The 57,016-nt window shown below is 72.4% G+C and carries 53 protein-coding genes (1 of these 53 cut by a window edge); 23 read left to right on the plus strand and 30 right to left on the minus strand.

Features of this window, described 5'->3' with window-relative positions:
- Window positions 1–24: 24 nt before the first annotated feature.
- Window positions 25–1,233 carry a glycogen synthase gene (gene glgA, locus ASG70_RS17990; protein ID WP_056885190.1) on the minus strand — a complete coding sequence of 403 codons (1,209 nt, stop codon included), beginning with the start codon at window positions 1,231–1,233 and terminating at the stop codon, window positions 25–27.
- A gap of 76 nt (window positions 1,234–1,309) precedes the next feature.
- Between glgA and glgC the strand changes: the two genes are divergently transcribed.
- From glgC to cphA, 6 genes are all read left to right on the plus strand, one after another.
- Window positions 1,310–2,563, plus strand: coding sequence for a glucose-1-phosphate adenylyltransferase (gene glgC / locus ASG70_RS17995; protein WP_056885191.1), 1,254 nt, complete (start codon window positions 1,310–1,312; stop codon window positions 2,561–2,563).
- Window positions 2,560–3,378, plus strand: a complete 819-nt coding sequence (locus tag ASG70_RS18000) for an LLM class F420-dependent oxidoreductase (RefSeq protein ID WP_056885192.1) — start codon at window positions 2,560–2,562, stop codon at window positions 3,376–3,378. Before glgC ends, ASG70_RS18000 begins: the two co-directional genes overlap by 4 nt.
- Window positions 3,379–3,465: 87 nt before the next feature.
- The gene (locus tag ASG70_RS18005; protein ID WP_156400080.1) at window positions 3,466–4,350 is read left to right on the plus strand and encodes a hypothetical protein; all 885 of its coding nucleotides are present in this window, start codon (window positions 3,466–3,468) and stop codon (window positions 4,348–4,350) included.
- A gap of 87 nt (window positions 4,351–4,437) precedes the next feature.
- Window positions 4,438–5,652 carry a phosphoserine phosphatase SerB gene (serB, locus tag ASG70_RS18010; protein WP_200949340.1) on the plus strand — a complete coding sequence of 405 codons (1,215 nt, stop codon included), beginning with the start codon at window positions 4,438–4,440 and terminating at the stop codon, window positions 5,650–5,652.
- 16 nt (window positions 5,653–5,668) lie between these two features.
- Window positions 5,669–6,529 carry a cyanophycinase gene (locus ASG70_RS18015; protein ID WP_056885195.1) on the plus strand — a complete coding sequence of 287 codons (861 nt, stop codon included), beginning with the start codon at window positions 5,669–5,671 and terminating at the stop codon, window positions 6,527–6,529.
- Window positions 6,530–6,566: 37 nt separating this feature from the next.
- Window positions 6,567–9,422, plus strand: coding sequence for a cyanophycin synthetase (cphA, locus tag ASG70_RS18020; protein WP_056885196.1), 2,856 nt, complete (start codon window positions 6,567–6,569; stop codon window positions 9,420–9,422).
- A 66-nt stretch (window positions 9,423–9,488) separates the two neighbouring features.
- Here the strand turns inward: cphA and ASG70_RS18025 are convergent, their stop codons facing one another.
- The 3 genes from ASG70_RS18025 to fabG all read right to left on the minus strand — a co-directional run bounded on the left by ASG70_RS18025 (window position 9,489) and on the right by fabG (window position 13,307).
- Window positions 9,489–11,675, minus strand: a complete 2,187-nt coding sequence (locus ASG70_RS18025) for a tetratricopeptide repeat protein (RefSeq protein ID WP_056885197.1) — start codon at window positions 11,673–11,675, stop codon at window positions 9,489–9,491.
- Between the two features lie 76 nt (window positions 11,676–11,751).
- Window positions 11,752–12,510 carry an enoyl-ACP reductase FabI gene (fabI, locus tag ASG70_RS18030; RefSeq protein WP_056885198.1) on the minus strand — a complete coding sequence of 253 codons (759 nt, stop codon included), beginning with the start codon at window positions 12,508–12,510 and terminating at the stop codon, window positions 11,752–11,754.
- A gap of 86 nt (window positions 12,511–12,596) precedes the next feature.
- Window positions 12,597–13,307 (minus strand): 3-oxoacyl-[acyl-carrier-protein] reductase, encoded by a 711-nt coding sequence (gene fabG, locus ASG70_RS18035; RefSeq protein WP_056885199.1) that lies wholly within the window; start codon window positions 13,305–13,307, stop codon window positions 12,597–12,599.
- Window positions 13,308–13,404: 97 nt separating this feature from the next.
- Between fabG and ASG70_RS18040 the strand changes: the two genes are divergently transcribed.
- Window positions 13,405–13,728, plus strand: coding sequence for a DUF3099 domain-containing protein (locus ASG70_RS18040; protein ID WP_056885200.1), 324 nt, complete (start codon window positions 13,405–13,407; stop codon window positions 13,726–13,728).
- Complete coding sequence (locus tag ASG70_RS18045; RefSeq protein WP_056885201.1) at window positions 13,728–13,937, plus strand: hypothetical protein; 210 nt, start codon at window positions 13,728–13,730, stop codon at window positions 13,935–13,937. Before ASG70_RS18040 ends, ASG70_RS18045 begins: the two co-directional genes overlap by 1 nt.
- A gap of 3 nt (window positions 13,938–13,940) precedes the next feature.
- Here the strand turns inward: ASG70_RS18045 and moaA are convergent, their stop codons facing one another.
- Window positions 13,941–15,029, minus strand: a complete 1,089-nt coding sequence (moaA, locus tag ASG70_RS18050) for a GTP 3',8-cyclase MoaA (RefSeq protein WP_082590988.1) — start codon at window positions 15,027–15,029, stop codon at window positions 13,941–13,943.
- A gap of 32 nt (window positions 15,030–15,061) precedes the next feature.
- Between moaA and ASG70_RS18055 the strand changes: the two genes are divergently transcribed.
- Window positions 15,062–15,868 carry an SURF1 family protein gene (locus ASG70_RS18055; RefSeq protein ID WP_056885202.1) on the plus strand — a complete coding sequence of 269 codons (807 nt, stop codon included), beginning with the start codon at window positions 15,062–15,064 and terminating at the stop codon, window positions 15,866–15,868.
- Window positions 15,869–15,959: 91 nt separating this feature from the next.
- On the opposite strand, the gene ASG70_RS18060 is transcribed toward ASG70_RS18055, so the two are convergent.
- From ASG70_RS18060 to ASG70_RS18105, 10 genes are all read right to left on the minus strand, one after another.
- Complete coding sequence (locus ASG70_RS18060; RefSeq protein ID WP_056885356.1) at window positions 15,960–17,831, minus strand: ABC transporter ATP-binding protein; 1,872 nt, start codon at window positions 17,829–17,831, stop codon at window positions 15,960–15,962.
- 171 nt (window positions 17,832–18,002) lie between these two features.
- On the minus strand, window positions 18,003–18,782 hold the full coding sequence (locus ASG70_RS18065) for an enoyl-CoA hydratase/isomerase family protein (protein WP_056885203.1): 780 nt from the start codon (window positions 18,780–18,782) through the stop codon (window positions 18,003–18,005).
- Window positions 18,779–19,483 (minus strand): sirohydrochlorin chelatase, encoded by a 705-nt coding sequence (locus ASG70_RS18070; RefSeq protein ID WP_056885204.1) that lies wholly within the window; start codon window positions 19,481–19,483, stop codon window positions 18,779–18,781. Before ASG70_RS18070 ends, ASG70_RS18065 begins: the two co-directional genes overlap by 4 nt.
- A gap of 10 nt (window positions 19,484–19,493) precedes the next feature.
- On the minus strand, window positions 19,494–20,780 hold the full coding sequence (gene cobA / locus ASG70_RS18075) for a uroporphyrinogen-III C-methyltransferase (protein WP_056885205.1): 1,287 nt from the start codon (window positions 20,778–20,780) through the stop codon (window positions 19,494–19,496).
- On the minus strand, window positions 20,780–22,129 hold the full coding sequence (locus ASG70_RS18080; RefSeq protein WP_082590990.1) for a sulfate adenylyltransferase subunit 1: 1,350 nt from the start codon (window positions 22,127–22,129) through the stop codon (window positions 20,780–20,782). Before ASG70_RS18080 ends, cobA begins: the two co-directional genes overlap by 1 nt.
- Window positions 22,129–23,058, minus strand: coding sequence for a sulfate adenylyltransferase subunit CysD (gene cysD / locus ASG70_RS18085; protein ID WP_056885206.1), 930 nt, complete (start codon window positions 23,056–23,058; stop codon window positions 22,129–22,131). Before cysD ends, ASG70_RS18080 begins: the two co-directional genes overlap by 1 nt.
- Entirely contained in the window at window positions 23,055–23,837 is a 783-nt protein-coding gene (locus ASG70_RS18090; RefSeq protein WP_082590991.1) for a phosphoadenylyl-sulfate reductase, read from the minus strand. Before ASG70_RS18090 ends, cysD begins: the two co-directional genes overlap by 4 nt.
- Entirely contained in the window at window positions 23,834–24,049 is a 216-nt protein-coding gene (locus ASG70_RS18095) for a hypothetical protein (RefSeq protein WP_056885207.1), read from the minus strand. Before ASG70_RS18095 ends, ASG70_RS18090 begins: the two co-directional genes overlap by 4 nt.
- Window positions 24,046–25,722, minus strand: coding sequence for a nitrite/sulfite reductase (locus tag ASG70_RS18100; RefSeq protein WP_056885208.1), 1,677 nt, complete (start codon window positions 25,720–25,722; stop codon window positions 24,046–24,048). Before ASG70_RS18100 ends, ASG70_RS18095 begins: the two co-directional genes overlap by 4 nt.
- A 105-nt stretch (window positions 25,723–25,827) precedes the next feature.
- Window positions 25,828–27,429 (minus strand): ABC-F family ATP-binding cassette domain-containing protein, encoded by a 1,602-nt coding sequence (locus tag ASG70_RS18105; protein WP_056885209.1) that lies wholly within the window; start codon window positions 27,427–27,429, stop codon window positions 25,828–25,830.
- 228 nt (window positions 27,430–27,657) lie between these two features.
- On the opposite strand from ASG70_RS18105, the gene ASG70_RS18110 reads away from it, so the two are divergent.
- Together ASG70_RS18110 and ASG70_RS18115 are read left to right on the plus strand one after the other, a co-directional pair.
- Window positions 27,658–28,581, plus strand: a complete 924-nt coding sequence (locus tag ASG70_RS18110; protein WP_056885210.1) for a neutral zinc metallopeptidase — start codon at window positions 27,658–27,660, stop codon at window positions 28,579–28,581.
- A 52-nt stretch (window positions 28,582–28,633) separates the two neighbouring features.
- Window positions 28,634–28,978 (plus strand): VOC family protein, encoded by a 345-nt coding sequence (locus tag ASG70_RS18115; protein ID WP_235531571.1) that lies wholly within the window; start codon window positions 28,634–28,636, stop codon window positions 28,976–28,978.
- Between the two features lie 6 nt (window positions 28,979–28,984).
- On the opposite strand, the gene ASG70_RS18120 is transcribed toward ASG70_RS18115, so the two are convergent.
- The 12 genes from ASG70_RS18120 to ASG70_RS18170 all read right to left on the minus strand — a co-directional run bounded on the left by ASG70_RS18120 (window position 28,985) and on the right by ASG70_RS18170 (window position 39,979).
- The gene (locus ASG70_RS18120; protein WP_056885212.1) at window positions 28,985–29,530 is read right to left on the minus strand and encodes an acVLRF1 family peptidyl-tRNA hydrolase; all 546 of its coding nucleotides are present in this window, start codon (window positions 29,528–29,530) and stop codon (window positions 28,985–28,987) included.
- Window positions 29,531–29,576: 46 nt separating this feature from the next.
- Entirely contained in the window at window positions 29,577–29,906 is a 330-nt protein-coding gene (locus ASG70_RS18125) for a metal-sulfur cluster assembly factor (protein WP_056885213.1), read from the minus strand.
- A 14-nt stretch (window positions 29,907–29,920) separates the two neighbouring features.
- Complete coding sequence (gene sufU / locus ASG70_RS18130) at window positions 29,921–30,406, minus strand: Fe-S cluster assembly sulfur transfer protein SufU (RefSeq protein WP_056885214.1); 486 nt, start codon at window positions 30,404–30,406, stop codon at window positions 29,921–29,923.
- Window positions 30,406–31,707 (minus strand): aminotransferase class V-fold PLP-dependent enzyme, encoded by a 1,302-nt coding sequence (locus tag ASG70_RS18135; protein WP_056885215.1) that lies wholly within the window; start codon window positions 31,705–31,707, stop codon window positions 30,406–30,408. Before ASG70_RS18135 ends, sufU begins: the two co-directional genes overlap by 1 nt.
- Before the next feature lie 52 nt (window positions 31,708–31,759).
- A complete protein-coding gene (gene sufC, locus ASG70_RS18140) occupies window positions 31,760–32,518 on the minus strand; it encodes a Fe-S cluster assembly ATPase SufC (protein ID WP_056885216.1) in 759 nt (252 codons plus the stop codon).
- Between the two features lie 2 nt (window positions 32,519–32,520).
- Window positions 32,521–32,880, minus strand: coding sequence for a non-heme iron oxygenase ferredoxin subunit (locus ASG70_RS18145; protein ID WP_056885217.1), 360 nt, complete (start codon window positions 32,878–32,880; stop codon window positions 32,521–32,523).
- Window positions 32,877–34,091 (minus strand): Fe-S cluster assembly protein SufD, encoded by a 1,215-nt coding sequence (sufD, locus tag ASG70_RS18150; protein WP_056885218.1) that lies wholly within the window; start codon window positions 34,089–34,091, stop codon window positions 32,877–32,879. Before sufD ends, ASG70_RS18145 begins: the two co-directional genes overlap by 4 nt.
- A gap of 61 nt (window positions 34,092–34,152) precedes the next feature.
- Complete coding sequence (gene sufB, locus ASG70_RS18155; protein ID WP_056885219.1) at window positions 34,153–35,574, minus strand: Fe-S cluster assembly protein SufB; 1,422 nt, start codon at window positions 35,572–35,574, stop codon at window positions 34,153–34,155.
- Window positions 35,571–36,347 carry a metalloregulator ArsR/SmtB family transcription factor gene (locus ASG70_RS18160; protein ID WP_235531572.1) on the minus strand — a complete coding sequence of 259 codons (777 nt, stop codon included), beginning with the start codon at window positions 36,345–36,347 and terminating at the stop codon, window positions 35,571–35,573. Before ASG70_RS18160 ends, sufB begins: the two co-directional genes overlap by 4 nt.
- A 73-nt stretch (window positions 36,348–36,420) precedes the next feature.
- Entirely contained in the window at window positions 36,421–39,405 is a 2,985-nt protein-coding gene (locus ASG70_RS18165; RefSeq protein ID WP_162253941.1) for a helix-turn-helix transcriptional regulator, read from the minus strand.
- A 67-nt stretch (window positions 39,406–39,472) separates the two neighbouring features.
- Window positions 39,473–39,649, minus strand: a complete 177-nt coding sequence (locus ASG70_RS19555; RefSeq protein ID WP_162253942.1) for a hypothetical protein — start codon at window positions 39,647–39,649, stop codon at window positions 39,473–39,475.
- Window positions 39,650–39,787: 138 nt separating this feature from the next.
- On the minus strand, window positions 39,788–39,979 hold the full coding sequence (locus tag ASG70_RS18170; protein WP_056885221.1) for a hypothetical protein: 192 nt from the start codon (window positions 39,977–39,979) through the stop codon (window positions 39,788–39,790).
- A gap of 145 nt (window positions 39,980–40,124) precedes the next feature.
- On the opposite strand from ASG70_RS18170, the gene ASG70_RS18175 reads away from it, so the two are divergent.
- From ASG70_RS18175 to ASG70_RS18200, 6 genes are all read left to right on the plus strand, one after another.
- Window positions 40,125–40,844 (plus strand): ABC transporter ATP-binding protein, encoded by a 720-nt coding sequence (locus tag ASG70_RS18175; protein WP_056885222.1) that lies wholly within the window; start codon window positions 40,125–40,127, stop codon window positions 40,842–40,844.
- Complete coding sequence (locus ASG70_RS18180; RefSeq protein ID WP_056885223.1) at window positions 40,841–41,596, plus strand: ABC transporter permease; 756 nt, start codon at window positions 40,841–40,843, stop codon at window positions 41,594–41,596. The genes ASG70_RS18175 and ASG70_RS18180 overlap by 4 nt, the downstream gene beginning before the upstream one ends.
- Window positions 41,597–42,086: 490 nt before the next feature.
- Window positions 42,087–43,028, plus strand: a complete 942-nt coding sequence (locus ASG70_RS18185; RefSeq protein ID WP_235531573.1) for a heme A synthase — start codon at window positions 42,087–42,089, stop codon at window positions 43,026–43,028.
- Window positions 43,029–43,069: 41 nt separating this feature from the next.
- The gene (locus ASG70_RS18190; protein WP_056885225.1) at window positions 43,070–43,261 is read left to right on the plus strand and encodes a hypothetical protein; all 192 of its coding nucleotides are present in this window, start codon (window positions 43,070–43,072) and stop codon (window positions 43,259–43,261) included.
- Window positions 43,262–43,317: 56 nt separating this feature from the next.
- Entirely contained in the window at window positions 43,318–43,896 is a 579-nt protein-coding gene (locus ASG70_RS18195) for a helix-turn-helix transcriptional regulator (protein WP_056885226.1), read from the plus strand.
- Window positions 43,893–45,215, plus strand: a complete 1,323-nt coding sequence (locus tag ASG70_RS18200) for an MFS transporter (protein WP_056885227.1) — start codon at window positions 43,893–43,895, stop codon at window positions 45,213–45,215. The genes ASG70_RS18195 and ASG70_RS18200 overlap by 4 nt, the downstream gene beginning before the upstream one ends.
- Here the strand turns inward: ASG70_RS18200 and ASG70_RS18205 are convergent.
- Window positions 45,152–46,096 (minus strand): heme o synthase, encoded by a 945-nt coding sequence (locus tag ASG70_RS18205; protein WP_369818945.1) that lies wholly within the window; start codon window positions 46,094–46,096, stop codon window positions 45,152–45,154. The genes ASG70_RS18200 and ASG70_RS18205 overlap by 64 nt on opposite strands.
- A 164-nt stretch (window positions 46,097–46,260) precedes the next feature.
- Here ASG70_RS18205 and tkt point away from each other — a divergent pair, with 164 nt between their 5' ends.
- The 6 genes from tkt (at window position 46,261) to pgl (ending at window position 55,071) form a co-directional block, all read left to right on the plus strand.
- Window positions 46,261–48,558, plus strand: coding sequence for a transketolase (gene tkt, locus ASG70_RS18210; protein WP_056885228.1), 2,298 nt, complete (start codon window positions 46,261–46,263; stop codon window positions 48,556–48,558).
- Window positions 48,559–48,563: 5 nt separating this feature from the next.
- On the plus strand, window positions 48,564–49,694 hold the full coding sequence (gene tal, locus ASG70_RS18215) for a transaldolase (RefSeq protein WP_235531574.1): 1,131 nt from the start codon (window positions 48,564–48,566) through the stop codon (window positions 49,692–49,694).
- Window positions 49,691–51,358 carry a glucose-6-phosphate isomerase gene (locus tag ASG70_RS18220; RefSeq protein WP_056885230.1) on the plus strand — a complete coding sequence of 556 codons (1,668 nt, stop codon included), beginning with the start codon at window positions 49,691–49,693 and terminating at the stop codon, window positions 51,356–51,358. The genes tal and ASG70_RS18220 overlap by 4 nt, the downstream gene beginning before the upstream one ends.
- The gene (zwf, locus tag ASG70_RS18225) at window positions 51,355–52,899 is read left to right on the plus strand and encodes a glucose-6-phosphate dehydrogenase (RefSeq protein WP_056885231.1); all 1,545 of its coding nucleotides are present in this window, start codon (window positions 51,355–51,357) and stop codon (window positions 52,897–52,899) included. Before ASG70_RS18220 ends, zwf begins: the two co-directional genes overlap by 4 nt.
- A 76-nt stretch (window positions 52,900–52,975) precedes the next feature.
- On the plus strand, window positions 52,976–54,322 hold the full coding sequence (opcA, locus tag ASG70_RS18230; RefSeq protein WP_082590997.1) for a glucose-6-phosphate dehydrogenase assembly protein OpcA: 1,347 nt from the start codon (window positions 52,976–52,978) through the stop codon (window positions 54,320–54,322).
- A complete protein-coding gene (gene pgl, locus ASG70_RS18235; RefSeq protein ID WP_056885232.1) occupies window positions 54,319–55,071 on the plus strand; it encodes a 6-phosphogluconolactonase in 753 nt (250 codons plus the stop codon). The genes opcA and pgl overlap by 4 nt, the downstream gene beginning before the upstream one ends.
- Window positions 55,072–55,144: 73 nt before the next feature.
- On the opposite strand, the gene ASG70_RS18240 is transcribed toward pgl, so the two are convergent.
- A complete protein-coding gene (locus tag ASG70_RS18240; protein WP_056885233.1) occupies window positions 55,145–55,879 on the minus strand; it encodes a glycosyltransferase family 2 protein in 735 nt (244 codons plus the stop codon).
- Window positions 55,876–57,016 carry the 3' portion of a PIG-L family deacetylase gene (locus ASG70_RS18245; RefSeq protein ID WP_056885234.1) on the minus strand. Its footprint extends 284 nt past the window's final position, so only the last 1,141 of its 1,425 coding nucleotides appear in the window; the start codon falls outside the window, past its right edge; it ends in the stop codon at window positions 55,876–55,878. The genes ASG70_RS18240 and ASG70_RS18245 overlap by 4 nt, the downstream gene beginning before the upstream one ends.

Genomic DNA, 57,016 nt, shown 5'->3' on the forward strand with positions numbered 1-57,016 from the left:
ACTCGTCCGCGTCCTCTGACCGCCTCAGCCGGCGGACGGCCGGTCGGCCAGCACCTCGCGGTAGACGGCCAGGGTCTGCTCCCCGATGCTGGCCCACGAGAACGACTCGACCGCGCGTTGCCGCCCGGCGACGCCCATCCGCTGCGCCCGCGCGGGGTCGCTCACGGCCTCGGTGAGCGCAGCGGCCAGGTCGGCGACGAACCTCTCGGGGTCGAGGGGGATGCCACTGCCGTCCTGGCGTTGCTCGATCGGGACGAGCCAGCCGGTCTCACCATCGACGACCACCTCCGGGATGCCACCCGTGGCCGTGGCGACCACCGCGAGCTCGCACGCCATCGCCTCGAGGTTGACGATCCCGAGGGGCTCGTAGATCGAGGGACAGGCAAAGACGGTGCCGGCGGACAGCAGCGCGATGACCTCCGCGCGCGGGAGCATCTCGGGGATCCAGACGACGCCTTCCCGAGTCGCCCGCAGCTCGGCCATGAGGCCCTCGACCTCGGCCATGATCTCGGGGGTGTCCGGCGCCCCGGCGCACAGCACCAGCTGGACGTCCGGCGGCAGCTTGGCGGCGGCCCGCAGGAGGTAGGGCAGGCCCTTCTGCCGGGTGATACGGCCGACGAACACCACCGACCTGCCGTCGGGGTCGACGCCGTGCCGGCGCACGACGTCGTGGTCCTCGTGCCGTGCCCAGAGCTCGGAGTCGATGCCGTTGTGCACGACCTTCACCCGCTCCGGGTCGACGCCGGGGTAGGCCCGCAGCACGTCCTGGCGCATGCCCTCGCTCACCGCGATGACGGCGGCGGCTCCTTCGAAGGCCGTGCGCTCCATGTAGGACGAGAGGGCGTAGCCACCGCCGAGCTGCTCCGCCTTCCACGGCCGCATCGGCTCGAGGCTGTGGGCGGTGACGACGTGCGGGATCCCGCCCAGCAGGCTCGCGACGTGCCCACCGAAGTTGGCGTACCAGGTGTGGGAGTGGACGACGTCGGCACCGGCGCAGTCACCCGCCATCGAGATGTCCACGCCCATGGTGCGCACGGCCGCGTTCGCGGACGCGAGGTCCGGGAGGTCGGCATACCCGGTCGTGCCCTCCTCCTGCACCGGCGCACCGAACGCCCGGACCCTCGTGTCGATGTCCCCACGCTCGCGCAGCGCCCTGACGAGCTCGGCCACGTGGACCCCGGCGCCGCCGTAGATGTTGGGCGGGTACTCCTTGGTCAGGATGTCGACTCTCACCCCGGCGAGCGTAGTGGCGGAACGCGTTCGCGGACAGGGCTCGCCACTTCACCGGGGATTCCCTAGGGTCGGCGGTATGCCGTACCGACGCGGAGTCCCGAAGGTTCTTGCCATCGTCCTCGCCGGTGGGGAGGGAAAGCGGCTGATGCCGCTCACGGCGGACCGCGCGAAACCCGCGGTGCCGTTCGGCGGGATCTACCGCCTCATCGACTTCGCCCTGAGCAACGTCGTGAACTCGGGCTACCTCAAGGTCGTCGTGCTGACGCAGTACAAGTCGCACAGCCTCGACCGCCACGTGACGAAGACGTGGCGCATGTCCAACATGCTCGGCAACTACGTCACCCCCGTGCCGGCCCAGCAGCGGATCGACAAGAACTGGTACCTCGGCTCGGCGAACGCGATCTTCCAGAGCCTCAACCTCGTCCACGACGAGAAGCCCGACATCGTCGTGGTCGTCGGTGCCGACCACGTCTACCGGATGGACTTCTCCCAGATGGTGGCCCAGCACATCGAGACCGGTGCCGGTGTGACGGTGGCTGCCATCCGCCAGCCGATCTCGCTGGCGGACCAGTTCGGCGTCATCGAGGTGGACGACGACGACCGTCGGAAGATCGGTGCGTTCCGCGAGAAGCCCACTGATGCCAAGGGGCTCCCCGACTCCCCCGACGAGGTCCTGGCGTCCATGGGCAACTACGTCTTCGACGCCGACGTCCTCATCGACGCGGTGACCCGCGACAACGACCGGCCGGGCAGCAAGCACGACATGGGCGGCGACATCGTGCCGGCGTTCGTCGACGAGGGCCGCGGGTACGTCTACGACTTCAAGGACAACGTCATCCCGGGCGCCACCGAACGTGACCAGGCCTACTGGCGCGACGTCGGGACGATGGACTCCTACTGGGAGGCACACATGGACCTCGTGTCCATCCACCCGGTCTTCAACCTCTACAACTACGACTGGCCGATCTACACCGACTACGGCCCGTTCGCGCCCGCCAAGCTGGTCCACGGAGCGGCTGGCAAGTACGGCGAGGCGCACAACTCGGCCGTCTCCCCCGGCGTCGTCATCTCCGGTGCCACGGTGACCAACTCGGTGCTGTCCCCGCGCTGCCACATCCACAGCGGCACGACCATCGACGACAGCGTCCTGCTCGACGGCGTCGAGGTGGGCCGTGGCTGCACGATCAAGCGGGCCATCATCGACAAGGAGGTCTACATCCCCGAGAACACCACCGTGGGTGTCGACCCCGAGCGTGACCGGGAGCGGGGCTTCATGGTCACCGAGTCCGGCCTGACCGTCATCGCCAAGTCGCAGGAGGTCACCCCGTGACGGGTGCCGGTCGCCCCATCCGCATCGGGGTCCAGCTCCAGCCCCAGCACGCCGACTACGCCTCCATCAGGCGTGCGGCCGCGGAGGCCGAGGAGATCGGCGTCGACGTGGTCTTCAACTGGGACCACTTCTACCCCCTGTACGGACGGTCGGACGGCGCCCACTTCGAGTGCTGGACCATGCTCGGCGCCTGGGCGGAGGCCACCGAGCGCGTCGAGATCGGCGCCCTCGTGACCTGCAACAGCTACCGCAACCCGCAGCTCCTCGCCGACATGGCCCGCACCGTCGACCACATCAGTGGCGGCCGGCTGATCCTGGGCATCGGCTCCGGCTGGTTCGAGCGCGACTACGACGAGTACGGCTACGAGTTCGGCACCGCGGGCGGTCGGCTCAACGCCCTTGCCCGTGACCTGCCGCTCGTCCGCGACCGCTGGGCCAAGCTGAACCCGCCACCGACACGGGACATCCCGGTGCTCATCGGCGGCGGCGGCGAGAGGAAGACACTCAAGATCGTCGCGGAGCACGCCGACATCTGGCACGGCTTCGGCGACCCCGGCACCATCGCGCACAAGCACGCAGTGCTCGACGAGTGGTGCGGCAACGTCGGTCGCGACCCCGCGGAGATCGAGCGCTCCTCCGGGGTCTCCCCCAAGCCGGGGCGGTTGCCAGAGGACGTCGCCGACTACGCAGCCGGCGCGCAGGCGCTGTACGACGTCGGCACGCGACTGTTCACCGTCGGCGTGGGCGGCCCTCGCTACGACCTGGGTCCCCTGCGGGACCTCGTCGCCTGGCGCGACGCCCACCCCGGGGACTGACCGCCGGGACCTTGGCCCCCGTCGCCGCCCCTCGCCACTGACGACCATGGTGGTGCGGGCACCAGCGCCCGGGGATCGAGGGCTGAGATGGCTGTGCAGCAACGGCTACCCGTGCGGCTGGCAGCGGCCACCGCGGTCGTGTCGCTCGCGGCTGGGCTGTGGACGCTCTGGGACCACGGGTTGCTCAGCGGCCCGGAGGCCATGCAGGGCTCCGCACGCGGGACCTCGCTGGTCGTCGTCGCGGTCGCTGTACCGCTCCTGCTCGCCTCCGTGGCGGCCGCCCGGCGCGGGGCCGCCGTCGCACTCGTCTTCTGGGGCGGCGCCACCCTCTACCTCGTCTACAACGCCGTCCTGCTGCTCTTCCTGACGCCGTTCAACTCGGCCTTCCTCCTCTACGTGGCCATGCTCGGCACCGGCCTCTGGAGCGCCGGGGCGCTGCTGGCGACCCCCCAGGTCTGGGACCTCGGCGGCACGGTCGTTCGCGAGGCGCCAGTGCGTGGCGTGGCCGCCTACGTGTGGGTCGTCGCGGGGCTCAACGCGCTCCTCTGGCTGGCGAACGTCGTCCCGGCGCTCGACGACGCCGCGCCGACCCCCATGCTGGACGGCACGGGCGTGACGACCAACGCCATCTACGTGCAGGACCTGGCCGTCTGGCTGCCCCTCATGGTGGTCGCCGCGGGCTGGCTGTCGCGCCGCGAGGCCAGGGGCGCCGTCGTGGTGCTCGCCGGTCTGGTGCTGTGGGTGGTCGAGGCGGTCAGCATCGCGGTGGACCAGGCATTCGGGGCAGCCGCCGACCCCAGCTCGACGGTGGTCTCCACGGACCTGGTGGTGCCGTTCCTCGTCCTGGCCGTGGTGGGGCTGGTGCCCGTGTGGGTGCTCCTGCGCCGTGTCGCCACCGCGGGGAGCCGGCCCGGTACCGCATCCTTCCCCGGCACGACGACGACCCGGCGGAGCCTGCACCGCGCCTCCTGAACGGCCCGCATCCGTCCGCCGCGGTCGGATGGCGAGACTCGCACCGGGTACGTCGACGCGCGTCGATATCGTCGAGGTGTGCCCGACGTGACCGCGCAGACCCTCCTCGTGACCATCTCGGGTGAGGACCGACCCGGCGTCACCAGCACCTTCTTCGACGCGATCGCGGACGTGGGCGCCGAGGTCCTCGACCTCGAGCAGGTCGTCGTCCGTGGGCACCTCACCCTCGCCATGCTCCTCGTCTCGGGCGAGGCGGAGTCACGCCTGCGCGAGGTCCTGCTCGCAGTCGGCGCAGAGCTCGACCTCAAGGTCAAGATCAAGAAGGGCACCGGCGACACCCGCCGCAAGCGCAGCGGCCGGGCCGCGGTGGTCGTGCTCGGCGCGCCCCTGCGCGCGAGCGGCGTCGCCGCGGTGACCGCCCGGATCGCCTCGCACGGCGCCAACATCGACCGCATCCGCCGCCTGTCCCGGTACCCGGTCACGACGGTCGAGCTCGACGTGTCCGGTGCCGACGTGGACCGGCTGCGCCGGGAGCTCGCCCTGGAGTCCAGCGTCCACGGGCTCGACATCGCTGTCGCGGCGGGCGGCCTGGCCCGGCGCGGGCGGCGCTTGGTGGTGATGGACGTCGACTCGACCCTCATCCAGGACGAGGTCATCGAGCTGCTCGCCGAGCACGCGGGACGTCAGGCCGAGGTGGCCGCGGTCACCGAGGCGGCGATGCGGGGCGAGCTGGACTTCGCCGCGAGCCTGCGCCAGCGGGTCGCCGCCCTCGAGGGCCTGCCGGTGTCGGTCCTGGACGAGGTGCGCGCCCGGATCCAGTTCACCCCGGGCGCCAGGACCCTCGTGCGGACCCTCAAGCGCCTCGGGTTCACCGTCGCGGTCGTCTCCGGCGGCTTCATCGAGATCGTCGAGGACATCGCCCGGGAGCTCGACATCGACCACGCGCACGCCAACCGCCTTGAGGTGCGCGACGGGCTGCTCACCGGCCGGGTCGTCGGCGACATCGTCGACCGGGCGGGCAAGGCCCAGGCGCTGCGCCGCTTCGCCGCCGAGGCCGGCCTGCCCCTGTCACGGACCGTCGCCATCGGCGACGGGGCCAACGACCTCGACATGCTCGAGGCGGCGGGGCTCGGCGTCGCCTTCAACGCCAAGCCCGTGGTGCGTGAGCAGGCCGACACCGCCGTCAACGTGCCCTACCTCGACGCTGTCCTCTACCTGCTCGGCATCACGCGTGAGGAGATCGAGGAGGCGGACGAGGCCGACGGCACGCCGACCCCCGCTCCTCCGGTCGTCCACCCCTGATCCCTAGGCTGTCGCAATGGCCCCGCCCCCGCGTCGACGCAAACCCACCCTCCTGATCATCGGTGGTGCAGAGGACCGCGTGGGCAAGGCGACGGTGCTGCGCCGCTTCGTCCGGCTCGCGGGGGGTCGCAGGGCCAGCATCGTCCTCATCCCCACGGCGTCGTCCTTCCAGGACGAGGTGACCGAGGCCTACACCGAGGTCTTCACCCGCCTCGGCGCCCCGGCCCCTTCGGTCGTCAACCCCCAGACCCGCCAGGACGCCTCCGACGAGGCCGCCGTCGCCCTCATCGACGAGGCCACCGGCGTCTTCATGAGCGGCGGCAGCCAGCTCAAGCTCAGCCAGCGGTTCCCCGGGACGCCGCTCGGCGACGCCCTGCACCGTGCCCACGACCGCGGAGCCGTCATCGCCGGCACCTCGGCAGGGGCCTCGATCATGAGCCAGTTCATGATCTCGATGGGCGACGAGGGCATCACGCCCCGCCAGCGGCACAGCCAGCTGAGCGCCGGGCTGGGGCTCCTCGAGGGCGTCATCATCGACCAGCACTTCGCCCAGCGCTCGCGCTACGGCCGGCTCATGTCGATGGTCGCAGCGTCCCCCAGCCTCATCGGCATCGGGATCGACGAGGACACCGCGATCGAGGTCCGCGACCGCCGGGTCTTCACGGTCCACGGCTCCGGCGCCGTGTTCGTCCTCGACTGCCGCGAGGCCGCCTCCGACGCCCCGGACGCCCGCCGTGGAGCGCCCCTGATGGTCTCCGGTGCGGTCGTGCACTCGCTGCCTGCAGGCGCTACGTTCGACCTCGCCGAGGTCCAGCTCGTCGACTTCGTCGAGAAGCACGCAGACGCCGCCGTCGCGCTGGCCTCGGCCAAGGCCTGACGGCCGCCCTGCACTGCCCCACCCGCAAGGAGAACCCATGGCCGACCGCCCCACCCCCACCGGGCCTGCAGCCCCGGAGCTCTCGATCGTCGAGTCCCGCGTCTACCGCGGCGGAAACATCTGGTCCTACAGCCCGGCGATCCACCTGGTGGTCGACCTCGGCGTCCTGGAGGGCTACCCGACCGACACGCTCGTGGGCTTCACCGACCAGCTCGTGGAGCTCCTGCCGGGCCTGGAGAACCACACCTGCTCCCGTGGGGTGAAGGGCGGCTTCATCGAGCGGCTGCGCGAAGGCACCTGGGTCGGCCACGTCGCCGAGCACGTCGCCCTGCAGCTGCAGCAGGAGGCCGGCCACGACCTGCGACGCGGCAAGACGCGTGCGGTCAAGGGGCAACCGGGCCGCTACAACGTCATCTACGACTACGCCGACGAGACGGTGGGCCTCGCGGCCGGCACCCTCGCCGTGCGGCTGGTCAACCACCTCGTCGAACCCGAGGAAGGGTTCGACTTCCGCGAGGAGCTCGACGTCTTCCTGCGGCGGGCGCAGCGTTCTGCCTTCGGCCCGTCGACCGCTGCCATCCTGGAGGAGGCGGTGGCCCGCGACATCCCCTACATCCGCCTCAACAGCGCCTCGCTGGTCCAGCTCGGACAGGGCGTCCACGCCCAGCGCATCCGGGCGACGATGACGTCGAAGACCGGCGCCCTCGCCGTCGACATCGCCAGCGACAAGGACATGACGACGCGGCTGCTCGCGTCGGCCGGCCTGCCCGTGCCGAAGCAGGAGACCGTGCGCACGGCCGACGGCGCGGTCACCGCGGCCCGGCGCATCGGGTTCCCCGTCGTGGTCAAGCCGCTCGACGGCAACCACGGCCGCGGCGTGTGCCTCGACGTGACCTCCGACGACGAGGTCCGCGAGGCCTTCGCCGTCGCCGAGGGCGAGTCCCGGCGCGGCTACGTCATCGTCGAGTCCTTCGTCACCGGTCGTGACTACCGGTGCCTCATCGTCGGCGGCCGCATGCAGGCGATCGCCGAGCGCGTGCCGGCGCACGTCATCGGCGACGGCACCCACACGGTGGCCGAGCTCGTCGAGATCACCAACGCCGACCCGCGTCGAGGCGTGGGGCACGAGAAGGTGCTGACGCGCATCAAGGTGGACGACGCCGCCATCGGGCTCGTCCGCGACCAGGGCTTCGGCATGGACGACGTGCCGCCGAAGGAGCAGATGGTCAAGCTCGCGCTCACCGGCAACATGTCCACTGGCGGAATCTCAGTCGACCGCACGTTCGACGCCCACCCCGACAACGTCGAGATCGCCGAGGAGGCGGCCCGCATGATCGGGCTCGACGTCGCCGGCATCGACTTCATCTGCCCCGACATCGCCTCCCCCGTCCGTGAGACCGGCGGGGCCATCTGCGAGGTCAACGCCGCCCCCGGGTTCCGCATGCACACCCACCCGACGGTGGGCGAGCCGCAGTACATCGCCAAGCCGGTCGTGGACCTGCTGTTCCCGCCGGGGTCGCCCTCGCGGGTGCCGATCGTGGCCGTCACCGGCACCAACGGCAAGACCACCACCTCGCGGATGATCGCCCACATCTTCAAGGGCATCGGCCACAAGGTCGGCATGACCTCCACGGACGGCATCGTCATCGACGAGCGGCTCGTCTACAAGGCCGACGCCTCCGGTCCGCGGTCCGCCCGGATGGTGCTGCAGAACCCGCGCGTCGACTTCGCCGTCATGGAGGTCGCCCGCGGCGGCATCCTGCGCGAGGGCCTCGGGTACGACCGCAACGACGTCGCCGTCGTCACCAACATCGCGCCGGACCACCTCGGGATGAAGGGCATCGACACCCTCTCGCAGCTCGCCGACGTCAAGGCCGTCGTCGTGGAAGCGGTGCCCCGCAACGGTTTTGCCGTCCTCAACGCCGACGACGACCTCGTGCGCAAGATGCGTCGCCGCTGCTCGGGCGGCATCGTGTGGTTCTCCCTCCAGCCCGCCGGCACCAAGGTGCGCGAGCTCATCGAGGACCACTGCCGCCGCGGGGGCCGGGCCGTCGTCCTCGACCACACCGACCGCGGCGACATGATCGTCATCAAGCACGGTCGCCGCTCCATGCAGCTCGCCTGGACCCACCTGCTGCCCTCCACCTTCGGTGGGACGGCGAAGTTCAACGTCGCCAACGCGATGGCGGCCGCCGGCGCCGCCTTTGCCGCCGGGGCCGGCCTGCACGAGATCCGCCAGGGGTTGCGCACGTTCACGACGAGCTACTACCTCTCCCCCGGACGCATGAACCTCGTCAACGTGCACAACACCGACGTGTTCGTCGACTACTGCCACAACGCTCCCGGTATGCGGGTGCTCGGTGAGTTCGTCGAGGGGTATGCGGCGCAGAAGGACGGCCAGGCCGACCTGGGCCGCATCTCGCGCATCGGCATGATCTCCACCGCGGGCGACCGGCGCGACGACGACATGCGCGAGCTCGGCGCCATCGCCGCGCGCCACTTCGACGTGGTCGTCGTCCGAGAGGACGAGCGCAAGCGCGGCCGTCCCGTGGGCGAGACCGCGGCCCTGGTGGCCGAGGGCGCCAAGGCCGAGATCGGCAAGGAGGGCGTCCGCTGCCGCCAGGTGGAGACCGTGCTCAACGAGGTCGAGGCCGTGCGCCACTGCATGGCCCGGGCCAACCCCGGAGACATCGTCGTCCTCTGCGTCGACCAGCACGCCGAGGTCCTCGGCGAGCTCGAGCAGATGACCCAGCACGCGCAGGCCGGCGCCCACAACAAGCAGGGCATCGGCGACCCGGACCTCGACCCCGTGGAGATGCAGAGCGAGGCCCAGGCCGCCGGTGACGAGGCAGCCGCGGCCGAGGCCTCCGAGGTCGAGCCCGCCACCAGCTGACCACACAGCGGATCGGCCCGTCCCACCAGCGAGGTGGGACGGGNGGACCCCGCTGGGACGGGCTGCTCAGGCGTCGCGCAGCTGCGCGGCGTACGCGTGGAGCGCCCGCTGGTAGCTCAGGGTGTCCTCGTCACCCGCGTGGTGCAGCAGCAGGTCGACGAGGTCGGCCACCGCCTCGCGGGCGCGACCGGTGTCGACGGCCGCCAGGGCGCGGAACGCCTCGACCGCCACGCTGCCGGGCCGCTCGGCAGAGAGCTCGGTGAGCAAGGAGTGGGCCAGCTCGGCCTGGCCGGTGACCCGCAGGCTGGAGGCGAGCTGGATACGGGCGCGGTGCCGGTGCGGCTCCCGCAGGCCGGCGGCGAGGGCCTTGCGGTAGAGGTCGATCGCCTCCGCCTCGCGCCCGGCCGCATCGAGGGCTGATGCCAGCTCGTGGACCAGACGGGCGTCGCCGGGCCTGGAGGCCTGCAGGGCCTGGGCGCACTCCACGCGGGAGACGTCGTCGGACAGGTCCCACATGGCGGTGATCTGCGCCTCGAGCTCATGCTCGCCGCGGGCGGCGACCACCTTGCGCCGGATGTCCTCGGGACCGTCGGCGGTGGCCCCCTGCCCGGCGAGCCAGGCGGCGACCTGTGCGCGCTCGGCATGGCACATCAGGGCCACGACGTCACCGTCCGCGGCACCGGGCACCAGGGCCTGCAGGCCCCCGAGCTCGGTGTCGTAGGAGTCGATGTCGGAGACACCCGCACGGGCCAGGCCGACGCGCAGGTGGCTCTCGAGCTCGGCCATGGTGCGGCCGCGCAGGTAGTGGGCCTTGTGGGCCGCGACGACGCGGTCGGCGCGCAGACCCGCCATCTCCCCGATGGCCTCCAGCAGCTCGTCGGTGCGGTCACCGGCCAGCCCGAGGCCCAGGTGCACCTGACCACCCGGGACCTTCATTCCGTGCGCGACGTCCATGAGCGCCTCGAGACCCGCCTCGTTGTGGGCGAGGTCGACGATGACGGTGATGGCCGACCCGTCTTCCCGGCGCAGCGTGTAGGTGTTCATCCGCCCGGGGTTGAGCCGGTCGTCGGGCACGAAGGTGCGCAGGCCCTCGATGACGGCGGCCCGTGGAAGTCCGAGGCCGAGGGCTGCCGCCGCGCCCGCGAGGGCGTTGGCGATGTTGTGCACCGAGAGCCCGGACATCGTCGCGGGCACGTCGAGGATGCTGACCAGCCGGTCGGGGTCGCGACCGTTCTCGAGCACCGCGATGTCGCCGTCCAGGACGGTGATGGCCCGGCCACCGACATCCAGGGCCTCTCGCACGGCGGGGGCGTCGGCCCGCAGCGTGAAGACCCACGGCCTGCCCTTGGAGCCGGTGCGCATGGCCCACACGCGGGGGTCCTCGCCGTTGAGGACGGTCCAGCCGCCGATGCGGGTCGCCTTGGTGACGATGGCCTTGACCTCGGCGAGCTGGTCGACGGTGTCGATGCCCTGCAGGCCGAGGTGGTCGGCCGAGACGTTGGTGACCACCGAGACGTCGTTGTGCGCGACGCCCATCCCCTTGAGCAGCATGCCGCCACGGGCGGTCTCGAGGATGCCCAGCTCGACACCGGGCGCGCTGAGCACGCCACGCGCACCGGCCGGGCCGGAGTAGTCGCCCGCCTCCACGAGCTCGCCCTGCACGACGACGCCGTCGGTCGACGACCACGCCGTGCGCAACCCCGCCGTCATGCCGATGTGGCCGAGCAGCCGGGTCGTGGTGGTCTTGCCGTTGGTGCCCGTCACGGAGGCGACGGGGATGGTCGGCACGAGGATGGAGGGACGGTCCCCCTCCGGTGCCGCGGCCACCTGCGCTCCGAGCTCGGCCACGTCGTCGCGGCGCTCGAGCCACGCCGCCAGGACGGGTGCCACTCCCTCTCCGAGGGCACGGGCGCGACCACGGCGGCGCCACACGAAGGCGACGACGACCTGGTCGGGCCGGCTCCCGGGACGGGTACGGACGCCCAGGCGCGTGGTGCCGCTCGCGGCAGCGAGCCGCCGGGTGGCGCGCTCGACCAGGCGCATGACGAACCGCTGGCGCTGCTCCGTACCCGGTGACCCCGGCCTCGGGCTGCGCAGCGCCACCGCCCGCGCGACCTCCTTGAGGACCGCCTCGTCGGCGGCGAGGTAGCCCGGCAGCTCCAGGCTGACCTTGATGGCCGGCTTGGCGAAGTAGAGGTTGGGGCCCTCCAGGACCCGTACCTCCGTCACGGCGACGGGGGTCTCGGAAGTCATGCGGGGAGCCTAGTGGCGGCCCGCCGCGCGGGCAGAACCGGCGGTCGCGCCGGTCAGTGGGTGGGCACCCCCCGCGTCACTGGCCCATCGCGTGCACGCCGCCGTCGACGTGGACGATCTCGCCCGTGGTCGCGGGGAACCAGTCGGACAGCAGCGCGGCGCAGGCCTTGGCTGCCGGGACCGCGTCGTTGACGTCCCACCCGAGCGGCGCCCGGGTGTTCCAGGTCTCCTCGAACGTCGCGAACCCCGGGATCGACTTGGCCGCCGTGGTGCGGATCGGGCCTGCCGCCACGAGGTTGCAGCGGATGCCCTTGGGGCCGAGGTCGCGGGCCAGGTAGCGGTTGGTCGACTCGAACGCGGCCTTGGCGACGCCCATCCAGTCGTAGACCGGCCAGGCGAACTTGGCGTCGAACGTCAGGCCCACGATGCTCCCGCCGCCCTGCATCAGCGGCAGGGTCGCGACGCCGAGGGCCTTGAGGGAGTAGGCGGAGGCGTGCATCGCGGTGGACACGTCCTCGAACGTCCCCTCCATGAAGTTGAACGCACCCTGGGGGGCGAACCCGATCGAGTGCAGCACGCCGTCGAGGCGGTCGACGTGCTCGCCCAGCCGCTCGGCGAGGCTGTCGAGGTCCTCGGGGTTGGTGACGTCGAGCTCGACGACCGGCGGCGTCGTGGGGAGCCGCTTGGCGATGGTCTGGGTGATCCTGAACGTCCTGCCGAACGACGTCAGCACGACCTCGGCACCCTGCTCCTGCGCGATCTTGGCGACGTGGAAGGCGATCGAGGAGTCCATGAGGACACCGGTGATGAGCAGCTTCTTGCCCTCGAGCAGCATGGGCGGTTCTCCGATCTGGGGGTTGAGGGGTGAGGTGGCGATCCGGCGTCCGGCGTCACGTCCGGCCCGGCGTCCGTCGGGTGGGGTCAGTGCCCCATACCGAGGCCGCCGTCGACGGGCACCACCGCACCGGTGATGTACCCCGCATCGTCGGAGGCGAGGAAGCGCACCGCTGCCGCGACCTCCTCGGTCCGGCCAAAACGTCCGGCGGGGATGCTCGCCTGGTAGGCCTTCTTGCGGTCCTCGGGGAGGACCTCGGTCATGTCGGTCTCGATGAAGCCGGGCGCCACGACGTTCGCCGTGATGCCGCGGCCACCGAGCTCTCGCGAGATCGAGCGGGCCAGGCCGACGAGGCCCGACTTGCTGGCGGCGTAGTTGGTCTGGCCGGGCGACCCGTAGAGTCCGACGACGCTGGAGATGAAGATGATGCGGCCACGGCGCAGCCGGATCATGCCCTTGGAGGCGCGGCGCGCGCAGCGGAAGGCACCGGCCAGGTTGGTGTCGACGACCGAGTCGAACTCCTCGTCGCTCATCCGCATCAGCAGCTGGTCGCGGGTGATGCCGGCGTTGGCCACCAGCACGTCCACGGGGCCGCCCAGGAGCTCCTCCGCCTCGGCGAACGCCTGGTCGACCGAGGCCGAGTCGGTGACCTCGCAGCGCACGCCCTGCAGGCCCTCCGGCGGCTCCCCGGAACGGTGCGTGACGACCACCGAGTGGCCCGCCTGGGCGAGGTCCCGGGCGATGCTGAGCCCGATCCCCCGGTTGCCTCCGGTGACCAGGACGTTGCGGCCTGCCATCGATTCCTCCGTGTCGTCGGTGCTCGTCGGGCGTCTGCGCGCGACCCTACCGACTACCGATGGGTACACCGCATCGCCGTCGGCTTATCGTGGACAGGTGCCCCGCCCACGCCGCCACCGTCCCGACGAGCCCGTCGTCCAGTCGGTGACGTCCGCCCCGGCCAACCTCGCCGACGAGCAGGCGGGCCGGATCCGCCGCTACCTGGTCACGATGGGCGTCCGCACGGTCTGCTTCATCGGCTCGGTCCTGACCGCCACGGCGGGTGCCCCGTGGTGGGTGTGGGGCTCGCTGGCGCTGCTTGCCGTCGTGCTCCCCTACATCGCCGTCGTGATGGTGAACGCCGTCGCACCGCGGGCACCGGGCAACGGTGGAGCGCCGGTCACGCCGCGTGGCGACGGCCCGGACCAGATCGGGCGCTGATGGAGGCGATGGTCTGCAGCGCCAAGGCCTGCCGCCAGCCCGCGACGTGGGCGCACCTGTGGAACAACCCGAAGCTGCACGACGCCGACCGGCGCAAGGTGTGGCTGGCGTGCGAGGACCACCGGTTGTCCCTGGGCGAGTTCCTGTCGGTGCGGGGCTTCCTCGTCGAGACGGTGGCCGTCGACGCCATCCCGGCCGGCGCCGGCTGAGCCTCAGCCGCCGATGGCGGACATGGGGCGGTCGGGCTGCACGAAGTCGCTGGTGCCGATCCCGTGGCCGGGCGCCTTGCGCCACATCTCACCCTGGATGAGGCGCGCGAGGTCGTCGTCGCTCGCCCCGTCACGCATCGGGCCGCGCAGGTCGGTCTCCCTCTGCGAGAACAGGCAGTTGCGCACCTGCCCGTCGGCCGTGAGCCGGGTGCGGTCGCAGGCCGCGCAGAAGGGCGCCGTGACGCTCGCGATGATCCCGACGGTGGCCGGCCCCCCGTCGACGAGGAACCGCTCGGCCGGCGCGCTCCCCCGGTCCTCTCGCGGCAGCGGGGTGAGCCGGAAGCGTTCGGCGAGGCGCTCGTGCAGCTCCTGGGAGGACACCATCGTCGAGGCGTCCCAGCCGTGCTGGGCGTCCAACGGCATCTGCTCGATGAAGCGCAGCTCGTAGCCGCGGTCGAGGCACCACTGCAGCAGGTCGGTCACGGAGTGGTCGTTGATGCCACGCATGGCGACGGCGTTGACCTTGACCGGGACCAGGCCGGCGGTGGCCGCCGCCTTGAGCCCGGCCTCGACGTCGTGGAGGCGGTCACGGCGCGTCAGGTCGGCGAACTCCTGCGGGTCGATGGTGTCGAGGCTGACGTTGACCCGGTCGAGGCCGGCGTCGGCGAGCGGCTGGGCGAGGCGGTCCAGGCCGACGCCGTTGGTGGTCATGGCGATCCGCGGCCGGGGCTCCAGCGCGGCGATGCGCCGGACGACGTCGACCAGCGACCTGCGGAGCATGGGCTCGCCGCCGGTGAGCCGGACCTGGCGGACGCCGAGCCGCACGAAGACGCTGACGACGCGGACGAGCTCGTCGTCGCTGAGCATCTCCGGCTTGGCCAGCCACGGCAGCCCCTCGGCCGGCATGCAGTAGCGGCACCGCAGGTTGCACCGGTCCGTCACCGACACCCTCAGGTCGCGGGCCACCCGGCCGAAGCGGTCCGGCAGCCCGACCGTGCCCTCGGGGGCCCCCTCCGTGCCCGGTGAGGACCCTGCGGCACCCCCGGGCACGGGGGATGCGCCGCGCACGGTCGGGAACGGGAGGCCGGTCATGGTCCCCAGCCTAAGCCGGGTACCGTGATGAAGTGCTCAGGGTTCTCATATCGCGGCGTTGGCTGGGAGCCCTGGCAGCAGCCGTCGGCTTCGCCGTGGCGGCGTTCTTCCTCGGCCAGTGGCAGTGGCACCGCTACGAGGCCAAGGCTGCGCGGGCCGACCGGATCAACTCCCACTACTCCGCGAAGCCCCAGCCGCTGGCCGACGTGCTGGGGACGGCACCCATGGCGCTCAGCAAGGAATGGACCCGGGTCACCGCCACCGGCACGTATGCCGTGGACCGGACGCTGCTGGTCCGCAACCGTCCCTACAAGGGCACCTACGGGTACGAGGTGCTCGTCCCGCTCACGCTGCAGGGCGGCAGCACCGTCCTGGTCGACCGCGGCTGGGTCGTCAACGCCGAGACCGCCGAAGCCGCCCCGGCCGTCCCGGCCGCCCCGACGCAGCCCGTCACGGTGACCGGGTGGCTGCGCCGCTCCGAGCCGTCGCTGGGCAAGTCGCTCCCGAAGGGCCAGCTGGCCAGCATCAACCTCGGTGAGGCGAGCCGACAGGTGGGCTCCCCCGTGCTGGGCGCCTACGTGGTGCTCGAGGTGGAGCGCCTGTCCGACGGCAGCGCACCGGCCAGGCCGACGGCCCTCGAGGCCCCCGACACCGACCTCGGCCCGCACCAGGCTTACGCGTTCCAGTGGTGGATGGGCATGGTCGGCGGTTTCGTCCTCGTGTGGTTCGGCGCCCGACGCGAGTACCGGGACGGGCTCCCTGAGCCGGTAGAGGCCCCCGCAGGGGCGAAGGCGCCCAAGCCGAAGCGCACCCGAATCTGGGACGAGGAGGACGGCTGAGGCCGCTCCCGGGCGCAGGCTGACCGCCGCCCCCGGCCGCAGGATGACCGCCGCTCCCGGCCGCAGGCTGACCGCCGCCCACGGACGGCGGCTACGCGGGGACGTCGGTCTCCTGGTCGGCGAACTGCGTCGTGTAGAGGTCGCGGTAGACCCCACCCCGCGTCATGAGCTCGCGGTGGGTGCCGCGCTCGACGATGCGGCCGCCGTCGACCACGAGGATCTGGTCGGCGCCGCGCACGGTCGAGAGGCGGTGGGCGATGACCACGGCGGTGCGACCGCGCAGGGCGGTGTCGAGGGCACGCTGCACCGCCGCCTCGGACTCGCTGTCGAGGTGGGCGGTCGCCTCGTCGAGGACGATGAGGCCCGGGCTCTTGAGCAGCAGGCGAGCCAGCGCCAGCCGCTGCTTCTCCCCGCCGGACAGGCGGTGGCCACGGTCGCCGACGACCGTGTCGAGGCCCTCCGGGAGGGCGCTCACGAGCGACCAGACCTGCGCGGCCTTGAGGGCGGCCACGACCTCCTCGTCCGTGGCGTCCGGCGCGGCGTAGGTGAGGTTGGCCCGGATGGTGTCGTGGAAGAGGTGGGCCTCCTGGGTGACCATGCCGACCGTGGCCGCCACGGAGGCGGTCGTGGCCTGGCGCAGGTCGAGGCCGTTGACCCGGACGGTGCCTGCGCTGGGGTCGTAGAGCCGCGCGAGCAGGGCGGTGATCGTCGACTTGCCGGCGCCACTGGGGCCGACGAGGGCGACCAGCTGCCCGGGCTCGACCTCGAAGTCGACGTCGCGCAGCACGAGCCCGGAGCCCTTGCGGTCACCGGCCGCCACGCTCTCCAGCGAGGCCAGGGACACCTCGTCGGCCGAGGGGTAGCGGAAGGCCACGCCGTCGACCTGGACCCGCACCGGTCCGGCCGGGATGGGCTCGGCCCCGGGGAGCTCGGTCACCAGCGGCTTGAGGTCGAGCACCTCGAAGACGCGCTCGAACGAGACGAGGGCGGTGAGGACGTCGACGCGCACGTTGGACAGGGTCGTCAGGGGTCCGTAGAGCCGCGCGAGCAGGGCCGTCAGCGCCAGCAGGGTGCCGACGCTGAGCGAGCCGCCGACCGCCATCAGGCCGCCGACGCCGTAGACCATGGCGGTCGCGAGCGAGGCGACCAGCGTGAGGGCCACGAAGAACACGCTGCGGTTGAGCGCGATCTTGACCCCCATGTCGCGCACCTGGCCGGCCTGGGCGGCGTACTGGCTGTCCTCGCGCCTGGGGTCACCGAAGAGCTTGACCAGCAGGGCACCGGCGACGTTGAACCGCTCGGTCATGCGCGACCCGAGGTCGGCGTTGAGGCCCATCTGCGCGTGCGTCATGCCGGCGAGGCGGCGTCCCATGACCCGGGCAGGCACGAGGAAGAACGGCACCAGCGCGAGCGAGGCGAGGGTGAGCTGCCACGACAGGGAGGCCATCGCGACGACGATGAGGGTCACCGAGACGACGTTGCTGACGACGCTGGACAGCACGGACGTGAAGGCCTGCTGCGCCCCGATGACGTCGCTGTTGAGCCGGCTCACGAGGGCGCCGGTCTGGGCGCGGGTGAAGAACGCGATCGGCTGGCGCAGTACGTGGTTGAACACCTCGGTGCGCAGCGAGTAGATGAGTCCCTCGCCGATGCGGCTGGAGTACCACCGCTGCACCAGGGTCAGGGCGCCGTCGGCGAGGGCCAGCGCGGCCACGACCAGGGACAGCTCCACGACGACTGAGCGGTTGCGCGCCGTGATGCCCTTGTCGATGAGCTCCTTGAGCAGCAGCGGGGTGGCCACGACGAGGGCGGCGCTGACGACCACGAGCACCAGGAACACGACGATCTGCCGCCGGAACGGCGAGGCGTAGCCGAGCACCCTGCGGGCGGTGCCAGGGGCGAGCTTGCGGTCCTTGACGGAGTCGTCCCTCGCCAACGAACGCATCGCTGCCCATCCGGACATGCTCACAGTGGTCCTCCTCCAGTCACGCCGTGGAACGTCGCGGGCGGCCCGCGGCATTCCCCATGGTGCTGGTGGCCACCGACAGCCGGTGCGGTGGGGGTGTGGGCAGGGCACGCCCACGACCGGCCAGGGCCGTGACCCAGGCGTGCCCAATGCCTCAGGGGCGGCCCGTCACCCGCTCACGAGGCCGCGCAGCAGCCGCGCCTGGGCCCCGCGCTCGGCAGCGAGCTGGGCGTCGCGCGGCAGGATCTCGGCGGACCGCAGGAGTGGCTTCAGCTCCCGCAGGGCGGCCTCCGGGGTCGCGAGCAGGGCTGCGACGAGGTCGGCCGTGGTGGCCTCGAGCTCGGCGCGGGGCACGGCCACGTTGGCCAGTCCTGTGGCCACGGCCTCATGGGCCCCCACGAACCGCCCGGTGGCACAGATCTCGAGCGCCCGCGCGGGACCGACGAGCCTGACCAGCGGCCCCGTACCGCCCAGGTCGGGCACCAGACCCAGCGAGGTCTCGCGCATGGCCAGCTGCACGTCGTCGGCGACCACGCGCAGGTCCGCCGCCAGGGCCAGCTGGAGACCGGCGCCGATCGCATGTCCCTGCACTGCTGCCACCACCACGGCCGGGACCTCCCCCCACGCGGTGAAGCCGCGCTGTAAGCCGGCGATGACCTCCGCCGCCCGGGCCTCGTCGCGCCCGAGGGAGAGCAGGTCGACCTCACCGTCCTCGCCGCCCCCGGAGAGGACCGAGCGGTCGAGCCCTGCGGAGAACGACGGTCCCTCTCCCTGGAGCACCACGACGCGCACCTCGGGGTCGAGCCCGTCGGCGACCTCCGCGAGGGCGGTCCAGAGGCTGGGCACCTGGGCGTTGCGGCGCGACGGGTTGGTGAGGGTGACGGTGAGCACCGACCCGTCACGGGCGACGTGCAGGTGCGGGTGGGGCGTGCTGCTCGCGTCGGTCACGCGGGCAGGCTACCGGCGCGCTCCAGGACCAGCTGGGCCATGGCGCCCGTCTGCGCCAGGGCGCCGGACACCATGGTGACCCCGGCACGCCCGCAGTTCTGGGCCATCCGGTCGCGCAGGACGCCCTCGGCCACCATGAACGGCACGGCGACGGTCCGCTCCACCTCGTCGGGCATGGTGCGCAGGACCTGCTCCATCGTCGCGCCGCCGTCCAGGGCCGCCACGCCCCAGAAGCCCCACCCGGTGCGGGGGTGGGCGGCGATGGTGTGGCCCACCGTGGCGACGGCCTCGCTGTCGCTGGACCCCGCGGCGTACAGCACGACGGCGGTGGCGGGGTCTGGGTGGATGCCCTCCGCGGCGAGGAGCTCCTCGGCCGCGTCGAGCAGCAGCCGGTGCGGGCCGAGCGCAGGCGCCACGCCGACCTCCGAGCCGGAGCCGGACGCCATGACGCCCACCGCTGCCGGGACGTCGACCTTCGCGTGGAACGCCGGAGTGAGGAGCACGGGGACGACGACGGCCCGCGTCCCGAGGCCCGCTGCGGCCTCCTGGGGCGTCGGCGCGTGGTGGTCGAGGTATGCGGTGTGCACCGGCCGGTGGGGCACGAGGGTGCGGACGTGGTCGGCCAGGACCTCGACGCCGCGCGCATGGCGCGGGTCGGGCGACCCGTGGGCCAGCAGGACGATGTCGGGCTCGGTGCTCACCGGGTGGACGCTACTCCCCCGACAGGTCCCCGAGCCGGTTGCGCACCGACACGACGTCGCCGACCACGACGACGGCCGGGGCCCGGACGCCGGCGGTTGCGGCGTCCTCGGCCGCACGGTCGAGGGTCGTGACGGTGGTGCGCTGCTCGGGGGTCCAGCCGCGCTCGACCAGCGCCACCGGCGTGTCGGGGCGGCGCCCCGACCGGACCAGGGCGGCTGCGGTGTCGCCCAGGCGGGTCACGCCCATGAGCAGGACGAGGGTGGCGTCCGGGGCCGCGTCGGACGCGGCACGAAGGACCGCGTCGGCACCGTCGTGGGCCGAGGCGACGACGAACGAGGCGGTGATGCCCCGGTGGGTCACCGGGATGCCGGCAGCGGCGGGCACGGACACCGCGGAGGTGACCCCGGGGACCACCTCGATGGGGATCCCGTGCTCGGCGCAGTGCAGGGCCTCCTCGCCGCCGCGCCCGAGGACGAAGGGGTCGCCGCCCTTGAGCCGGACGACGCGCTTCCCGAGGGACGCGTGGTGCACGAGCAGCTCGTTGATCCGGTCCTGGCTGACCGGGTGGTTGCCGGGGGTCTTGCCGACGTCGACGACCTCGACGTCCGCGCCCAGGGTCGTGAGGAGCGACCGCGGCCCGAGCCGGTCGGTCACCACCACGTCGGCCGCGGCGAGCAGTGCCCGCCCACGGACGGTGATGAGGTCCTCCGCGCCGGGCCCCCCGCCCACCAGCGCGACCCGGCCGACGGCGGGCTGCTCGCCCCCAGCCCTGTCGGACGGCGGCGCCGTCCCGCGCACGCGGCGTACCGGCAGGGTGCCGCTGTCGAGCGCGGCCAGCACCGCGTCGCGCACCGCGGTGGCACGGCGCGGGTCGCCACCGGCGGTCACCGCCACGCTGAGGCCCTCGCTGGCCTGCCCCGTGCGTCCCCTCGCCACTGCGGGCGTCCATGCCGAGGAGACGGAGGCGTCGTCGGCGCGGACGCACCAGACACGGGCGGCATCGGCCTCCGCTGCGACCTGGGCGTCGACGTGCGGGTCGCCGGTCGCGGTGTGGACGAGCCAGGCAGGGTCCGGGAGCACCAGGTCGCCGGCGACGAACTCCCGCTCGTGCCAAGTGATCCCACCGTCTGCGACCTGGGCAGCGACGTCCTCGCACACCCACGGCGCGATGAGCTCGACCGCCCCACCGGCCTCCACCAGTCCGCGTGCACGTCGCGCGGCGACCGGGCCACCGCCCACGACGACCACCCGACGCCCGGTCAGGTCGAGGGTCAGCGGGTAGCTGGGGACGCCCATCAGATGCCCTCGCCGACGCTGCGGTCCGGCGCGTCGGCCATCCCCGCCGCAAGGGTCGACCCGTCGTTCTCGTCGATGAGCAGGAACGCCCCGGTACGTCGCAGCGAACGGTAGTCGTCGATGGCCACGTCCTCGGCCAGCCGGATCCGCACCCGGCCGATCGCGTTGAGGGCCAAGCCGTCCGGGGCGGTCCGCTGCTCCATGGTCTCGATGTCGAGCTGGTCGACGACGTCGTCGACGATGGCGCGCACGGTGCGGGTGCCCACGCGCAGCAGCACGCGGTCACGCTGACGCACGGGCCGTTCGTCGACCACGGCGATGGTGCCCGACAGCGACCGGGTGACCAGCCCGGGGTCGCCGGCGGCTGCGATGAGGTCGCCACGCGAGACGTCGACGTCATCGGTGAGCCGCAGCACCACCGACTGCGGGGCGAACGCGACCTCGAGCTCCTCGAGCCGGCCGTCCGGACCGGAGCGGTCGATGCCTTCGACCCGGCTGCGCTGGCCCCCGGGCAGCACGACGACCTCGTCACCGGGCCGGACCACCCCGCTCGCCAGCCGTCCGGCGTAGCCGCGGTAGTCGCGGCGCTCACCACGCTGGGGCCTGATGACGTACTGCACCGGGACGCGCAGCGGCTGCTCCGACGGGTCGGTGCCCACCGGCACCGCCTCCAGGTGCTCGAGGAGGGTGGGCCCGGTGTACCACGGCGCGCGGTCCGAGCGGTCGACGACGTTGTCGCCGAACAGTGCGGACACGGGTACGGCGGCGACGTCCTCGATGCCGAAACGCGTTGCGTGCCGGGCGAACTCGGCGACGATGGAGTCGAACCGCTCCTGGTCCCAGTCGACGAGGTCCATCTTGTTGACGGCGACCGCGATGTGCCGCACACCCAGCAGCCCGGTGACGGCGAGGTGGCGACGGGTCTGCTCGACGACCCCGTGCCGGGCGTCGATGAGGATGAGCGCCAGCTCGGCCGTCGACGCACCGGTCACCATGTTGCGCGTGTACTGGACGTGGCCCGGGGTGTCGGCGAGGACGTAGGAGCGCGTCGCCGTGGAGAAGTAGCGGTAGGCGACGTCGATGGTGATGCCCTGCTCGCGCTCGGCCCGCAGGCCGTCGGTGAGCAGCGCCAGGTCGGCGGCGTCGAGCCCACGCTCTCGGCTGACCCGCTCCACGGCGTCGAGCTGGTCGGCCAGCACCGACTTGGTGTCGTAGAGGAGGCGGCCGACGAGCGTCGACTTGCCGTCGTCCACGGACCCGGCGGTGGCGAGCCGCAGCAGGTCGTGCCGGGCAGCCGGCGGCACCGCGGCCTCGGTGGTGCGGGGCTTGCGGTCGGCCGTGGTCGTCATCAGAAGTACCCCTGCTTCTTGCGGTCCTCCATGGCGGCCTCGGACATGCGGTCGTCGGCCCGGGTGGCGCCGCGCTCGGTGAGGCGGGAGCCGGCGAGCTCGAGGATCACGCCCGCGACGTCGGTGGCGTCGGAGTCGACAGCGCCGGTGCAGCTCATGTCGCCGACGGTGCGGTAGCGGACCTGGCGCGTCTCCACCTGCTCGGACGACTTGGGACCGCCCCACTCCCCTGCCGACAGCCACATGCCGTCACGCGAGAACACCTCGCGCTCGTGCGCGTAGTAGAGGTCGGGCAGGTCGATGCCCTCGCGCTCGATGTAGCGCCACACGTCGAGCTCGGTCCAGTTGGAGAGCGGGAAGACCCGCACGTGCTCGCCCGGGGCGTGCTTGCCGTTGTAGAGGTCCCAGAGCTCGGGGCGCTGGCGCCGGGGGTCCCAGGCGCCGAACGAGTCGCGGAGGCTGAAGACGCGCTCCTTGGCGCGGGCCTTCTCCTCGTCGCGCCGGCCACCGCCGAAGACCGCGTCGAACCGGTTGCCCTCGATGGCGTCGAGCAGCGGCACCGTCTGCAGCGGGTTGCGGGTGCCGTCGGCGCGCTCACGCAGCCGCCCGTCGTCGATGTAGTCCTGGACGTGGGCCACCACGAGGCGCACGCCGAGGCGCTCGACCGTCTCGTCGCGGTACCGGAGCACCTCGGGGAAGTTGTGCCCGGTGTCGACGTGCAGCAGTGAGAAGGGCAGCGGCGCGGGCGCGAACGCCTTCAGCGCCAGGTGCACCATGACCACCGAGTCCTTGCCGCCGGAGAACAGGATGACCGGGCGCTCGAACTCGCCGGCGACCTCGCGGAAGATGTGGACCGCCTCGGACTCGAGGTGGTCCAGGTGGTCGAGGGTGTACTGGGCGGGCAGCGCCCGCGCGGCAGTCGTCGTCATGTGTGCAACCCGCATTCGGTCTTGTCCTTGCCGGCCCAGCGGCCGGCCCTGGGGTCCTCGCCCTCCGCGACGGGGCGGGTGCAGGGTGCGCAGCCGATCGACGCGTACCCCTCCTGGCGCAACGGGTTGAGGAAGACCCCGTGCTCCTCGACGTAGCGGTCGACGTCCTCGTCGGTCCACGCCGCAATGGGGTTGAGCTTCACCATTGCCCGGGCGGCGTCCCAGCCGACGAGGCCGATGTCGGTGCGCGTCGGCGCGTCCACCCGACGCATGCCGGTCACCCAGGCGTCGTGGGTCGACAGCGCGCGGTTGAGCGGCTCTACCTTGCGCATGGCGCAGCAGGCGTTGGGGTCGCGGTCGTGCAGCCTGGCGCCGTGCCGCTCGTCCTGCTGCGCGACCGTCAGCAGCGGCAGGATCGTGCGGATCCGGAGAGGCAGCATGGCCTGGTAGGCGTCGCGCGTCCCGAGCGTCTCGGCGAAGTGGTAGCCGGTGTCGAGGAAGAACACGTCGGCGCCGGGGACGGTGGTGCCGACGAGGTGCACCAGCACCTCGTCGCCCATCGAGGAGGCCACGGTGAGGCGGTCGCCGAACGTCTCGGCGCCCCAGTGCAGCACGTCGCGCGACAGCTCGACACGCTCCTCGTACGAGGCGTGCACGCCGTCGGCCTCGAGGGCCTCGAACCGCTCCGCGGCCTCAAGCGCGAGCTCCTGCAGCGCGTGGGCGTCCCTGGCGGCGCTGCCACTGCGGGCCCGGCCGACGTGGGTGGTGGTGGCGGTCATGACGAACCTCCTCCTCGGTGGGCCTCGAGGTCGGCCTCCTCGCGGACGCGCCCGGGGATGCGGGTGGTGTCGAGCGAGACCATCTGGACGGTGAAGACGCGGGCGCAGGCGTTGCAGCGCCAGGCTCCCCGCGGCTCCTCGACGGGGCGCAGGTCCTCCTCGGCGCAGAAGGGGCAGTAGTAGATGACGCTGCCGCGCGGGCTGTCGCTCATCGCAGGTCGTCCTCCTCGGCTCGGTGCGCCCAGTGCGCGAAGGACTCGCCGTCCTGCCGCTGCTCGAGGAACCGGCCCGCGATCCGCTCGACGTAGTCGGGCAGGTCAACGGCGCGGACCTTGAGGGCCCGGGTCTTGCGGGCGAGCTGTGGCTCGGTGCCGAGACCGCCGCCGAGGTGCACCTGGAAGATCTCCACGAGGTTGCCGTTGTCGTCGGTCTGCACCATGCCCTTGAGGCCGATGTCGGCGACCTGCGTGCGGGCGCAGGAGTTGGGGCAGCCGTTGACATGGATGGAGAACGGCACGTCGAAGTCAGGGAGCCTGCGCTCCATCTCGGCGATGACCGTGCCGCCGCGGGCCTTGGTCTCGACGAGGGCGAGTTTGCAGAACTCGATACCGGTGCACGCCATGAGGCCCCGGCGCCACTCGCTCGGGTTCGCCGGGAGGCCGAGCCCGTCGAGGCCCGCCTGCAGCGCGTCGGCGTTCTCCGGCGGCACGTCGAGGACGAGCAGCTTCTGGTGGGCCGTGAGCCGCACTCGGCCGGACCCGTGGCGCTCGGCGAGCTCCGCGACGGCGTACAGGGTGGTGCCGCTGACTCGGCCGGCGACAGGGGCCACACCGACCCAGACGTTGCCGTCCTTCTGCGCGTGGACGCCGACATGGTCGCGCCGGTGCCGCGAGGGCGGCAGGGGCCCGGGGCCGTCGAGGAGCTTGCGCCCGAGGTAGTCGTCCTCGAGCACCTCGCGGAACCGTTCGGGGCCCCAGTCGGCCATGAGGAACTTCAGCCGTGCGCGGTTGCGCAGGCGGCGGTAGCCGTGGTCGCGGAAGATCGAGACGACGCCTTTCCAGACGTCGGCAACCTCCTCCAGCGGCACCCAGGCGCCGAGCCGCTGCGCGAACATCGGGTTGGTGGAGAGGCCGCCGCCGACCCAGAGGTCGAAGCCGGGGCCGTGCTCGGGGTGCTCGACGCCGACGAACGAGATGTCGTTGACCTCGTGGGCGACGTCGAGGCTGGGCGAGCCGGAGATGGCCGTCTTGAACTTGCGCGGCAGGTTGGAGAACTCAGGGCTGCCGATGTAGCGCTCGAGGATCTCGCGGACGGCAGGCGACCCGTCGAGCACCTCGTCGGCGGCGATGCCGGCGACCGGGGAGCCGAGGATCACGCGTGGGGTGTCGCCGCAGGCCTCGGCCGTGGTGAGGCCCACGGCCTCGAGGCGCGACCAGATCTCCGGCACGTCCTGGATGCGGATCCAGTGCAGCTGGATGTTCTGGCGGTCGGTGATGTCAGCGGTGTCGCGAGCGAACTCGGTGCTGATCGTGGCCACCGTGCGCAGTTGCTCACCGGTGAGGGCGCCGCCGTCGCTGCGGACGCGGAGCATGAAGTGCTCGTCGTCGAGGTCGGCGGGGTCGAGCGTGGCCGTCTTGCCGCCGTCGATGCCGGGCTTGCGCTGGGTGTACAGGCCCCACCACCGCATCCGGCCACGCAGGTCCTCCCCCGGGATGGAGGCGAACCCCTCGCGGGCGTAGACCTCCTCGATCCGGGCGCGGACGTTGAGGCCGTCGTCGGCCGCCTTGAACTCCTCGTTGGCGTTCAGCGGGGTGCGGTCACCGTCGGCCCAGGCGCCGGTGGCCTTGCCGGTCTGGCGCTGTCGACGGGTAGGGGTCTGCGTCACCCGTCCATTGTGACAACTCAGTTATGGATTGCATAACCGTCCATTATCCGACCCCATCCCCCACCGGACCGGTGGGAGTTCGCCGCCGCAGCGTCGCCGGCCGGGTCAGGCGAGGGAGATGAGGTCGAGGTAGTCCTGGCCCCAGTGGTCCTCGATGCCGTCGGGCAGCAGCAGGATGCGCTCGGGCTCGAGGGCCTCGACGGCGCCCTCGTCGTGGGTCACGAGGACCACAGCGCCCTTGTAGGTCCGCAGCGCTCCCAGGATCTCCTCCCGCGAGGCCGGGTCGAGGTTGTTGGTCGGCTCGTCGAGGAGCAGCACGTTGGCCTCGGACACCACGAGCATCGCCAGCGACAAGCGGGTCTTCTCGCCGCCCGAGAGCACCTTGGCCGGCTTGTCGACGTCGTCCCCGCTGAACAGGAACGAGCCGAGCACCTTGCGCACCTCGGTCTCGCCGAAGGAGTCCGGAGCGGCAGACTTCATGTTGGCCAGCACCGAGCGGGAGACATCGAGGTTCTCGTGCTCCTGCGCGTAGTAGCCGAGCTTGAGGCCGTGGCCAGGCTCGACCTCGCCGGTGTCGGGGGCGTCGACCCCGGCGAGCATCCGCAGCAAGGTGGTCTTGCCGGCACCGTTGAGGCCGAGCACGACGACCCGTGAACCGCGGTCGATGGCGAGGTCCACGTCGGTGAAGATCTCGAGGCTGCCGTAGGAGCGGGACAGCCCCGACGCCCGCAGCGGCGTGCGCCCGCAGGGTGCCGGGTCCGGGAAGCGCAGCTTGGCCACCTTGTCGGAGGTGCGCTCCCCCTCGACGCTGGCCAGCATCCGCTCGGCGCGCTTGATCATGTTCTGCGCGGCCACGGCCTTGGTCGCCTTGGCGCGCATCTTCTCCGCCTGCTCCATGAGGGCGGCGGCCTTCTTGGTGGCGTTGGCGTACTCGCGCTTGCGGGCCCGCTCGTCGGTCTCACGCTGCTGGAGGTAGGGCTTCCATCCCACGTTGTAGAGGTCCAGCTCACCGCGGTTGGCGTCGAGGTGGAAGACGCGGGTCACGACGGCGTCGAGCAGCTGGACGTCGTGGCTGATGACCACCAGGCCGCCCTGGTAGCCCTTGAGGTAGTCGCGCAGCCAGGCGATGGAGTCGGCATCGAGGTGGTTGGTCGGCTCGTCGAGCAGCAGCGTCTGGGCGCCGGAGAAGAGGATGCGCGAGAGCTCCACCCGGCGTCGCTGGCCGCCGGACAGGGTGGCCAGCGGCTGGCCGAGGATGCGCTCGTCGAGGGCCAGGGCGCTGGCGATCGTCGCGGCCTCGGACTCCGCGGCATACCCGCCGTTGGCCGTGAACTCGCCCTCGAGCCGGGAGTAGCGGCGCATGGCCTTGTCGCGGGTCTCGTCGTCGGCGCTGGCCATGGCGCCCTCGGCCTCGCGCATCTGCCGGATGATCCGGTCGAGCCCGCGCGCGGACAGGATGCGGTCACGGGCGAGCACGTGCAGGTCGCCGGTACGGGGGTCCTGCGGCAGGTAGCCCACCTCACCGTTGGAGGTGACCTGGCCGGCAGCCGGCTGCGCCTCACCGGCCAGCACCTTGGTCAGGGTCGTCTTGCCGGCACCGTTGCGGCCGACGAGGCCGACCCGGTCGCCGGGCGCGATCCGGAAGGTGGCGCCGTCGAGGAGGAGGCGGGAGCCAGCGCGCAGCTCGATCCCACTGGCGGCGATCACAGAGGTACTCCAGACATGGTTCAGGTTTCGGCGTGCAGGCGGGACGTTCCGGTGTCCCAGGTCGCCCAGCCCCGGCGGGGTCGGACTCCGGGCGCCGGTGCCGGGACGGTCCGACCGCTCGATGCGGCTCACCCTGCACAGGTTGCGCGGGCGCCGCTCAGCGGCTGAGATCACTAGTCTACCGACGTCGCTCGACCCCGAGTGCACGCCCGATGCCGTGGAGGGCAGATGAGCTTCAACGACAACGTGCAGCTGGACACCTCACAGGTGGAGTCGGGCGGTCGCGGTGGCGCTCCCGGCGGCATGGTCGTCGGCGGCGGCATCGGCGGGATCATCCTGCTGATCATCGCCCTGGTCTTCGGGATCAACCCCGGCTCGCTGCCTGGCGGCGGCACCGGCACCGACCCCGGGGCCGGTGGCAACGGCCAGGTGGAGCCCGGTGGCTCGACCGACCCGAACGCCTTCGCCCAGTGCAGGACGGGGGCCGACGCCAACCGTGACGACACCTGCCGCGTCATCGCCACCGTCAACTCCGTCCAGGACTTCTGGGCCGAGGAGCTCCCCCGCTACCAGCGCCGCTACACGCCGGCGAAGACCAAGCTGTACACGGGTTCGACGCAGTCGGCGTGCGGCACCGCCTCCAACCAGGTGGGGCCGTTCTACTGCCCGCTCGACAAGAAGGTCTACATCGACGCCAGCTTCTTCCAGATCCTCACGCAGCAGTTCGGCTCCAGCGGCGGACCCCTTGCCCAGGAGTACGTGGTGGCGCACGAGTACGGCCACCACATCCAGGACATCCTCGGCCTCCTCGACCGGGCGCAGCAGGACCCCCAGGGAGCCCAGAGCGGCGGCGTGCGGGTCGAGCTCCAGGCCGACTGCCTCGGTGGCGTGTGGGCCCACCACGCGACGCAGACCAAGGACGCGCAGGGCACGACGTTCCTCAAGCCGCTCTCCCAGAAGGACATCGACGACGCGCTGTCCGCCGCGGCATCGGTCGGCGACGACCGCATCCAGCAGAAGACCCAGGGCCAGGTGAACCCCGAGTCGTGGACCCACGGGTCGGCCTCAGCCCGTCAGAAGTGGTTCACCACCGGCTACCGCAGCGGCAACCTCAACGACTGCGACACCTTCAGCGTCGCCAACGTCGAGTAGCCACCACCCCTCGAGGACCGACGGAAGAGCACCGGGAGGCCGTATGCGCGTCATGGGCGTGACCACGAACCTGACCGTCCCCGACATCGAGGAGGCCAAGGCCTTCTGGTCCGGCGTCCTCGGCCTGTCGACCGAGGAGATGAACCTCGGTTGGGTCGCGCGGCTGACGGACCCCGCGACGGGCGCCCACGTGCAGCTCGTCACCAGGGACGCGACGGCACCGGAGGACTCGGCGGTCACGGTCAAGGTGGACGACGTCGACGAGGCGTGGGCTCAGGTGCAGGCGGCCGGCATCGAGGTCGTCCATCCCCTCGTCACCGAGGAGTGGGGGGTGCGGCGGTTCTTCGTCCGCGCGCCCGGCGGGACCGTGGTCAACATCGCCCAGCACCACGTGTAGCCGGGCTCAGCCCGCGCCCGCGCCCACGTCCTCGATCGTGACGCGCACCGCCCGGGCCCGCCGCAGGGCCTCCTCGAGGACCGCGCGCCTCGGGTCCGGGAGGTCGTAGAGCTCGCGCCGTGGCAGCGCGTCGAGGTGGGCCAGCCTCGGGTCGTCGAGGACCGCCCGGACCAGCGCCCGGTCGCCACCGACCACCAGGCCGTCGACCGAACCGGCCGGGAGGATGCGCAGGGTGTGCTCGCCGACCGCGCGGACCAGCTCGTCGGCCTGGTTGCCGCGGCGCCGGGCGAACCGCTGCTGCGACCAGCCACCGGCCGCCGTGCGTGACTGGACGTGCCGGGTGCCGACTTTCGACGCGGTGAACGCGGCCCCGCGGGCCAGCCCCACGGCATACCCGCCGCGACGCAGCAGCAGGATCCCCAGGGGGTCGTGCGGGAAGTCCTCACGCGCGCAGATGCGTTGGCGCGCAGACGGACCCGCGTTGTTCGCGGCGAACCGCTGGAGCCAGCCGTCGAGGCGCTCGGGGGTCACCTCGACGACGCGGGTGCTCACGGGCGGCCGCGGGTCAGTGGTGCTCGGCGCTCAGGACGAGGTGCGATCAGAGGTTGAAGCCGAGGGCGCGCAGCTGCTCGCGGCCGTCGTCCGTGATCTTGTCCGGGCCCCACGGCGGCATCCAGACCCAGTTGACGCGGTAGGACGCGACGAGGCCCTCGAGGGCCTGTGCGGTCTGGTCCTCGATGACGTCGGTGAGCGGGCAGGCCGCCGACGTGAGCGTCATGTCGAGGACGGCGTGCTTCTGGGCGTCGACGGTGATGCCGTAGACGAGGCCGAGGTCGACGACGTTGATGCCCAGCTCGGGGTCGACGACGTCGCGCATGGCCTCCTCGACGTCCGCGACGTTGGGGGTGGCGGTGGTCGTGTCGCTCATCGTCTCAACTTCCTTCACAGTGCTGTGTTCGTGGCGGCCGTGGTGCCGGACTCGCTGGTGGTGTCGATGCCTGCCTGGTGCAACGCGTCCGTGAACGCCATCCATCCCAGCAGAGCACACTTGACGCGGGCGGGGTACTTCGCGACGCCGGCGAACGCGACCCCGTCGCCGAGGACGTCCTCGTCACCGGCGTCCTCGCCCTTGGAGGTGAGCATGGCGCGCATCGCCTCGTGGGTGGTCATGGCCTCGCGGACGGTGCGGCCGATGACCTCGTCGGTGAGGACGCTGGTCGACGCGGTCGAGATGGAGCAGCCGAGGGCGTCGTAGGACACGTCGCGGACGACGGCGTCCAGCCCCTCCCCCTCGACGTCGACGCGCAGGGTGACCTCGTCGCCGCAGGTGGGGTTGACGTGGTGCACCTCCGCGCCGAACGGCTGGCGCAGCCCGGCGTGGTGGGGTCGCTTGGAGTGCTCGAGGATGAGCTCCTGGTAGAGGTCCATCAGCTCGCCACCCCGAAGACGGCCGGCACGCGGTCGAGCGCGTCCAGCAGGACGTCGACCTCCGCTGGCGTGGTGTAGGCCGCGAGGCTGGCTCGCGTGGTCGCCGTCGCCCGCAGGCGGCGGTGCAGCGGCCAAGCGCAGTGGTGGCCGACCCGCGCCTCGACACCCTGGTCGTCGAGCACCTGGCCGACGTCGTGCGCGTGCACGCCGTCGACGACGAACGCCACCGCGCTCCCCCGGTCGGTCGTGTCGGTCGGGCCGACGACGCGGACCCAAGGACGTTCTGCGAGCCCGGCAAGAAGGCGCTCGGTGAGGGCCAGCTCGTGCGCGTGCAGGCGGTCCATGCCCAGCTCGCCCAGCCAGTCGATGGCCGCGGCGAGGCCGACGGCCTGCGCGGCGTTGGGAGAGCCCGCTTCGAAGCGCTGCGGCGGGGCGGCGTACGTCGTGCTCTCCATCCGCACCGTCTCGATCATCGAGCCACCGGTGATGAAGGGCGGCATGGCGGCCAACAGCTCGTGCCGGCCCCACAGGACGCCCACACCGGTCGGGCCGTACATCTTGTGGCCCGAGAACGCGGCGAAGTCGACCCCGAGGGCGGCGACGTCGAGGGCGAGGTGGGGCGCCGACTGGCAGGCGTCGAGCACGGTCAGCGCACCGACCGCCCGCGCGGCCTCGGACAGGCGGCGGACGGGGTTGACGGTGCCCAGGACGTTGGAGACGTGGGTGAACGCGAAGACCTTGGTGCGCTCGGTCAGCAGCTCGCCGAGCGCGGGCCCGTGCGCTCCCTCGAGGTCGAGCCTGCCGTCGTCGGTGACGCCGACCCAGCGCAGCGTCGCGCCGGTGCGGCGCGCGAGCTCCTGCCACGGCACGAGGTTGGCGTGGTGCTCCATCTCGGTGATGAGGATCTCGTCGCCCGGACCGAGGTCCAGGCGCGGGTCCTTGGCCTCGCCGGCGACCGAGCCCGAGAAGCCGTAGGCGACCAGGTTGAGCGACTCGGTGGCGTTCTTGGTGAACACCACCTCGTCGGTGGCCCCGCCGACGAACCCGGCGACGGTCGCCCGGGCGCCCTCGTAGCGGTCGGTCGCCTCCTCGCTCAGCTGGTGGGCGCCGCGGTGGACCGCCGCGTTGACCTCCTCGCTGAACGCGCGCTCGGCATCCAGCGCCCCGGCATACCGCTGCGACGTCGCGCCCGAGTCGAGGTAGACCAGCGGGCGGCCGTCACGGACGGTCCGGGACAGGATCGGGAAGCCGGCCCGGATCCGGGCCAGCTCCTCGTCGCTGAACGTGGTGGTGGAGGCCATCGAGGTGGTCCTGGTCGTCGACTCGCGCAGTCTCAGGGTCGCGGTCGGCGCGTCAGGCCGAGGCGCCGACGTAGCGGTCGTAGCCCTCGGACTCGAGGCGGTCGGCCAGCTCGGGGCCACCCTCCTCGACGATCCGGCCGTCGACGAAGACGTGCACGAAGTCGGGCTTGATGTAGCGCAGGATGCGCGTGTAGTGCGTGATGAGCAGCACGCCCACGTCGGTGCTGTCCTTGACGCGGTTGACGCCCTCGGAGACGATCCGCAGCGCGTCGACGTCCAGGCCCGAGTCGGTCTCGTCGAGGACGGCCACCTTGGGCTTGAGCAGCTCCATCTGGAGGATCTCGTGACGCTTCTTCTCGCCACCGGAGAAGCCCTCGTTGACGTTGCGCTCGGCGAACGAGGGGTCCATGCGCAGGTCGCCCATGGCGGCCTTGACGTCCTTGACCCAGGTGCGCAGCTTGGGGGCCTCGCCGTCGACGGCGGTCTTGGCGGTGCGCAGGAAGTTGCTCACCGTCACGCCGGGGACCTCGACGGGGTACTGCATGGCCAGGAACAGGCCCGCGCGGGCTCGCTCGTCGACGCTCATCGCGAGGACGTCCTCACCGTCGAGGGTGACGGTGCCGCCGGTGACGGTGTACTTCGGGTGCCCGGCGATGGAGTACGCGAGGGTCGACTTGCCCGAGCCGTTGGGGCCCATGATCGCGTGGGTCTCGCCGGACTTCACGGTCAGGTCGACGCCGCGGAGGATCTCCTTGGTGCCGTTCTCCGTCTCGACGGTGACCTGAAGGTTGCGGATCTCGAGTGTGGACATGCTCAGCGCTCCAAGCTCTGGGGGGTGGTGGCGACGTAGACGTCGTCGCCGTCGATCTTCACGGGGTACACGTTGATGGGGACGATCGCGGGCGGGCCAGACGGCTCTCCGGTGCGGATGTCGAACCGCGAGCCGTGCAGCCAGCACTCCAGCGTGCAGCCGTCCAGCTCGCCCTCGGACAGCGAGACGTTGGCGTGGCTGCAGGTGTCGTCGACCGCGTGGACGCTGCCGTCCTTGGTCCGGACGAGGGCCACGATCGTGCCGTTGATGTCGGCCGCGGCCGCGCCGACCTCCGGCAGCTCGTCGAGCCGGCAGACGCGCACGAACTCCTCGTCGGGGACGAGCTCTGCGGCTGCGCTCACGAGGAGACCTCGACGAGGTCGGCGTCCGCAGCGGCCGTGCCGCCGAGCTCGACGTCGATGGCGGCCATGAGCCGCTCGGAGACCTCGGGCACCCCGATGCGGGCCACCACACTGGCGAAGAAGCCACGGACCACCAGGCGTCGGGCGACGTCCTCGGGGATGCCGCGCGCCTGCAGGTAGAAGAGCTGCTCGTCGTCGAAGCGACCCGTCGCCGAGGCGTGGCCGGCGCCGACGATCTCGCCGGTCTCGATCTCGAGGTTGGGGATCGAGTCGGCCCGGGCCCCGTCGTCGAGGATGAGGTTGCGGTTGAGCTCGTAGGTGTCGGTGCCCTCGGCGCTGGCGCGGATGAGCACGTCGCCGACCCAGACCGTGTGGGCGGTCTCGCCCTGCAGGGCGCCCTTGTACTCGACGTTGGAGTGGCAGTGGGGCGCCTCGTGGTCGACGAAGAGCCGGTGCTCCTGGTGCTGTCCGGCGTCAGCGAAGTAGACGCCCAGACCCTCGAACGAGCCACCGGGACCGGAGTACCGCGCGTTGGTGGACACCCGCACGATCTCACCGCCCAGCGTGACGGTGATGTGGCGCAGGTGGGCGTCGCGGCCGATGAGCGCGTCGTTCTGGGCGACGTGGATGGCGTCGTCGTCCCACTCCTGCACGGTCACGAAGGTCAGGTCCGCGCCGTCGCCGACCCGGATCTCGACGCCGGCGGTGTGCTCACCGGTGCCGGAGTGCTCGAGGACGACGGTGGCCTTGCTGTGGCGGCCCGCGTCGACGACGAGGTGGGCGTTGTCACGACCGGCGTGGCCGGTGACGCGCACGAAGACGGGCGCAACGAGCTCGGCCTCGTTCGGGACCCCGACGTAGAGAGCCTTCGCTGCGCCGGCGTACGCGGTCACCGCGGCCCGGTCGGCGGGGCGGTAGGCGGAGCCCACGCGCTCGTCGTCCATGGCCAGCTCGAGGACCTCGACGCCCTCGGGGGCGTCGGTCGCGACGGTGACGGCACCCTCGGTGCTGCCCTCCTCGGCGAACAGGCCCTTGAGGCGGTCGACGGGGGTGAACCGCCACTCCTCCTCACGGCCACCGGGGACGGGGAAGTCCGCCACGGAGTACGAGGTCCTGCGCTCGGCCCGCGACTGGTCGGGCACGAAGGCCTCGGCGGAGTCGGTGTGGGATGCGGCGCTCTGGGCAGGGTTCTTCTCGGCCAGAAGGCTCATTTGACGGGGTCCTCGCGAAGTATCTGGGGGAACGGAGTGGAGGAAGAACTTCGTGGGGAGGTCAACCGACGGCTCCTTCCATCTGAAGCTCGATGAGGCGGTTGAGCTCGAGGGCGTACTCCATGGGCAGCTCGCGCGCGATGGGCTCGACGAACCCGCGCACGATCATGGCCATGGACTCCTCCTCGGTCATCCCGCGGGACATGAGGTAGAACATCTGGTCCTCGGAGACCTTGGAGACGGTGGCCTCGTGGCCCATCGTCACCTCGTCCTCGCGGATGTCGACGTAGGGGTAGGTGTCGGACCGGCTGATGGTGTCGACCAGCAGCGCGTCGCAGACCACGCTCGAGCGGGAGCCGTGGGCACCCTCGAGCACCTGGACCAGGCCGCGGTAGGAGGTGCGGCCGCCACCGCGAGCCACCGACTTCGACACGATCGTCGAGGAGGTGTTGGGGGCGGCGTGCACCATCTTGGCGCCGGCGTCCTGGTGCTGGCCCTCACCCGCGAAGGCGATGGACAGCGTCTCGCCCTTGGCGTGCTCGCCGAGGAGGAACACGGCCGGGTACTTCATCGTCACCTTGGAGCCGATGTTGCCGTCGATCCACTCCATCGTCGCGCCCTCGGCGCAGGTCGCGCGCTTGGTGACGAGGTTGTAGACGTTGTTGGACCAGTTCTGGATGGTCGTGTAGCGGACGCGGGCGTTCTTCTTCACCACGATCTCGACGACCGCAGAGTGCAGCGAGTCGGACTTGTAGATCGGCGCGGTGCAGCCCTCGACGTAGTGCACGGAGGAGCCCTCGTCGGCGATGATCAGCGTCCGCTCGAACTGGCCCATGTTCTCGGTGTTGATGCGGAAGTAGGCCTGGAGCGGGATGTCGACGTGGACGCCCGGCGGGACGTAGATGAACGAGCCACCCGACCAGACCGCGGTGTTGAGCGCCGCGAACTTGTTGTCACCGGCGGGGATCACCGAGGCGAAGTACTCGCGGAACAGGTCCTCGTGCTCGCGCAGGCCGGTGTCGGTGTCGACGAAGATGACGCCCTTCTCCTCCAGGTCCTCGCGGATCTGGTGGTAGACGACCTCGGACTCGTACTGCGCCGCGACACCGGCGACGAGGCGCTGCTTCTCCGCCTCCGGGATGCCGAGCTTGTCGTAGGTGTTCTTGATGTCCTCGGGCAGCTCGTCCCAGGTGGTCGCCTGCTTCTCCGTCGACTTCACGAAGTACTTGATGTTCTGGAAGTCGATGCCGGTGAGGTCCGAGCCCCAGCTGGGCATGGGCTTCTTGCCGAACAGGCGCAGCGACTTCAGCCGCAGGTCGCGCATCCACTCGGGCTCGCTCTTGCGGCCGGAGATGTCGCGCACGACGTCCTCGTTGAGGCCACGCTTGGCCGTGGCGCCGGCGCTGTCGCTGTCGGCCCAGCCGTACTCGTAGCGGCCCAGGTCCTTCAGACCCGGGTTCAGCTCCTCGATGTGGGTGGTCATCGCGTGGACCCTTCTGTTGGTGTGACAGCGGTGGTGGTGGCGGGTGGGGTGCTCGGGGGGTGGGTGCCGGTCGCGGCCGGTGGGCTCGCGCCGGTCGGCACGAAGGTGGTGCACACGTGGTCGCCGTGGGCGAGCGTGGCGAGGCGCTGGACGTGCACGCCCAGCAGCCGTGAGAACGCATCAGTCTCAGCGTCACAGAACTGGGGAAATTCCCGGGCTGCGGCCTGGACCGGGCAGTGGCCCTGGCACAGCTGGATGCCGGTGAACGGCGACGGGCTCGCCTGCTCCCCCACCGGGCGGGCTGACGCGGCGAACCCGTCGCGGGTCAGGGCGCCCACGAGGGCGTCGACCCGGGCGGCCGGTGAGGTGCCAGCGTCGGCGAGCTCCGCGGCGTACCGCTGCTCCAGGTCCGCGACACGCTGCTCGGCGAAGCGCCGGACCGCACCGTCGCCGGCCTCGTCGGACAGGAAGCGCAGCGCCTCCATGGCGAGGTGGTCGTAGTCGGAGTCGAGGGCCTGGTGGCCGGCGTCGCTCACGACGTAGGCCCGGGCGGGACGGCCGCGGCCGCGGTGGACGCCGGTCGGAGCCTGCTCGCGCTCGACGATGAGGCCGGCCTCCTCGAGGTTCTCGAGGTGGCGGCGGACGGCGGGGGTCGTGAGGCCGAGCTCCTCGGCGAGGGTCGCAGCCGTGACCGGGCCCCGCTCGCTGGTCACCTTCAGCACCCGGTCGCGCGTGCGCGACTCGAGCACCTGGGGGGCGACAGCGATATTCACAACGCCAATGTTACGTAATTGCGGTGACACTGCGAAAGCAAGGCCTGCCTTACCCGGCCGGGCCCGGCCCCCTTCAGCGGAGCAGGCCCCGCTCGCGGGCGACGGCGACCGCCTCACCGCGCCCGGCGACCCCGAGCTTGGCGAGGATGTTGGAGACGTGGACGCTGGCCGTCTTCGCGCTGATGAACAGCTGGGTGCCGATCTGCCGGTTGCTGCGCCCGAGCGCCACCAGGGCCAGGATCTCCTCCTCCCGTGGGGTCAGGGCCTCGCCCCGCCGTGAGGTCGGGCGCGCCGCGGGTCGCGCTCCGCCGGTGGCCCGGATCTCGGCCCGCAGGGGTTCTGCGCCCAGCCGCTGGGCCACGGCGAGGGCGGCCGACAGCTCCGCGGAGCCGCGCGGGTCACCGGCCGACTTCAGGGCGACCCCGAGCCGGGCACGTGACCGGGCCGCTTCATAGGGGTGGCCGTAGGCGTCGAAGGCCGCGACCGCCTCCTCCCACCGCAGCACCAGCTGACCGGGGTCGACGTCCTCGCCACCGAGCCAGCGCAGTCGCAGCGCCTCGGCGCGCGAGCGGGCCAGCCACGCCGTCGACTCGGGCCCGTCGTTGCCGGGGCGCTGCACCGCCTGGTCCCAGACGCGCTGCGTCGAGGCCTCGAGCTCGGCCCCACGGGCCAGCAGGGCAGCGCGCTGGGCCGACGGCACCCGCTGGACGTGGCTGCCCAGCTGGCCCAGCAGCAGCGTGTCGAGCCGCAGCTGCCCCTGGAAGAACGGGTGCCACACCCGGGTGAGCACCTCGACGACCTCGTCGTGGACCTCGATGGCGCGGTCGAGGTCCCCGGCATGGCCGAGGAGGTCGACGGCGGCACTGCCCGTGATGAGGGAGACCAGCCCCTCGCTGTCCCACCACGGCCGCGACGCGTCGTACCCCGCGACCGCGGCGCTCTCGCCGCGGCCCGCGGCGACGTACATCCGGGCACCGGTCAGCAGCGACGCGGCCGGCTCCGGGGGCATCTCACCCGCCACGTCGAGGATCTCCAGGGCCTCGTCCCACCGGCCGCGCTCGTAGGCCGCGATGCCGGCCAGCAGGCGGCCGTCGAAGGCGTACGGGGCCCACTGACGGCCCCCGGCACGCGCCCGCTCGACGCCGCGGCGGTAGACGTCGACGGCCTCGTCGAGGCGGCCGGCGCGGTGGTGGAGCCAGCCGAGGTGGTGGTAGGCGCGCACCTCCGCGGGGTCGCCCGGCATGTGCGACGCGGCGATGACGGCCTCGAGCGCCGCTCGGGAGCCGTCAGGGTCGCCCGCACGCTCGGTGATGCGGGCGGCAACGACCTTCACCTCGTCGGCGAGCGCCGACTGCCGGGTGGCGAGGGCGGCGTCGACCGCCTCCTGCACGGCAGCCAGGGCCTCCTCGTCGCGACCGCGGTCGGCCAGGGCCTGCACCCGGGCGGCGAGCAGCTGGGCGCGCACGACCGGGTGGCCTTCCGCGACCAGGTCGAGCAGGCCGAGGCCCTCCTTGGTCGCCGCGAGGGTGTCGAGAGTGCTCTCGGTGATGCGGGCGGTCGTCGCGAGCGCCGCGAGGAGCTCGGCCCGACCGGCGGGGTCTGCGTCGACAGGACGCCGGGCCAGCCGCTCCTCGAGCAGGTCGAGGGCCTTGAGGGCACGCCCGGCGGCCGTGGCGGCGGTCGCCGCCTGCAACGTCACCGCGTCGAGCTCGCCCGCGGGGTCGTCCTCGGACACGAGCGCGAGCGCGCGGCTGAAGTGGCGGTAGGCCTCCTCGGGGCCCGCCATGCGCAGCGCCGACCCGCCGGCGCGGATGCTGGCGTCGCGGGCGACGTCGCGCAGGCCGGCCGCCTCCGCGTGACGGGCGAGGTCGGCCCACGTGCCCAGGGTGCGGTCCTCCGCGAGCGCCGCGGCATACCGCTCGTGGGCCCGGACGCGCTCCCCCGGCAACAGGTCGTCGTAGACCGTCTCGCCCAGCAGCGCGTGCCGGAAGGCGTAGCCGCCGCCCTCGCCGGGCACCAGGACGTGGTGCTCCACGGCGTCGCGCAGGCCGGCGTCGAGCTCGGCCTCGCCCAGCCCGGCGACCGCAGCCAGGGCGCGGTGCGAGACGTGGCGACCGGCCGCCGAGGCCATGCGCACCACGTGCTGGCCGGCGGCTCCGAGCTGGTCGAAACGCACGAGGAGCAGGCGCGAGAGGTCGTCCGCGAGCGCGGTCCGGCCGAGCGACGACGCAGCCACGAGCTCCTCGGCGAAGAACGCGTTGCCCTCGGCCCGCTGGACGACCGCACGGACGTCGCGCTCGGGCAGGGGCCGGGTCTGCAGGGCGTGGACCAGCTCGCGCACGGCCGCGTCGGGCAGCGGGTCGAGGTCGAGCCGCCCGACCTCGCCGAGGCGCGACCAGTGGGCGAGGGTGGCTCGCAGCGGGTGCCTGCGGTGCAGGTCGTCGCTGCGGTAGGAGGCCACGACGCTGACCGCTGAGGTGAAGCCGCGGGTGAAGAGGAGGGTGAGCAGGTCGCGGGAGGACTGGTCGGCCCAGTGCACGTCCTCGACCACGATCAGCACGGGGGTGCGGGAGCCGAGGTCCTCGAGAGTTGCGTGGACGGCCTCGACGAGGTCGCCCCGGTCGGCCGCGCCCCGAGGAGCGTCGTCGCCCAGCTCGGGGCGCCCCGCCCGGTCGTCGCGCCCGGGTACGTCGGAGCGCTCGGCGCGGCGGCCGGGTACGAGGCGCGCCACGCCCGGGTGGGCAGCCACGAGCCGGTCGACCGCTTCCGGCTGGGCGCCCTCGAGCCGGCCGAGGAGCTCGCTGAAGGGCAGGTAGGGCAGGGACTGGCCCGTCTCGCCGAGGCAGTGGCCCACGAGGACCAGCCAGCCCGAGGCGCGGGCGGTGGCGACCACCTCGGACAGCAGCCGCGTCTTGCCGATGCCGGCGTCGCCGGACAGCACGACGCTACCGTGACGGGACGACGACGCCGGCCCCCCTACGCCGAGCAGCTCGACGAGCCGCGCGACCTCGTCGTCGCGGCCGACGAACAGGCCGTTGCCGGCAGCCTCGAGACCCACACCGGCGATTATGTCGGAGGGCACCGACGTCGTGGGGTGGGTCCGGGGGGCCGCGGTGGCCGCCACGTCAGGCGGTGCGAGCCACGCCGTGGCGGTGGTGCAGCCGCGGTGCTCGGCTGAGCAGCGCGAGGGCTGCACCGTGGTGTCGGCGGGCACGCCGCGCGGTGGGCAGCCCGGAGGCCAGCCTCTCGCGGCGGTAGTCGACCTCTGCGGTGACGAACAGCGGGTCTGCGGTGATGCTCATGGTGCTCTCCTTCGACGGTCGTGCTCTGGTGGTGTGGTTCCACGCTGCGGTCCTGAGGTGCCTGCCCACATGGGGCAGGTGCCCTATTCGGCGGCGCGCTCCGGAGCGGGGGCCTCAGACAGGCCCTCGGACGGGCCCTCAGACAGGGCGGGGCGTGTGCCGCGGTCGCCGCGCGGAGAGGCGCACGACCAACCTGCGCCAGGGGTGGCTGCCTCTGGTGGCGTGCCGCGTGTGGGCGCTCGCGGTCGTCGCGAGGTTGGCGCCGCCGAGGCTCTCCTGCTTCCACTGCAGCTCGGCGAGGACCGTGAGGGGGTGGGCGGTGAGGTTCATGTCTTCTCCTCGGGTGGGACGTCCCCGGGTGGGGCGCTGCAGTCGAGGCTGCGCTCCTGAGGCCCCCTCGGGCATGGGGCAGGTGCCCAGTCCTCACCGGCGCCCCGTGGCACTGAGGTGGGCGCGTCGCGCCTAGACTCGGGGCGTGCCACCAGCAGTCGTCGTCCAGGGCCTCGCCAAGCGCTACCGCGGCGTCGTCGCCCTCGACGGAGCGACGTGGACCGCGTCCGCAGGCCGGGTCACCGCCGTGCTGGGACCCAACGGCGCCGGCAAGACGACGATGGTCGAGTGCTGCGAGGGCCTGCGCCGTCCTGACTCCGGCGAGGTGCGCGTCCTCGGCACCGACCCCTGGCACGCGGCTGCCGACCACCGCGCCCGCGTCGGCGTGATGCTTCAGGACGGCGGCCTGCCCAACTCCGCCCGCCCCCTGCCCCTGCTGCGCCACCTCCGTTCCCTGTATGCCGCGCCGGCCGACCTCGAGGGACCGGAGGGGCTCGTCGCCCGCCTGGGCATCGGCGCCTTCGGCGCGACGTCGGTGCGCCGACTGTCCGGCGGCCAGCGCCAGCGGGTCGCGCTCGCGGCCGCGCTCGTCGGACGGCCCGAGGTCGCCTTCCTCGACGAGCCGAGCGCCGGCCTCGACCCGCACGCCCGACTCGACGTCTGGGACCTCGTCCGCGAGGTCGCCGACGCGGGCGCAGCCGTGGTCCTCACGACCCACTCGTTCGAGGAGGCCGAGCGCCTGGCCGACCACATCGTCGTCGTGGCCGCGGGTCGCGTCGTGGCCGAGGGCACGCTCGACGAGGTCACGGCCGGCCAGCGGCTCGAGGACCGCTACTTCGCCCTCACCCGCAAGGCGGTCGCATGACCACCGCCACCGCCGCGGCCCCTGCCCGCGCCCGCGTGCTCTCGCAGGCCCGGTTCGAGGCCGTCACCCTCCTGCGCAACGGCGAGCAGCTGCTCGTGGCCCTCGTCCTGCCCATAGCCGTCCTCGTCGGGCTCGTGTCGACCACCGGCATCTCGGTGGGCAGCGGACGACGCGTCGACCTCGTGGTGCCCGGCGTGCTGGCCCTGTGCGTGATCTCGTCCGCCTTCACCGGCCAGGCGATCTCCGTGGGTTTCGACCGCCGCTACGGCGTGCTGCGGCTGCTCGGGGTCTCGCCCCTGGGCCGCACCGGGCTGCTCGCGGCGAAAGCCACCGCGGTCCTGTCGGTCATCGGCCTGCAGCTCGTGGTCCTCGGCGCGGTAGGCCTCGCACTCGGCTGGAACCCGGCGTGGTCCGGGGTGCCGGCTGCGCTGGTGTCGGTGCTGCTGGGGACGTGGGCGTTCGTGGCCCTGGCCCTGCTGCTCGGCGGAACGCTGCGGGCCGAGGGCGTGCTCGCCCTCGCCAACCTCGTGTGGCTGGTCCTGCTCGCCCTCGGCGGCGTCGTGATCGCCGGGAGCGAGCTGCCGGACCGGTTTGCCCCGGTCGTGGCGCTCCTCCCCTCGGCGGCCCTCGGCGACAGCCTGCGGGTCGCGCTGGTCCACGGGTCGGTGAGCCTCTCGGACTGGGCCGTCCTGGTCGTGTGGGGCGCGCTCGCCACCGCGCTGGCCCGGCGCCTGTTCCGCTGGAGCGACTGAGCCGACAGCTCCCGACGGAACCCCACCACCGTCGCAACCAGGGCGACGCCACCGACCAGCCAGGCACCCTCGCGGGCACCGAACCCCGCCCAGCCCTCGACGCCCCAGTCGGCCACCGGCGTCCGCTCAGCCTGCAGTGCGCCGGCGCACACGACCTGGACCAGCACGACCGCGCCGCCCAGGGCCGTCGGGCACACCAGCCACGCTCGTCGCAGGAGCCTGCCCCTGCGCTGGGCCGGCCTCAGCACCCAGGCCGCGGCCGCCCCGCCCAGGCACAGCACGCCGGTCAACAGGTCCGACACGACGGCGGCCGCGCTCGATTCGTGGACGACCCCGTGGAGGTGCGTCGCGGCCAGGAACAGCATCGCGACGACAGCCACCGGCCATGCTCGCTGCGTCATGCCACCAGTCAGGCAGCGACGAGGCCGGCCCACCATGGGGTGTCTCCCCCACGCACCTCGGGGTTCCCCCTGAGACGTACCCTCAGGGGGTGACCGCAGCACCCGTCTCGACGTCCCGCCCCACCCCCGTGGCGGCCACAGCGAGCGCCACCTGGCTCCCCCGCATCCTCCTCGCCAACCTCGTCGTCGAGGTGCTCATCGTCGTCACCGGCGGCCTCGTCCGGCTCACCGGCAGCGGTCTCGGGTGCCCGACCTGGCCGGAGTGCGTGCCGGGCTCCTTCACGCCGGTCCCCCACCAGGCCGAGGGCTACCACCGCTACATCGAGTACGGCAACCGCACCCTCACCAGCGTCGTCAGCATCGCCGCCCTGCTGGCGGTCGTCGCGGTCTGGCGCTGGGCCGGCCGGCGCCGCGACCTGCTCGTCCCCGCCTTTGTCGTCCTCGGTGGGGTCGCCGTCCAGGCCGTCCTCGGCGGGATCACGGTCCTCACCGGCCTGAGCCCGCTGACGGTGGCCGCCCACTTCCTGGTGTCGATGGTGCTCGTCGCGGCGGCTGCCTACCTCTACTTCCGCGCGCAGGAACCCGCCGGCGCGCGGCCACTGGTGGTCCACCCGCTGGCCGAGCGGCTCGGCTGGGCCACGTCCGCGGTGGGCGCGGTGGTGCTGGCCCTCGGCACCGTCGTGACCGGTTCGGGGCCGCACTCCGGTGACGCCAAGGACCCGGCCCGGTTCGGCTTCGACCCCCGTACCGTGTCCTGGCTGCACGCCGACGCCGTGATGCTCTTCGTGGGCCTGGTCCTGGCCGTGTGGGTTGCTGCCCGCCTCACCGGTACGCGGCCGGAGCCCGCCCGCGCCTGGGCCGCCGTCGCTGCGGTGACCGTCGCCCAGGGTGTCGTGGGCTACACGCAGTACTTCACCGGCCTGCCCTGGCCGGTGGTGGTCCTGCACATGCTGCTCGCCACCCTGCTGGTGGTCGCCCTCACCCGCGCGGTCGTGCGCCAGCGTGCCGCCGCCCACGTCTCGGCGGCCTGAAGGCCTGCACCACCGACCCCCCACGGGTGCATACTCGGCCCATGGGGACGATGAGGGGGACCATCAACCGTCGGGTGGCGCTGCGGCTCGTGCTGGCGCTCGTGGCCGTCTGGGCGTTCTGGCAGGCCGCGCAGCCGACAGCCGAGTGCAGCCAGTGGGGTCAGGCCAGCCCCGTGGAGACCGCCATGCCGGCCACCGGCATCGTGCAGACGCCAGTGGGCTGCCAACGCTGAACCCCTATTGCACAAGGATTCTTGTGCAATAGGGGTTGTACAACTAGTCTTGCGGCATGCCACCAGAACGTGACGGCGTGCGCCGCATCACCGAGGCCAAGGCCCTGTCCGCCATGGCCAACCCGTTCCGCGCCCGGATGATGGACGCCCTGAAGGTCGACGGCCCGTCGACCGCCTCAGCACTCGCCCAGCGCACCGGCCAGGCGGTCGGCAGCGCCAGCCACCACCTCAAGGTCCTGGCCGAGGCAGGCCTCGTCGAGGAGGCACCCGAGCTGGCCAAGGACCGCCGCGAGCGCTGGTGGCGGCTGGTCGACCCCGGCACCCGGTGGTCCCGCGCCGACTTCGCCGACGACACCGCAGCCGTCACGGCCGCCTACGCCGCGGAGGCGCTGGCCCTGCAGCGGCAGTTCGAGCGGACCCGGGAGTGGAACGCCAACGCCGCCTCCGTCCCCGAGTGGGACGAGGCCGCCTTCGCCACCCAGAACTGGATGCGGCTCACCCCTGCCGAGCTCGGCGAGCTCTCGGTCGAGCTGGTCGACGTGCTCGTGCGCTGGTCGCGGCGCGAGGTGCCCGACGACGGGCAGGAGCGCGAACCCGTGTTCGTCTTCGCCCGAGGGTTCCCGGCCCAGCCGTGACGACCCGCCCCGCACCGGTTGCCGCAGCCCTCCCCCTGCGCCACAACCGGGACTTCAGCCTGCTCTGGTTCGGCGAGAGTGTCAGCGTCCTCGGCAACGCCACCACCTCGGTCCTGCTGCCGCTGCTCGCCGTCGTCGCGTTCGACGCCGGCCCGGGCTGGATGGGGCTGCTCACTGCCGCGGCGTGGGTGCCGTGGCTGGTCATCGGCCTGCCGGCGGGCGCCTGGGTGGACCGGCTGCCCGCCCGCCGGGTCATGGTCGCCAGCGACCTCGCCGCCGCGGCGGTCCTCGCCGGCGTGCCCGTGGCGTGGACCCTCGACCGGCTCACCCTCACCCACGTGGTCCTCGCCGCGCTCGGCAACGGTGTGTGCACCGTCTTCTTCCGCGCCGCGTACCCCGCGCTCGTCAGGCACGTCGCACCGCCCGCGCAGCAGGAGCAGGCGTTCGCGCGGCTGTTCGGCACCGAGTCGGCGATGCAGGTCGCCGGACCCGGGGTGGGTGGGCTGTTGGCGCAGCTCGGCTCGGCGGCCCTGGGCCTGGCCGTCGACGCCGCGAGCTTCCTGGTCTCGGCCGTCTGCCTCGCCAGGCTGCGGCTGGCCCCGACCCCGCACACCGACGCCACGGCGGTCGCGCCGCTGCGCACCCGCATCCGGGAGGGCGTCGACTACATCCGCGGCGACCGGCTGCTGCGCTTCTTCACCGTGTTGGGCGGGGTGTCCAACTTCGGGCTCACCGGGTACGGCGCGCTGCTGGTCCTCTTCCTGGTGCGCGAGCTGCACCTCGCCCCTGCGGCGGTGGGTGCCGTCATGGCGACCGGGAGCCTCGGCGGGTTCCTCGGTGCGGCGGTCGCCACCCGCGTCTCCGCACGCCTCGGCAGCGCCCGCGCACTGGTGTGGCTGCAGGTCCTCGCCGGGCCCACCGCCCTGCTGCTCCCCCTGGCCACCCGGGGAGCCGGGCTGGTGCTGTTCGTCCTCGGCCAGCTGCTCGTCGGCACGGCGGTGGTCGCGGGCAACGTCATCCGCGGGGCCTGGCGCAACCGCTACGTGCCCGAGTCGATGGTCGCCCGGCAGGTCACCACCGCGCAGGTGGTCAACCTCGGCACCATGCCGCTGGCGGGGCTCGCCGCCGGCTGGCTGGGCAGCGGGCTGGGACTGCGGCCCACCATCGCGATCATGGCGGCCATCCACGCGGTCGCCTGCCTGGCGATGTTCTGGAGCCCGCTGCGCGGTCTGCGCGACCTGCCCGACGACGCGGGTCAGCCGACCGGCAGGTGGAACAGCGGGTCGAGCGCGACGCCGAGGAACAGGATCCCGACGTAGGTGATGGAGAAGTGGAACAGCCGCATCGGTCGCAGCACCTTCGGACCCTCGCCGGCCTTGGCTGCGCGCAGCAGGCGGTGTGCCTCGGCGAGGAACATCGCACCGGTGACGACCGCGGTGACGAGGTAGAGCCAGCCCATCGGGTGGACCCACACGAGCACCAGCGACGCGGCGACCATGGCCCACGAGTAGGCGACGATCTGCCTGGCCACCACGACGAACCGCTCCACGACCGGGAGCATCGGCACGTGCGCGGCGGCGTAGTCGTCCTTGAACTTCATCGACAGCGGCCAGTAGTGCGGCGGCGTCCAGAAGAAGATGACGAGGAAGAGCATCACGGCCGACCACGACAGCGAGTTCGCGACCGCGGACCAGCCGATCAACACCGGCATGCAACCGGCGGCGCCGCCCCAGACGATGTTCTGGGCGGTGCGGCGCTTGAGGACCATGGTGTAGCCCACGGCGTACATGAGGATCGCGCCCAGCGACAGCGCGGCCGACAGCCAGTTGACGAACAGCGCGAACCAGACCGTCGAGGCCACGGTCAGGACGGCGCCGAACACCAGTCCCTCGCGCGGCGTGATCTCGCCGGTCACCATGGGGCGGTTGCTCGTGCGGTGCATCTCCGCGTCGATGTCGCGGTCGTAGACGCAGTTGAACGTGTTGGCCGCGCCGGCACTGAGTGCACCGCCGACCAGCGTCGCCACGATGAGCAGCAGCGAGGGCACGCCACCCTGGGCCAGGAACATCACCGGCACGGTCGTCACGAGCAGCAGCTCGATGATGCGTGGCTTGGTGAGGGCGAGGTAGGCCGCGGCCTTGCGCCGCCGGGGCGGAGCGGGGGACGCGGAGATCCGGGCAGTCGGATCGAGTGCGGTCACGGCGTCCTTCGCGGGTGCTGCTGGGGGGCTGGCGGGCGCGCCCAGTCTATCCCCGGCCGGAGGGTGCCGACCGACGGGACTCGATGCGACGCGGCTCACGCTCAGGACTAGTCTCGGACCCGTTGTCGTGCGACGCCTGCAGCTCAGTGTGAGGAGAACCATCCGTGCCCACCGCATCCCGTTCCGCCAAGGCCACTCCCCCGAGGAAGCGCAGCAGCTCGCTCCGCCGGCCCGTGGCCCGCAAGGCCGGCTGGACCGACCTCGACGTACGCGCGGTCGACACCGCTCGCCTGCTCGCCGCCGACGCCGTGCAGAAGGTCGGCAACGGCCACCCCGGCACCGCGATGAGCCTCGCGCCGGCGGCGTACCTGCTCTACCAGCAGGTGATGACGCACGACCCCAGTGACGCCGCCTGGCTCGGCCGCGACCGGTTCGTCCTGTCGGCCGGCCACTCGAGCCTGACCCAGTACATCCAGCTCTTCCTGTCCGGCTACGGCATGGAGCTGAAGGACCTGAAGGCGTTGCGCACGTGGGGATCCATCACCCCAGCGCACCCCGAGGTCCACCACACCACCGGCATCGAGATCACCACCGGGCCACTGGGTTCGGGCCTGGCCTCGTCGGTCGGCATGGCCATGGCGCAGCGTCGCCAGCGTGGCCTGCTCGACCCGGAGGCCAAGCCGGGCGAGAGCCCGTTCGACCACCACATCTGGGTCATCGCCTCCGACGGCGACCTCATGGAAGGCGTGTCGGCAGAGGCCAGCTCGCTCGCCGGCCACCAGCAGCTCGGCAACCTCACCGTCATCTACGACGCCAACCAGATCTCCATCGAGGACCAGACCGACATCTCGTTCTCCGAGGACGTCGCGGCGCGATACCGGGCCTACGGCTGGGATGTCGTGGACGTCGACTGGCGCGGCGACGGTGACGGCGCCTCCTACGTCGAGAACATCGACGCGCTGTACGCGGCGCTCGAGAAGTCCAAGAAGGGCAACCGCCCCACGCTGGTGCAGCTGCACACGATCATCGCCTGGCCGGCCCCGACCAAGCAGGACACCGGCAAGTCGCACGGCTCCGCCCTCGGCGACGCGGAGATCGCGGCGACCAAGGAGCTGCTCGGCTTCAACCCCGCGAAGACGTTCGAGGTCGACCGTCCGGTCCTCGCGCACGCCCGCCAGGTGACCAAGCGCGGCAAGGCGGCGCACAAGGCCTGGGACAAGCGGTATGCCGCGTGGCGCAAGGCCAACGCGGACCGCGCCGCCATGCTCGACCGCCTCGTCGCGGGCGAGCTGCCCGACGGCATCGACGCCGCCCTCCCCACGTTCCCGGCCGACGCGGAGAAGGGCATGGCCACCCGCGCCGCGTCCGGCAAGGTGCTCACCGCACTCGCCGACGTGATGCCGGAGCTGTGGGGCGGCTCGGCCGACCTCGCCGAGTCCAACAACACGACGATGGAGGGCGAGCCGTCCTTCATCCCGCGCAACCGCCAGACCCGCGAGTGGAAGGGCGGCCCCTACGGCCGCACGCTCCACTTCGGCATCCGCGAGAACGGCATGGGCATGATCCTCAACGGGATCGCGCTCGAGGGGCTCACCCGCCCGTACGGCGGCACCTTCCTCGTCTTCTCCGACTACATGCGCCCCGCGGTGCGGCTCGCGGCCATCCAGCAGCTGCCCGTCACCTACGTGTGGACGCACGACGGCATCGGCCTCGGCGAGGACGGGCCCACCCACCAGCCGGTGGAGCACCTCGCCTCGCTGCGCGCCATACCCGGCCTCGACGTCGTCCGTCCCGCGGACGCCAACGAGACCGCGGCCGTGTGGGGCCAGGTCCTGCGCAACGCTCGTCCCGCCGCGCTGGCCCTGACCCGACAGAACGTCCCCGTGCTCGACCGCACCGTCTACGCGAAGGCTTCGAACGCGGCCAAGGGCGCCTACGTCCTCATCGACGGCGGCAAGGACGGCCGGTCCGCGCCGGACGTCATCCTCATCGCCACCGGCTCCGAGGTCGCGATCGCCCTCGAGGCGCGGGAATCTCTGGAGCGCCAGGGCGTTGCCACTCGTGTGGTGTCCATGCCGTGTCGCGAGTGGTTCGAGCAGTCCGGCAAGGCCTACCAGAACCGCGTCCTGCCGCCCGAGGTCCGGGCCCGGGTCAGCGTCGAGGCCGCCGTGTCGATGGGTTGGCACGACCTCGTCGGTGACGCCGGCCGCAGCGTGAGCCTCGAGCACTTCGGCGCCTCCGCCGACTACAAGACCCTCTACCGGGAGTTCGGCATCACGCCGGAGGCCGTCGTCAAGGCCGCCAAGGACTCCCTCAAGGACGCCAGGGCCACCGCGCGCAAGAGCGCGGCGCCCGCCGTCAACCAGACCCGGCCCCGGGCCGCGGTCTCGCCGACCAAGGCGACCGACACCACGACCAAGCGCAGCGCCGCCACGAAGAGCGCTGCATCCAAAGGGAAGTGACTCACGTGACTGACAACGCACTCAAGGCCCTCGCAGACCAGGGAGTCTCCGTCTGGCTCGACGACCTCTCGCGCGAGCGGGTCGAGACCGGCAACCTGCAGGAGCTCATCGAGAAGGGGGTCGTCGGGGTCACCACGAACCCGTCGATCTTCCAGGCCGCCCTCGCCAAGGGCGACCGGTACGACGCCGACCTGCGCCGGTTCGCCGCCGAGGGCAAGACCGTCGACGAGGTCGTCTTCAACCTCACCACCGAGGACGTCCGCAACGCGTGCGACGCCTTCACGCCGATCTACGAGTCGACCCACGGCGTCGACGGCCGGGTGTCGATCGAGGTCGACCCCCGCCTGGCCAAGGACACCGGCCGGACCGTCGAGGAGGCCAAGAAGCTCCACGACGCCGTCGACCGCCCCAACGTCCTCATCAAGATCCCCGCCACGGTCGAGGGCCTCCCGGCCATCTCGCAGGTGCTGGCCGAGGGCATCAGCGTCAACGTCACGCTGATCTTCTCCCTCGACCGCTACCGCGGTGTCATGAACGCCTTCCTCACCGGCCTGGAGCAGGCCCGCGAGAAGGGCAAGGACCTGTCGACGATCCACTCGGTCGCCTCGTTCTTCGTGTCCCGCGTGGACACCGAGGTCGACAAGCGGCTCGACAAGATCGGCACCGACGAGGCCACGGCCCTCAAGGGTCGCGCGGCCGTCGCGAACGCCCGTCTGGCCTACCAGGCCTACGAGGAGGTCTTCTCGACGCCGCGGTGGAAGAACCTCGAGGACGACGGTGCCCGCGTGCAGCGTCCCCTGTGGGCATCCACCGGTGTCAAGGACCCGGCCTACTCCGACACCCTCTACGTCTCCGAGCTGGTCGCCCCGCACACGGTCAACACCATGCCGGAGAAGACCCTCGACGCGGTCGTCGACCACGCCGACATCACCCGTGACACCGTGACGGGCGCCTACGCTGACGCCGCCGAGGTGCTCGACGCCCTGGAGGGGCTCGGCATCTCCTACGCCGAGGTCACCTCGCAGCTCGAGCGCGAGGGCGTCGACAAGTTCGAGGTCGCCTGGGGCGAGCTGATCGACGAGGCCCAGAAGGACATGGACCTCGCGCGCGCCGACGTGGAGCAGGGCGACAAGTGAGCGCACTCGGTGTGGTCGCCTCCGGCCCCGCCGCGGACGCCATCGCCTCCGCCGTCCCGGCGCTGGTCGAGGCGCAGTTCGCGAGCAAGCTGTTCGCGCAGGACGCGACGCTGTGGGGCGAGGAGGCCGAGTCCGAGTCGGCCATCCGCCTGTCGTGGGTCAACCTCGCCCGCACGTCGCGGCCGCTGCTCGGTGAGATTGCCGCGCTGCGCGACCAGCTGCGCGGCGAGGGCGTCGACCGGGTCGTGCTCTGCGGCATGGGTGGCTCCTCGCTCGCGCCCGAGGTCATCTGCGCGACGGCCGGGGTCGATCTGGTCGTCCTCGACTCCTCGCAGCCCGACATGGTGCGCTCCGCGATCGTCGACCTCGAGCGCACGGTCGTGGTCGTGTCAAGCAAGTCCGGCTCCACGGTCGAGACCGACTCGCAGCGCCGCGCCTTCCGGGCGGCGTTCGAGGACAAGGGGATCGACCCCACGACCCGCATCGTCGTGGTCACCGACCCCGGCAGCCCCCTCGACAAGGAGTCGCGGGCCGGTGGCTACCGCGTCATCAACGCCGACCCCAACGTCGGCGGGCGCTACTCGGCCCTGACCGCCTTCGGGCTCGTCCCCTCCGGCCTGGCGGGCGCCGACATCGAGGCGCTGCTCGACGACGCGGAGGCCGTGGCTGACGTGCTCAGCGCCGACGACGACGGCAACCCCGGGCTGCGCCTGGGTGCCGCCATGGCCGGCACGAGCCCCCTGCGCGACAAGCTCGTCCTCGTCGACGACGGCTCCGGCATCGTCGGGTTCCCCGACTGGGCCGAGCAGCTCATCGCCGAGAGCACCGGCAAGCAGGGCACGGGCATCCTGCCCGTGGTGGTCGGCTCGACCAGCGACCCCGAGGCAGCTTCGCCCGACGCCGACGTGAGCGTCGTCCGCCTCACCGGCGACGACGACGACACCGAGTCCTCCCACGAGGTCGTCCACGCCGACCGGTCCGAGATCGCGGTCAGCGGCCCGCTCGGTGCCCAGCTGCTGCTGTGGGAGGTCGCGACCGCGGCCGCCGGCAGGCTGCTCGGGATCAACCCGTTCGACCAGCCCGACGTGGAGAGCGCCAAGAAGGCTGCACGCACCCTGCTCGACCAGGGCATGGGCTCCTCCGACGCCCCGGCGGCGACCGACGGTGCGGTGGAGATCCGCGCCCTCGGCGGCAACTGGCTGGGTGGTGCCACGACGGTCCCCCAGGCGCTCGAGGCGCTGTTCGGACAGCTCGACACCGACCGTGGCTACGTCGCGGTCATGGCGTACCTCGACCGGCTCGCCGACGCCGGCCTGGCGTCCGTGCGGCCCGGGCTCGCGCGGCGTACCCACCGCCCCGTCACCTTCGGCTGGGGGCCGCGGTTCCTGCACTCCACCGGCCAGTTCCACAAGGGTGGCCCGGCCACCGGGGTCTACCTCCAGGTCACGACCGCGCCCCACGAGGACCTCGCCGTCCCGGGGCGGGAGTTCAGCTTCGGCGACTTCGTCGCGGCCCAGGCCGCCGGCGACGCGCAGGTCCTGGCCGAGCACCACCGCCCGGTCCTGCAGCTCCACCTCACCGACCACGACGCCGGACTGGCCCAGGTGCGCGAGGCCCTCGCGGCCCCGGCCGCCGAGGGCACGGACGCGAAAGGCAGTGCATGAGCCCCACCCGCGTGACGCAGGACAACAACCCCCTGCGCGACCCGCGTGACAAGCGCCTCCCCCGCATCGCCGGTCCCTGCGGCATGGTCCTGTTCGGTGTCACCGGCGACCTCGCCCGCAAGAAGCTCATGCCGGCGATCTACGACCTGGCCAACCGAGGACTGCTGCCGCCGGGCTTCTCGCTCGTCGGCTTCGCCCGGCGCGACTGGGCCGACCAGGACTTCGGCAAGATCGTGTACGACGCGGTCAAGGCCCACGCGCGCACGCCGTTCCGGGAGAGCGTGTGGCGCAACCTGGCCGAGGGGTTCCGTTTCGTGCCGGGCACGTTCGACGACCCCAACTCCTTCGACCTGCTCGCCGAGACGGTCAAGCTGCTCGAGGACGAGCGCGGCACCGGTGGCAACCAGGCGTTCTACCTGTCCATCCCGCCGGGCTCGTTCTCGACGGTCTGCGAGCAGCTGGAGCGCTCGGGCCTGAGCCGTCCCGAGGGCGACTCGTGGCGTCGCGTCGTCATCGAGAAGCCGTTCGGGCACGACCTCAAGAGCGCCCGTGAGCTCAACGACATCGTCGAGGGCGTCTTCCCCGCCGACTCGGTGTTCCGCATCGACCACTACCTCGGCAAGGAGACGGTCCAGAACCTGCTGGCCCTGCGCTTCGCCAACCAGCTGTTCGAGCCGGTCTGGAACGCCAACTACGTAGACCACGTGCAGATCACCATGGCCGAGGACATCGGCATCGGTGGCCGCGCGGGCTACTACGACGGCATCGGCGCCGCGCGCGACGTCATCCAGAACCACCTGCTGCAGCTCCTCGCGCTGACCGCCATGGAGGAGCCCGTCTCCTTCGCCGCGGAGCACCTGCGGGCCGAGAAGGAGAAGGTCCTGTCGGCAGTGCGCCTGCCCAAGGACCTGTCCAAGGCCACCGCCCGCGGCCAGTACGCCCCCGGCTGGCAGGGCGGCGAGGAGGTCATCGGCTACCTCGACGAGGACGGCGTCGCCAAGGACTCGCGCACCGAGACGTATGCCGCGGTCAAGCTCGAGATCGACTCGCGCCGCTGGGCCGGGGTGCCCTTCTACCTGCGCACCGGCAAGCGCCTCGGCAAGCGCGTCACCGAGATCGCCGTGGTGTTCAAGAAGGCCCCGCACCTGCCGTTCAACGACACGGCCACCGAGGAGCTGGGGCAGAACGCCATCGTCATCCGCGTGCAGCCCGACGAGGGCATCACCATGCGCTTCGGCGCCAAGGTGCCCGGCGCGCAGATGGAGGTGCGCGACGTGACGATGGACTTCGGCTACGGGCGTGCGTTCACCGAGTCCAGCCCCGAGGCCTACGAGCGCCTCATCCTCGACGTCCTGCTCGGCGACCCGCCGCTGTTCCCCCGTCACGAGGAGGTCGAGCTCTCCTGGCAGATCCTCGACCCGGTCGAGGCGTTCTGGGCAAAGCAGAAGACCGCACCCGAGCCCTACCTCTCCGGAGGCTGGGGCCCCGAGTCAGCCGACGAGATGATGCGCCGCGACGGCCGCGTCTGGAGGATGCCTTGACCACCCCATCCAGTTCGCCCACGCAGAGCGTGGGACCCGCGCTCGTGCCTCACTCCGATACTGAACGGGGACCCCGGTGATCATCGACCTGCCCAGCACCTCGACGGTCGCGATCAGCAAGAAGCTGGTCGCGCTCCGCCAGGACACCGGTGCCATGGCGCTCGGTCGCGTGCTCACCCTCATCATCGTCGTCGACGAGCAGGAGGCCGACGAGGCGATCGAGGCGGCCAACGACGCGAGCCGGCAGCACCCGTGCCGCATCATCGCGGTCGTCATCGGCAACAAGCGCGGCGCGTCGCGCATCGACGCCCAGATCAGGGTCGGCGGTGACGCCGGAGCCAGCGAGGTCGTCGTGGCCCGCCTCTACGGCCCGCTCACCGAGCACGGACGCAGCGTCGTCATCCCGTTGCTGCTGCCCGACTCCCCCGTCGTCGCGTGGTGGCCGAGCGAGGCACCCGTGAACGTCTCGAAGGACCCGATCGGCTCGATGGCCCAGCGCCGCATCACCGACTCGGCCGAGTCCAAGAACCCCCGCAAGTCGCTGCTCAACCGGGCCGACACCTACGCCGACGGTGACACCGACCTGGCGTGGACGCGCATCACCCTGTGGCGCGGCCTGCTGGCCGCCGCACTGGACCAGCGCCCGTTCGAGCCGGTCATCGAGGCCACCGTCACCGGTGGCAGCGACTCGCCTTCGACCGACCTGCTCGCGGCTTGGCTCGCAGAGACGTTGCGCTGCAAGGTGACTCGCGCCCGCAGCCGCGCCGGCACCGGCATGATCAGCGTGCGCCTCGAGCGCCGCAGCGGCGCCGTCGACCTCGTCCGTCCCGACGGCACCGTCGCCACCCTGACCCAGCCGGGCCAGCCCGTGCGCCGGATCACCCTGGCCCGCCGGGCGACCGCCGAGTGCCTGGCCGACGAGCTGCGCCGGCTCGACCCCGACGACATCTACGAGGCGGCGATCCGCAAGGGCCTGGCCCGGGTGGGGCGCTCGAGCCCGACGGCGAGCGAGGCGGTCCGCGAGGGCGATGCGCCCTCGCCCAAGGAGGCCGAGACCGAGGCGCGACGCATCGCCCGGGCGCAGCCCAAGGCGGGCAGCTCGGCCATGGTGGCGGCCTCCGACCCGGAGCAGTCCCCGGGGACGACGACCACGGTGAAGAAGGCTGCCGCCCGCAAGCTCGACGAGGCCAAGTCGGCACGTGTCGCGAAGTCGGGTGCGCCCAACAACGGCGCGGCGGGGGCGTCGGCGGACAAGGCGTCCCCCGGCGCCGCGTCCCCCAGCACGGCCAAGGTCCCCGCCAAGAAGAGCTCGGCGGCCGGGAGCAGCACCAAGAGCTCGGTCAAGGCGTCCGCGACGAAGGGCGCCGCCAAACCGTCCAAGGCGCCGAAGGCGTCCAAGTCGGCGGCGAAGGCGGGCTCGTGACCGCGGCGCCCGTGGTGCTGGTGCACGCCACCAAGCAGCTGCTCTCCGACGCGTCGGGGGCCAGGCTCGTCACGGCCCTGGTCGACGCCCAGGCTGCCCGCGGCCAGGCGCACCTGGTCCTGACCGGTGGGTCCATGGGCTCAGCCATCCTCGCCTCCGTCGCCGCCAGCCCGGCACGCGACGCGGTCGACTGGTCGCAGGTGCACGTGTGGTGGGGCGACGAGCGCTTCCTACCCATGGGCGACCCCGAGCGCAACGAGACGCAGAACCGTGAGGCGCTGCTCGACGCCATACCGCTCGACCCGGCCAAGGTGCACTCGGTCCCGGGCCCCGACGGGCCGGACGGCGACGACGTCGCAGCTGCAGCGCGCCGCTACGCCGACGAGCTCGCGGCCGCGTCGGACGAGGGCGCCGCGTCGCCGGTGTTCGACGTCCTGCTGCTGGGCGTGGGGCCCGACGGGCACGTCGCCTCGCTCTTCCCGGGCCACCCCGACCAGCTCGTCTCGGGGGTGTCCGTCGCACCCGTGCACGGCTCCCCCAAGCCGCCGCCGACCCGCATCACCCTCACCTTCGAGGCCCTCGCGCGCGCCGAGCGCACATGGTTCCTCGTCGCGGGTGCTGACAAGGCGCACGCCGTCGCCCTCGGCGTGGCCGGCGCCCCGCCTGAGCAGTCCTCGTGCGCCCAGGTCAAGGGACGAGCGGAGACGCTGTGGCTGCTGGACGCCGACGCGGCGTCCGAGCTCGCCTGACCTCGCGTCGCGATCGGCTGCCCCAGGCGCCACGTCCCTGCAAGTTTGAGCGGTTGACCCGGTCCTGGCCGGGTCAACCGCTCAAAGACTGCGTCGCCCCGGGTGCCGCGACGTCACTCACCTCGGAGGCCAGCTCACGCAGGTAGGTCGCGAACCCGCCACTCACCCGCCCACGCCAGCGGCTCGCCGTCCTCACCCGTACGGCGTCGGTGGCCACCCACGCGCTGCCGGACGCCTTGACCGCCTCGGCCAGCAGGACGTCCTCGTGCAGCGGCACGGCGGCGAACCCCCCAGCCGCCAGGTAGCTGCTCGCCCGGACGCCCAGGTTCGCCCCGTGGACGTGCGGGTGCCCCTCCCCGAGGTGGTGCCGCTGGGACCAGGCCCGGAGCACCCGCGTCTCGAGGTCGTAGGGCACCACGGTGCCGAGGACGAGGTCCAGGCCCTCGTCCGCGAGCCCGACCTGGGCCAGCAGCCAGTCGGCGGGTACCTCGGTGTCTGCGTCGGTGCTGGCGAGCCAGGTCCGGCGGTCGTCACCTCCCGCGGGGAGGGCGGCGGCGACGCCGGCTGCCCGCGCGGCGCCGACGCAGCCGGCGGTGGACACGAGGCTGGTCACGTCGCCGTACCCGGCCACGACCTGCGCCGACTGGTCCGTGCACCGGTCGAGGACGACCACCACCTCGACGCCGAGCTCGGGTCGCCGCTGCGCGAGGGCATGCCTCGCCACGCGTATCGAGTTCAGGCAGGCAGGCAGCAACCGTTCCTCGTCACGGGCCGGCACGACCACGACGACGCGCTCGACCGACGTCACGCCAGCCCCTCCGCGGCCGCAGGCGACGCGAAGCCGGGTCGGGCCAGCACGTCGACCCTGAAGTCCTGCTCCACATGGCTCACGACCGTCTCCATACCCACGATCCCCGAAGCCACTCGGTGCACGGTGTCCCCGTCCAAGGGCCAGCCTTGCACCGGGTGGCGCCAGTGGCACAGGACCAGGACCCCGTGCGGGGCAAGACATCCCACGGCGCGGCGCAGGGCCTCGTCGAGCTCGTCGGCGTGCCAGAAGTAGCCGATCTCCGACAGCACGACGACGTCGAACTCACCCTCCGGCCACTGCTGCGGGGCACGCAGCCGCAGCACCTGCACTCCGGGCACGTCGGCGAACCGTCGACGGGCTCGCGCCACCGCCTCGGCACTGAGGTCGGTCGCCACGACCGAGGTCGCCCGGGACGCCAGCTCGGCGGTGAGGACGCCGGTCGAGCAGCCCACCTCGAGCACCCGGCCCAGCCGCGCGGTGGGCAGGCACGACATCGTCACAGCCCGCTTGCGCTGCTCGTACCAGGAGCTCTCGAACCCCCACGGGTCGTCGCCGTCGCCGAACATCGCGTCGAAGTCCTGGTCGCTCCCCCGCGCCAGGTCGTCACTGTCGGGGGCCCGGGCGTCATCGACCTCGGGCCGCGCGCCGGACAGGAACACCTCGAAAGGACGGGCGAAGTGGACCAGGAACTCGGGCGTGAGCAGGGCCTCGTCACCCGGCGACGGCGACAGGGCCGCGGTCTGTGACGTGTGGCAGGCCAGCGCCTCGGCCTTGAGCCGCTGCAGCTCGGGGTCGAGGTCGAGGCACGTCACGTCCAGGCTGTCGAGGGCCGCGGTGGCACCCCAGTGCCACAGCCACACGGGGTACTCCAGCAGGCGGGCGCCGGCCCCGGACGCGACGCGAGCCGCGACCCGCCCGGTTGCCTCGTGGTCTGCGTGGCCGTCGCGGCGCCACGGCGCGGCGACCAGGGTGCTCGGGCCGACCAAGGGCGCCAGCGCCTGCTCCAGCTCGTCCTCGTGGTCGGCGAGCTGGCTGTCGGGCAGCGCGAGCAGCACCAGGTCGGCTCGCGCGTGCACCCGCACCACCGCATGCCGGACCTCCTCCACGCGCAAGGCCGCGAGCTGGTCCGGGCGG

It is taken from the genome of Phycicoccus sp. Soil748, from assembly GCF_001428025.1.
Taxonomy (GTDB): domain Bacteria; phylum Actinomycetota; class Actinomycetes; order Actinomycetales; family Dermatophilaceae; genus Pedococcus.

What these genes read in the sequence shown, in the direction of transcription:
- moaA (WP_082590988.1), bottom strand. Translation starts at nt 15,029, where the DNA reads ATGACCGGCCTCCCGTTCCCGACCGTGCGCGGCGCATCCCCCGTGCCC.
- ASG70_RS18180 (WP_056885223.1), top strand. Translation starts at nt 40,841, where the DNA reads ATGACCACCGCCACCGCCGCGGCCCCTGCCCGCGCCCGCGTGCTCTCG.
- ASG70_RS18190 (WP_056885225.1), top strand. Translation starts at nt 43,070, where the DNA reads ATGGGGACGATGAGGGGGACCATCAACCGTCGGGTGGCGCTGCGGCTC.
- ASG70_RS18195 (WP_056885226.1), top strand. Translation starts at nt 43,318, where the DNA reads ATGCCACCAGAACGTGACGGCGTGCGCCGCATCACCGAGGCCAAGGCC.
- cobA (WP_056885205.1), bottom strand. Translation starts at nt 20,780, where the DNA reads ATGGGCGTCCCCAGCTACCCGCTGACCCTCGACCTGACCGGGCGTCGG.
- cysD (WP_056885206.1), bottom strand. Translation starts at nt 23,058, where the DNA reads ATGACGACGACTGCCGCGCGGGCGCTGCCCGCCCAGTACACCCTCGAC.
- ASG70_RS18060 (WP_056885356.1), bottom strand. Translation starts at nt 17,831, where the DNA reads ATGTCCGGATGGGCAGCGATGCGTTCGTTGGCGAGGGACGACTCCGTC.
- sufC (WP_056885216.1), bottom strand. Translation starts at nt 32,518, where the DNA reads ATGTCCACACTCGAGATCCGCAACCTTCAGGTCACCGTCGAGACGGAG.
- glgC (WP_056885191.1), top strand. Translation starts at nt 1,310, where the DNA reads ATGCCGTACCGACGCGGAGTCCCGAAGGTTCTTGCCATCGTCCTCGCC.
- sufU (WP_056885214.1), bottom strand. Translation starts at nt 30,406, where the DNA reads ATGGACCTCTACCAGGAGCTCATCCTCGAGCACTCCAAGCGACCCCAC.
- ASG70_RS18135 (WP_056885215.1), bottom strand. Translation starts at nt 31,707, where the DNA reads ATGGCCTCCACCACCACGTTCAGCGACGAGGAGCTGGCCCGGATCCGG.
- fabI (WP_056885198.1), bottom strand. Translation starts at nt 12,510, where the DNA reads ATGCTGCTCGAGGGCAAGAAGCTGCTCATCACCGGTGTCCTCATGGAC.
- ASG70_RS18005 (WP_156400080.1), top strand. Translation starts at nt 3,466, where the DNA reads ATGGCTGTGCAGCAACGGCTACCCGTGCGGCTGGCAGCGGCCACCGCG.
- ASG70_RS18090 (WP_082590991.1), bottom strand. Translation starts at nt 23,837, where the DNA reads ATGACCGCCACCACCACCCACGTCGGCCGGGCCCGCAGTGGCAGCGCC.
- ASG70_RS18110 (WP_056885210.1), top strand. Translation starts at nt 27,658, where the DNA reads ATGAGCTTCAACGACAACGTGCAGCTGGACACCTCACAGGTGGAGTCG.
- ASG70_RS19555 (WP_162253942.1), bottom strand. Translation starts at nt 39,649, where the DNA reads ATGAGCATCACCGCAGACCCGCTGTTCGTCACCGCAGAGGTCGACTAC.
- ASG70_RS18080 (WP_082590990.1), bottom strand. Translation starts at nt 22,129, where the DNA reads ATGACGACCACGGCCGACCGCAAGCCCCGCACCACCGAGGCCGCGGTG.
- sufD (WP_056885218.1), bottom strand. Translation starts at nt 34,091, where the DNA reads ATGAGCCTTCTGGCCGAGAAGAACCCTGCCCAGAGCGCCGCATCCCAC.
- ASG70_RS18025 (WP_056885197.1), bottom strand. Translation starts at nt 11,675, where the DNA reads ATGACTTCCGAGACCCCCGTCGCCGTGACGGAGGTACGGGTCCTGGAG.
- cphA (WP_056885196.1), top strand. Translation starts at nt 6,567, where the DNA reads ATGGCCGACCGCCCCACCCCCACCGGGCCTGCAGCCCCGGAGCTCTCG.
- ASG70_RS18115 (WP_235531571.1), top strand. Translation starts at nt 28,634, where the DNA reads ATGGGCGTGACCACGAACCTGACCGTCCCCGACATCGAGGAGGCCAAG.
- zwf (WP_056885231.1), top strand. Translation starts at nt 51,355, where the DNA reads ATGAGCCCCACCCGCGTGACGCAGGACAACAACCCCCTGCGCGACCCG.
- sufB (WP_056885219.1), bottom strand. Translation starts at nt 35,574, where the DNA reads ATGACCACCCACATCGAGGAGCTGAACCCGGGTCTGAAGGACCTGGGC.
- ASG70_RS18095 (WP_056885207.1), bottom strand. Translation starts at nt 24,049, where the DNA reads ATGAGCGACAGCCCGCGCGGCAGCGTCATCTACTACTGCCCCTTCTGC.
- ASG70_RS18170 (WP_056885221.1), bottom strand. Translation starts at nt 39,979, where the DNA reads ATGAACCTCACCGCCCACCCCCTCACGGTCCTCGCCGAGCTGCAGTGG.
- ASG70_RS18045 (WP_056885201.1), top strand. Translation starts at nt 13,728, where the DNA reads ATGGAGGCGATGGTCTGCAGCGCCAAGGCCTGCCGCCAGCCCGCGACG.
- ASG70_RS18015 (WP_056885195.1), top strand. Translation starts at nt 5,669, where the DNA reads ATGGCCCCGCCCCCGCGTCGACGCAAACCCACCCTCCTGATCATCGGT.
- fabG (WP_056885199.1), bottom strand. Translation starts at nt 13,307, where the DNA reads ATGGCAGGCCGCAACGTCCTGGTCACCGGAGGCAACCGGGGGATCGGG.
- ASG70_RS18125 (WP_056885213.1), bottom strand. Translation starts at nt 29,906, where the DNA reads ATGAGCGACACGACCACCGCCACCCCCAACGTCGCGGACGTCGAGGAG.